Raw genomic sequence first — 56,276 nt, forward strand, 5'->3', positions numbered from 1 at the left:
TCCCCGCTCGACGGCCAGGCCGCCGAGGACTTGCTGCACGAGGTCGGCATCACCGTCAACCGCAACGCCGTGCCCAACGATCCGCGGCCGCCGATGGTCACGTCGGGCCTGCGGATCGGCACGCCCGCCCTGGCCACCCGTGGCTTCGGCGACGCCGAGTTCAGCGAGGTTGCCGACGTCATCGCCACCGCCCTGGCGGCCGGCAGCTCGGCCGACGTGTCGGGCCTGCGGCAGCGCGTGACACGGCTGGCCCAGGAGTTTCCGCTGTACGAGGGCCTCGAAGACTGGGCGCTGGTCGGCCGCTAACCGGCGGCGACGCCGCCCTGACGGCCCGGCCGGGCCGGGTTCGAGGATCAAGGTCAGCACTTGTTCCGACACGACCCCGGCGATTTCATGAACCTGTGTACGCGGGTTACAGTTATCTCATGGCACAGAGACCCGTCGCTAACGCGCTGACCCTGGAACTCGAGCCGGTCGTCGAAGCGAACATCGACCGCCACCTGTCCACCGAAGAACTCTGGTTCGCGCACGACTACGTGCCGTTCGAACGGGGCGAGAACTTCGCATTCCTCGGCGGACGCGACTGGGAACCCTCGTCGGCGACGCTGCCCCGGCCGCTGACGGATGCCTGCGAGATCATGCTGCTGCTCAAGGACAACCTGGCCGCCCACCACCGCGAGCTGGTCGAGCACTTCATCCTGGAGGACTACTGGGGCCGCTGGATCGGCCGATGGACCGCCGAGGAGCATCTGCACGCCATCGCGCTGCGCGAGTACCTGGTGGTGACCCGGGAGGTCGACCCGACCGCCAACGAAGAGGCCCGCGTCCAGTACGTGATGAAGGGCTACCGCGCCGACACCTACTCGCAGGTGGAAACCCTGGTGCACCTGGCGTTCACCGAACGCACCCACGCCGTGTTCTGCGAGAACCTGGCCGCCAAGCTCGAGGAGCCCATCCTGGCCGGGCTGGTCGACCGGATCGCGCGCGACGAGCGGCGGCACGAAGTGTTCTTCTCCAACCTCATCGCGCACTGCCTGGACTACACCCGCGACGAGACGATCGCGGCGATCGCCGCCCGCGCGGCCGACCTGAAGGTGCCCGGCGCCGACATCGACGCGTATGCGGACAAGGTGCAGAACGTCGCCGACGCAGGCATTTTCGGTCCGGAGCAGCTGCGGCAGGCGATCTCCGACCGCATCACCGCATGGGGGCTCGCGGACGAGCCCGCCCTGCGGCAATTCATCGTCGGCTGAGCCGGCTGCCCGCTCCCCGCTGATCCCTCCGCGGGGTTGCCGCGGCTTGTCGTGTCGGCGCGCCTGCACAGCGGGCGGACGGCCACGGGAGTAGCGTCGTTCCCGATGGTCAGCGTCAAGCTCTGCTGCCAGGGCGGCACCTCCCGTCACCACAACGGAAGGACCGGCCCCGGTCCTGGTGCTGCGGTTCCCGTCGACATGCCTGTGCGGGTCCGCGCGGGCTCATCCCGCTCGAGGAGCGCTACGTGACCGATATCCGGACCTACGTGATCGACACTTCCGTGCTGCTGTCCGACCCGTGGGCGTGCAGTCGGTTCGCCGAGCACGAGGTGGTTGTTCCGTTGGTGGTGATCAGCGAGCTGGAGGCCAAACGCCACCACCACGAGCTGGGATGGTTCGCCCGCCAGGCGTTGCGCCTGTTCGACGATCTTCGGCTTGTGCACGGCCGCCTGGATCAGCCCATTCCCGTTGGGACACAAGGCGGTACGCTCCACGTCGAACTCAACCACACGGACCCGGCGGTGCTGCCCGCCGGCTTCCGCGGCGACAACAACGACTGCCGGATCCTGAGTTGCGCCGCCAACCTCGCCGCCGAAGGCAAACGAGTCACGTTGGTCAGCAAGGACATTCCGCTTCGGGTCAAGGCCGCCGCGGTGGGGCTGGCCGCCGACGAGTACCACGCGCAAGACGTCGTGGCCTCCGGATGGTCGGGCATGCGCGAGATCGAAACCGCCACCGACGATATCGATGCCCTGTTCACCGACGGTGAGATCGATCTGGCCGAAGCCCGAGACCTGCCCTGCCACACCGGCATTCGGCTTCTCGGTGGTAGCTCCCACGCGCTGGGCAGGGTCAACGCGGACAAGCGCGTTCAGCTGGTCCGCGGTGACCGCGAAGTGTTCGGACTGCGCGGGCGGTCCGCCGAACAACGGGTCGCCCTGGACCTGCTGCTCGACGAGTCGGTCGGCATCGTGTCGCTGGGCGGCAAGGCCGGCACCGGCAAGTCGGCGCTCGCGTTGTGCGCCGGCCTGGAGGCCGTGCTGGAGCGGCGGACCCAGCGCAAGGTGGTGGTCTTCCGCCCGCTGTACGCCGTCGGCGGCCAGGAGTTGGGGTACCTGCCCGGCAGCGAGAGCGAAAAGATGGGGCCGTGGGCGCAGGCCGTTTTCGACACCCTCGAGGGCCTGGCCAGCCCGGCGGTGCTCGAGGAAGTGCTGTCCCGCGGCATGCTCGAAGTGCTGCCGCTGACCCACATCCGGGGCCGGTCGCTGCACGACTCGTTCGTCATCGTCGATGAGGCGCAGTCGCTGGAGCGCAACGTTTTGCTGACCGTGCTGTCCCGGCTGGGCACCGGGTCGCGGGTGGTCCTGACCCACGACATCGCTCAGCGCGACAACCTGCGGGTGGGGCGCCACGACGGGGTCGCGGCCGTGATCGAGAAGCTCAAGGGCCATCCGCTGTTCGCCCACATCACCCTGCTGCGCAGCGAGCGGTCGCCGATCGCCGCGCTGGTCACCGAGATGCTCGAGGAGATCGCCGGACCGCACTGAGCGTTTTCGCCGCGAAACTGTATTCCACTACCGTTTCACCCGCGAAACGCGTCGCTGGTTGCAGTCTCGCGGTGAGTAGGCTCTTACCGTGGCGAAACGACCCGACACTTTGGCCTGGCGCTACTGGCGCACGCTGGTCGGTGTCGTCGCGGCCGTCGCGGTCCTGGTGATCGGCGGGCTGACCGGTCACGTGACACGCGCCGACGACCTGTCCTGCGCGGTCATCAAATGCGTCGCGCTGACCTTCGACGACGGCCCCGGCCCCTTCGACGAGCGGCTGCTGCACGTCCTGAAGGACAACGACGCCAAGGCCACGTTCTTTCTGATCGGCAACAAGGTGGCCGCCAACCCGGCGGGGGCCAAGCGCATCGCCGACGCGGGGATGGAAATCGGCAGCCACACCTGGGAACACCCCAACATGACGACCATCCCGCGGGAGGACATCGCCGCGCAGTTCTCCAAGGCGAATGACGCCATCACCGCCGCGACGGGCCGCACGCCGACGTTGTACCGGCCCGCGGGCGGATTGTCCGACCCGGTGGTGCGCCAGACCGCCGGTCAATTCGGGCTGGCCGAAATCCTTTGGGACGTCATCCCTTTCGATTGGGCCAACGACTCGAATACGGCGGCGACGCGATCCATGCTGATGACCTACATCAAACCGGGTTCGGTGGTGTTGTTCCATGACACCTACTCAAGCACCGTCGATCTGGTGTATCAGTTCATCCCGGTGCTCAAGGCCAACGGCTACCGGCTGGTGACGGTCAGCGAACTGCTGGGACCACGCGCGCCCGGCAGCAGTTACGGCGGCCGGGAGAACGGCCCACCCGTCAACGGTCTGCGCGACATCCCCGCCGGTGATATCCCCACGCTGCCCGACACGCCCTCACCCAAGCCGATGCCCAACTTCCCGATCACCGACATCCCCGGGCAGAACTCCGGCGGGCCGAACAACGGTGCCTAGCGCCAACGTCGGGCCCGCCGCGAAAGGACGAAAGTCCGCTCGACGGTGGATGTTTCACTACGGGCTCGACCTGAGCCTGTCCTATGTCCTGGCCGTCGTCGAAGCGGCCGCCATCTTGATCCCCCTGCGCGGCCACACGTCCGTCGCGGCCAACGACGACTTCGCGCGGCACAGCACGGCGCCGGTGGCGCTGCTGATCGTGTTGGGCATCATCGGCGTCTCGGTGTCCGGCGCCCTGAGCCTGGCTCCCACGCTGCGCTGGTTTGTGGCGGGCGACGAACCGACACCGGAACAGCGCGAGGCCGTGATGAAGCTGGCCGGGCGCCAGTCGGCGATCCTGGTGACGGCCTGGGCGCTGAGCGGCGGAACCTTCATCCTGCTGAATCTGGGTGGTGGGGCCCGGCTGCTGCTGCCCATCGTGCTCGGCGTGGTGCTCGGCGGCTCCGCCGCCGCCGGCACGGGGATGCTGCTCGCGCAGCGCACCATGCGCCCCATCATGCGGGCCGCTACGCTGGGCGCCGAGCCGCGGCTGGCCGTGCCGAGTGTGTACGCGCGACTGGTTCTGCTGTGGTTTCTGTGCAGCGCGTTTCCCATCGCGGTCATCGCGTCGCTGATCGTCCTCCGCTCCTACGGGTGGCTGATCGAGAAGTCGGCATCGTTGGACGTGCCGATCCTGGTGGTGTCGCTGGCGGCGCTGGTGCTGGGGCTGCCGACGATGATCCTGACGTCTCGGTCCATCTCGGACCCCATCGGCGAGGTCGTCGACGCCATGGCGGAGGTCGAACACGGCCGCATGGAGACCTACGTCGGCGCCTACGAACGCTCCCAAATCGGGCGGCTGCAAACAGGATTCAACCGAATGGTGGCCGGGCTCGCCGAGCGTGACCGGCTGCGTGACCTGTTCGGGCGCCACGTTGGGGCCGACGTCGCGCAGCGCGCCGTCGAAGAGGGAGCGTCCCTGTCCGGCGACGTGGTCGAAGCGGCGGTGCTGTTCATCGACCTGGTGGGTTCCACGCAGCTCGCGGAAAACCGCCCGCCGCAAGAGGTTGCCGAGGTGCTCAACGACTTCTTCCGGATCGTCGTCAACGCCGTCGACGAACACCACGGGATGATCAACAAATTCGCCGGTGACGCCGCGCTGGCCGTGTACGGGGTGCCGTTGCCGACGAGCGAGCCGGCGTCCTCGGCCCTGGCGACAGCCCGTGCACTGGCCACGCAACTGCGGCGGTTGCCGGTCGATTTCGGCGTCGGCGTCTCCGCGGGGCGCGTTTTCGCCGGCAACGTCGGCGCCGAGAACCGGTACGAATACACCGTGATCGGCGACGCCGTCAACGAGGCCGCGCGGCTGGCCGACCTCGCCAAGACTTCCGATCGGCGAATCCTGTGCTCGGCGGCCGCCATCGAGGCGGCCGGTGAGGCCGAACGCGGGCACTGGGCCGAATGCTATTCCACCGTGTTGCGGGGGCGATCCGAGGCCACGCACGTCTCGGCGCCGACGGCCCCGGCCGGTTAGGGCCGCGTCAGGACTTCGAGACCTTCAGCGCGGCAATGATTTTGCCGACGAGGTCCGCCGACGCGGTGTCACCGATGGGTGTGCTGCCGATGAACACGGTGACCGGTTTGGTGTCGACCGCGATGATGCTGACCGAGTCGCCTTTGACGTTGCGGGTGGGGTCGGCGATCGTGACGTCGGCGTCGGCCCGCACCGCCTTGGTCCCGTCCACGGTGATCGACGACGTCTTGACCGGTCCCAGCGTGGGTGCCGCGTTGGCATACCCGGGTCCGTTGACCACGCACTGCATCAGTTTGGTGGCTTGCGCCGTGAGGTCCATGCTGGCAACGAAATTGGTGACGGCGACCTCGGCCGTCATCATCCATTGATTGGCGCCGGGCACGTCCTGGGCGACGCCGAGTCCGCCGATCAGGTTGGGGCCCTGGTCATCCGAGAACACCGTCCACCCGGAGGGCGCCGCGCCGGCCGGGAACGAAAGCTTGCCGGCGGCGATCGAGTCGCTGCGGGGCATCTCACCGCCGGACACATTCGGCGTGCAATCGGTGGCGTTTTGCGCCGAATTCCTCGGTTGCGAGACCGACGTGCTCGTCGACGGCGGCGCGGCGCTCGACGGCTTCTTGCCGTGGCCGCCCTTCATCACCACGAGGGTGGCCACCAGCGCGATCACGGCCAGCGCGACCACACCGGCGACGATCAACCACGGCAGCTTCGAGCCACCGGGGGGACGCCCCGGCGGGTAGGGGCCGCCAGGCGGGAATGGTTGTCCCGGTGGGGGATACTGCGGGCTCTGGTACGGGTTGGCGGGGCCGCCCGGCGGCGGATACGGGTACGGGCCGCCCGGCGGATAGGCGTACGGACCGCCCTGCGGGTAAGGGCCCTGCGGGTAGGGGCCGCCGGCCGGCGGCTGGCCGCGCCAATTCGGGTCCTGCCCATACGGATTGCTTCCGTAAGGCCCCTGACCGTAGGGGCCGCCGGGAGGAGCCGTCATGGAAAAACCACCCTTACTCTTCGTCGACCGCCGTCACCGCATGACGGCCAGCCTAGTCTTTCGGCTTGACCTCGTCTTGGACGCGGGCCATGGCCAGCACGTCGAGGCGGCGGTCGAGCTCCTCGATCGACAGCTTGTCGCCGATCAGGCCGCGGTCGATCACGGTCTGGCGAATCGTCTTGCGCTCCTTGAGGGCTTGCTTGGCCACCGCGGCGGCCTCCTCGTAGCCGATCGCCGAGTTCAGCGGCGTCACGATGGACGGCGACGATTCGGCGAGCTCCCGCAGGTGCTCGACGTTGGCCGCCAGGCCGCTGATGCAGCGCTCGGCGAACAGCTTCGACACGTTGGTCAGCAGCTTGAACGACTCGAGAATGTTGCGGGCCATCATCGGGATGTACACGTTGAGCTCGAACGCACCGGACAGGCCGCCGACGGCCACCGCGGCATCGTTGCCGATCACCTGCGCGGCGACCTGCGTAACCGCTTCGGGGAGAACCGGATTCACCTTGCCCGGCATGATCGAGCTGCCCGGCTGCAGGTCGGGCAGCTGGATCTCGGCCAGGCCGGTCAGCGGGCCCGACCCCATCCAGCGGACGTCGTTGGCGATCTTGGTCAGCGAGACGGCGATGGTGCGCAGCGCCCCGGACGCCTCGACCAGCCCGTCGCGCGCGGCCTGGGCCTCGAAGGAGTTTGCCGCCGTGCGCAATTCGCTCAGGCCGGTGGAGGCGATCAACGTTTCGACCACCTTGGCGCCGAAGCCGTCGGGAGCGTTCAGGCCGGTGCCCACCGCGGTCCCGCCGATCGCCAGCTCACCCAGTCGGGGCAGCGTGGCGCGCACCCGCTCGATGCCCGCCTCGATCTGGCGGGCGTACCCGCTGAATTCCTGGCCGAGCGTCACGGGAACGGCGTCCATCAGGTGGGTGCGGCCCGACTTGACCACGGTGTGCCATTCGCGGGCCTTGCCCGCCAGCGCGTCGTGCAGCACCTCGAGCGCCGGAATGAGGTGGCGCACGGCGGCTTCGGTGGCCGCGATGTGGGTTGCGGTCGGGAAGGTGTCATTGGACGACTGCGACATGTTGACGTCGTCGTTGGGGTGCACCGTGACACCATTGGCCCCCGCGATGCTGGCGATCACCTCGTTGGTGTTCATGTTGGAGCTGGTGCCCGAACCGGTCTGGAAGACGTCGATGGGGAACTGGTCGTCGTGGCGGCCGTCGGCGATCTCGGCGGCCGCGGCGATGATCGCGTCGGCCTTCTCCGGAGCGAGCAGCCCGAGGTCCTTGTTGACCTGCGCGCAGGCGCCCTTCAGCAGGCCCAAGGCACGGATCTGGGTGCGCTCCAGGCCCCGGCCCGAAATCGGAAAGTTCTCGACCGCACGCTGGGTTTGCGCGCGCCACAACGCTTTTGCGGGGACGCGGACCTCCCCCATGGTGTCGTGCTCGATGCGATACTCGGTGTCATCCGTGGCCATAGAGTGCTGGCTTCCTCGTTCTTCGAAGTGGTCAGGGCAGGGGATAGGCGGCAGAACTGTCGCCGGTGAAGTCGATGGCGGAGTATTCGTTGAGCTTCGAAAGCCGGTGGTAGGCCTCGATCATCCGGACGGTGCCCGACTTCGACCGCATGACGATCGATTGGGTGGTGCAGCCACCGGGGTAGTACTGCACGCCCTTGAGCAGGTCGCCGTTGGTGACGCCGGTGGCGCAGAAGAAGACGTTGTCACCGGACACGAGGTCCTCGGTGGTCAGGATCTGATCGAGGTCGTAGCCGGCGTCGATGGCCTTTTGGCGTTCCTCATCGTCGGTGGGGGCCAACTGCGCCTGGATGGCGCCACCCATGCACCGGATCGCGGCGGCGGCGATGATGCCTTCGGGGGTGCCGCCGATCCCGGCCAGCATGTCGGTGCCCGAGTGCGGCCGGCAGGCCGAGATCGCGCCGGCGACGTCGCCGTCGGTGATCAGCCGGATGCGGGCTCCGGTGGCCCGGACGTCTTCGATCAGCTGGGCGTGCCGCGGCCGGTCCAGGATGCACACGGTCATGTCGCGCACCGACAGCGCCTTCACCTTGGCGACGGCCTTGATGTTCTCGGCGATCGGCGCGGTGATGTCGAGCACGTGCGCGGCCTCGGGGCCGACGGCGATCTTGTTCATGTAGAACACCGCCGACGGGTCGAACATCGCGCCGCGGTCGGCCACCGCCAGCACGGAGATGGCGTTGGGCATGCCCTTGCTCATCAGCGTGGTGCCGTCGATCGGGTCGACGGCGAAATCGCACTCCGCGCCGTCGCCGTTGCCGACCTCTTCGCCGTTGTAGAGCATCGGCGCGTGGTCCTTCTCACCCTCGCCAATGACGACCACGCCGCGCATCGACACCGAGTTGACCAGCTCGCGCATCGCGTCGACGGCTGCCCCGTCGCCGCCCTCTTTGTCGCCGCGGCCGACCCAGCGTCCGGCGGCCATGGCGCCGGCCTCGGTGACGCGGACCAGTTCCAAGGCCAGGTTGCGGTCTGGCGCCTCACCGCGCGGCCGCGCCTGCGCTGGAGCCCGGCCGTTGGCGGTGGACGAGCGGTCGCCCTCAACTGTCATGGTTGCTGATTGTCCCAGAAGCGGATCGGTCCGCTGGAACTGGGATACTCGGGGGATGACCGAGAAGCCGCCGCTGAATGCCAGCTCGGACGGCTCTGTGGCCGACGAGCCGGCTCCGGCCGCTGGCCCCGCGCCGCGGCCGGCGAAGCCCCGGCTGCTGCAGGACGGCCGCGACATGTTCTGGTCGCTGATTCCGCTGGTGATCGGCTGCGTGGTGCTGGCCGGCCTGCTGGGCATGTGTTCGTTTCAGCTCGACAGGCACCAGGGCCCCATCCCGTCCTATGACGCCGCGGCGGCCCTGCGGGCGGACGCCGCGACGCTCGGCTTTCCCATCCGGCAACCGCAACTGCCCAGCGGCTGGCAGGCCAACTCCGGGCACCGCGGCGGGATCCCCAACGGGCGATCCGACCCCGCGACGGGCCAACGGGTGAACGCACCCCTCTCGGTGGTCGGATACATCAGCCCGAGCGGGATGTATCTGAGCCTGACCCAGAGCAACGCCGACGAGGACAAGCTGATCAATTCGATCCATCCGTCGGCATACCCGACCGGGGCGGTCGATGTCGCCGGGACCAACTGGGTCGTCTATCAGGGTTCCCGCGAAGGCGGCGCGGACGCCGAGGCGGTGTGGACGACCCGGCTCAGCGGTCCGGGCGGCGCGACGCAGATCGCGATCACCGGCGCCGGAAACAGCGATCAGTTTCGTACGCTGGCCTCGGCGACGCAATCGCAGCTGCCGCTGCCGACACGCCGATAGAAGGGACCCGCGTGACCGCTCCAGAGGCCGATCTGTCCGGATGGTCGGCGGCGCCGTTCAGCGGTGGCGGCTACACGCACGACGTCTACCGCAAGGGCGCCGGCCCCGGCGTGGTGTTGATCCCCGAGATCCCTGGGATTTACCCCGGTGTGCTGGCCTTGGGTAATCACTTGGTGGACAACGGCTTTACCGTCGCCATGCCGTCACTATTCGGCCAGCCGGGCACGCCAAGGACGTTCGGTTCCATCGCGGCGACCACCGCCAGGGCTTGTGTGACAAGGGAGTTCGCGGCGTTTGCGACCAACAAACATCGGCCGGTGGCGTCGTTCCTGCGCGCGCTGGCGCGCGACCTCAACGCCTCGACTCCGGGCAGGGGTGTCGGCGTCATCGGCCAATGCTTCACCGGTGGATTCGCGCTGGCCGCCGCGGTCGACGACAGCGTGCTGGCCCCGGTGCTTTCGCAGCCGTCGATTCCCGTGGCGCTGGGCGCCGCGCGTCGCCGCGATCCCGGCCTGAGCGAGTCCGAGCTGACCACCGTGGCCGACCGCTGCGCCAACGACGGCTTGTGCGCCATGGGATTACGATTCAGCGAGGACAAGCTGGCGCCGGGCGAACGGTTCGCGACGCTCAAGGAGCGCCTCGGCGACGCCTTCGAGGTGATCGACATCGATTCGGGGCCCGGCAATCAGCACGGTTTCGGCAAGATGGCGCATTCGGTGCTCACCGACGAGGTCCGCGAAGTCGACGGACACCCCGCCTACGAGGCCCGCAAACGGGTGGTCCAATTCCTCACCGAGCGACTCACCTAGGAACGCGCATGGCGATCGACGACCTGGTGGTGGAAACCGGCTACGGCCCGGTCCGCGGTGTCGACGAGGGCGGCGTCAAGGCGTGGAAAGGCATTCGCTACGCGGCGGCGCCGGTGGGCGACTTACGTTTCCGGGCCCCGCAACCGCCCGAGCGCTGGACCGAGATCGCCGACGCCACCGCGTTCGGGCCGGCCTGCCCGCAACCGGTATTTCCCAACATGCCGCTGGATCTGGGCGCGCCGCAGGGGGAAGACTGCTTGCGGCTCAACGTCTGGGCGTCCGCGGACACCCGGCCCGGCGACGCCAAACCGGTGCTGGTGTGGCTGCACGGCGGCGCCTACGTCCTGGGATCGAGCAGCCAGACCCTCTATGACGGCAGCAGGCTGGTCCGCCAGGGCGACGTCGTGGTGGTGACGGTCAACTATCGGCTCGGGGTGCTCGGCTTTCTCGACCTGGCGTCGTTCGACACCGCGGGGCGAAGGTTCGCCTCGAACGTCGGGCTGCGCGACGCGCTCGCGGCGTTGGAGTGGGTGCGCGACAACGTCGCCGCCTTCGGCGGCGATCCGCAACGGGTCACGCTGTTCGGCGAATCCGCCGGGGCGGGGATGGTCACGACGCTGCTGGCCAGCCCGGCGGCCCAGGGACTGTTCTCCGGCGCGATCGCGCAGAGTTCGCCGGCCACCTCGGTGTACGACCGCGATCGTGCGCACCGGGTCACCCGAGCCTTCCTCGACAAACTGGGAATCGCCCCGTCGGAGTTGCAGCGGCTGGTCGACATGCCGATGGCGACCATCCTGGCCACCTCGCAAGAGGTGTTCGACGAGGTGCCGGCGCGCAACCCGGGAACGCTGGCGTTCGTGCCGATCGTCGACGGCGACGTGCTGGGCGACTACCCGGTCAAGCTGGCGCAGGAGGGTCGCACCCTTCCGGTCCCGCTGATCATCGGCACCAACAAACACGAGGCGGCACTCTTCCGGCTGATGCGTTCGCCGCTGATGCCGATCACCCCGAGCGCGATCACCTCGATGTTCAACCAGATCGCCGCCGAACAACCCGATTTGCAGTTGCCCACCGAGGAGGTGATCGGCTCGGCGTATTCGCGTATGCGGCGCAAGGCAAGGAGTTTGAGCATCGCGACCGACGTCGGCTTCCGGATGCCCTCGGTGTGGCTTGCCGAGGGACACGCCCGCGTGGCGCCGGTGTATCTGTACCGATTCGATTACTCCACCCCGCTGTTGAAGCTGCTGACGGTCGGGGCCGCGCATGCCACCGAATTGCCTTATGTCTGGGGAACTCTCGGTGCGCCCAAGGACCCCACGCTGAAGCTCGGTGGCACCAGAACCGCCAAGGCGGTCTCCAAGCGGGTGCGTACGCGGTGGATCAACTTCGCCGCGCACGCCGAGCCCGCGGGCCCCGCCGGTGAGCCGGAATGGCCGCCGTACCGGGCGGACGATCGAGCCTGCCTGCTCATCGACAAGAAGGACGCCCTCGCGCATGACGTCGACGCGAACATCCGCGCGGCGTGGGGCAGCGAGATGGTGAGCTTCCGCTAAACGGAAGCCTTGGCCGCCAACGCTTCTCGCTTCATCTGGTCGAACATGCCCACGTAGTACGGCAGACATTCCGACAGCGCCTGTTCGGTGGTGAACAGGGGCTGGTAGCCGAGATCACGAGACGCCTTGGCGATCGAGAAGAAGTTGTCCAGATAAAGCCGCTCGACGGCTAGTGGCTCGAGCAGCGGCGCCGGTATGCCGAACCGGAAATGCAGCCGCTGCCAACCCGTCATCGCCGCGCGAACGAGCGGGCCGTTCACCCGGACCCGCGGCCAATTCTCGCCGCAGGCCTCGACCACGGGCCGGGCGAACTCGAACATGTTGATCGGCTCGGCGTCGTTGATGAAGTACGCCTGACCGGGTGCGGTGCCGCCGGGCGCCAGATGCTGGGCCGCCAGGATGAAACCGTGAATCAGGTTGTGCACGTAGGAGTTGTCCAACCGGGCCGATTTGCGGCCGATCAGCACCTTGACGTGACCGGCGATCACGCTTTCGAACAGCTTGCGGAACATCGTCTGGTCGCCGCGGCCCCAGATGCCGCTGGGCCGAATCGCACAAGTCAGTAGGCCGGCCCCACCGTTCGGAGAGCCGTTCTGGCCCAATACAAATCGCTCGGCGATCACTTTGGTCTCGGTGTACAGATCGTTGAATCGGTCGGTGTAGGGCAGTGTCTCGTCGCCGCCCGCAATGTTCTGGCCGCCCATCACGACGCTGTTCGACGAGGTGTAGACGAAGCGCTGCACCCCGGCCGCCTGCCCGGCGCGGACCAGGTTCTCGGTGCCCCCGACGTTGACCCCGAAGCTGCGCTGCCGGTACTCCTCGGTCACCGAAGCGCCGCCCATCAGGTCGATGATCGCCGCGGTGTGAAACACCGTGTCGATGCCGTCGACCGCTTGGGCGCACACCGCCGTGTCGGTGATGTCTCCTTGCAGCACCTCCAACTGAGGATGCTCGGGCAATGGCGAGGGGGCCCGGTCAAACGTGCGGACCTGATACCCGCGGTCGAGCAGGGTGGTCACCAGGTTGGCGCCGACGAATCCGGACCCCCCGGTGACCAGGACGCGGCCGAGTTCGGCCGTCAGCGATGGATCACCCATGCGTCAAATCATAACTGAAACGTGTTCCAGTTCGGAAAAAGTCTTTCAACCCAGCCCTCCGACGTTGCGCGATTCAGGCGTCCTCGGCGTCGCCCGCCGCGAGAGCGTCCTCGATCCGCTTGCGAGCGCCAGCTAAATGTTCTTCGCACCGTTTAGCCAGCTGTTCGCCTCTTTCCCATAGCTGCAGCGACGCATCCAGGTCCAGCCCGCCCTGCTCTAACAGGCGCACGACCTCGATCAGCTCGTCCCGGCACGCTTCATAGCCCAGGTGACTAATAGGTGTAATGGATTCGGTCCCCTCCGGGCCGGCTGAGCCGTCCCCGCCGTCGTTTTTACGCGCCATCGGCCGGCCCTTCGCTGACCACGGCCACGGCACCGTCGGCCACCCGCACCCGCAACCGGGTGCCCGCCGGCGCGTCGTCGACCGAACGCATCACCTTGCTCTCGGTGGCGCCGACCGTTTGCACGACGGCGTAGCCGCGCGCCAAGGTGGCCGCCGGCCCCAGCGTCGCCAGCCGCGCGCTCAGATGGCCGATCCGTTCGGTCTCGGTGGCGGCCAGCCGAGTGACGTCGCGGCGAATCGCCGAGCGCGCGCGGTGAACCTCCTCGGCGCGCGACCTCAGCGCCGCCAGCGGCTCGGCCAGCACCGGACGGCTGCGTATCTGGGCCAGGGCCCGCTGTTCGCGAGATACCCAGTTGCGCAGCGATTGTGCGCTGCGCCGGCGCAGTTCGTCGACCAGCCGCTGTTCGGCCGCGGCGTCTGGGACCGCCTTCTTGGCTGCGTCGGTGGGCGTGGCCGCACGCAGATCGGCGACCAGGTCGCACAGCGGATTGTCGGGCTCGTGACCGACCGCGCTGATCACCGGGGTGCGGCACGCCGCGATCGCGCGGCACAGCGTCTCGTCGGAGAACGGCAACAGGTCTTCGACGCTGCCGCCGCCGCGGGCGAGGACGATGACGTCGACGTCGGCGTCGCCGTCGAGCTCACGTAGGGCGTCGACGATCTGCGCAACCGCGTTGGGTCCCTGGACCGCCGTGTTGCGCACCGCGAAACGCACCGCCGGCCAGCGTCCGGCCGCCACGGTTTTCACGTCCCGCTCGGCCGCGCTGGCCCGGCCGGTGATCAGGCCGATCATGTTGGGTAGGAAGGGGATTGGCCGCTTGAGCCGGGCGTCGAAAAGCCCTTCGGCGTCCAACAGCCTGCGCAACCGATCGATGCGCGCCAGTAGCTCGCCGACTCCCACCGCGCGAATCTCGCTGAGCCGCAACGAAAATGTGCCGCGGCCCGTGTAAAACGATGGCTTGCCGCACACCACCACCTGGGTGCCCTCGGCCAGCTTCACCGGTGCGTTCAGCACCAAATCGCGCGGGCACGTCACGGTCAGCGACATGTCGGCGGCGGGGTCACGCAGCACCATGAACACGGTTTTGGAATCGGGCCGCATCGAGACCTGGGCGAGCTGACCCTCCACCCAGACGGTGCCCAACTTGTCGATCCAGCCCGCGACCCGGATTGCCACCGCGCGCACCGGAAAAGGGTTCTCGGCGGAGTTCGGTTCGGACGTGGCGGCGCGGGTCACTTCGCGTTCGCGCGGGTGATCCTGTTGGCGAGCAGCGTCTGGAACGGCGCGCGGCCCTTGGTCGCCTGCTCGTAGGCCAGCAGCTCTTCGAGTTCATCCACGCTCAGCGATTGCAGGCGGGCCCGCAGCTGCGCCAGCGTCAGGGCCGAGTAATCCAGTTCGGTGGCCACCGCCGGTAGGGGCACCGACGCGTCGGCCGCCGGCTTCTTCGAGGGGCGGGCGGGTTTGGTCAGCGCGCTGGCGTCCTCGTGCGCTTCGGCCACCGAGTACAGCGCAAACCGTCCCTCGGCCCGGCGCTCGCCCTCGCCGCCCTCGGTCACCGTGGCATATGCCCCGTCGACCGCGTCGTCCACGTCCTCGTCGAACGTCGCCCATTCCGGCTTCTCGTCCTTGGGCGGGAAAATCGACTCGAGGGTGCTGTCCCCCTTGATCACCAGCTCGGCGAGGTTTTGCTGGAAGCGCATCACCACGTGCGCCGCCTGACTGGCCAGTGTCATCGGGTACATCAGGATGGTTTTCGGCAGCCTGATGGTCTCCTCAACGGCGACCGTTGCCGCGCCGACCAGCAGCCGAACCCCATACGGTGCAGTAGCCATGGGTCCAAGATTGCCTTAAGCGGCGGCTAACTCCAAGCCCGCCGGCGCGAGCTGGCAGCCCCGTGTCGGCAGAACGTACCCTGGGGGACATGCCCTCGACCGTCGACATGGGGATTCCCGGCGCATCCAGCTCGGTGGCCGTGCCCCCCACCCGCAAGCGCGTGCTCCTGGCCGAGCCGCGCGGCTACTGCGCGGGCGTGGACAGGGCCGTCGAGACCGTGGAGCGCGCGCTGGAAAAGCACGGCCCGCCGGTCTATGTGCGTCACGAGATCGTGCACAACCGGCACGTGGTCAGCACGCTGGAAAAGGCCGGGGCCGTGTTCGTCGAGGAGACCGACGAGGTGCCCGAAGGCGCCATCGTGGTGTTCTCCGCGCACGGCGTCGCCCCCTCGGTGCACTCGGCGGCCGCCGAGCGCAACCTGCACACCATCGACGCCACCTGCCCCCTGGTCACCAAGGTGCACAACGAGGCCCGGCGATTCGCCCGCAACGACTACGACATCCTGCTCATCGGCCACGAGGGCCACGAGGAGGTCGTCGGCACCGCCGGCGAGGCGCCCGACCATGTGCAACTGGTCGACGGGGTCGCCGCCGTGGACAACGTGACGGTCCGTGACGAGGACAAGGTGGTGTGGCTCTCCCAGACCACGCTGTCGGTCGACGAGACGATGGAAATCGTCGAGCGGCTGCGGCAACGATTCCCGAAGCTGCAGGATCCGCCCAGCGACGACATCTGCTATGCGACCCAAAATCGGCAGGTTGCGGTCAAGGCGATGGCCCCGGAGTGCGAGCTGGTGATCGTCGTAGGGTCGCGCAATTCGTCGAACTCGGTGCGGCTGGTGGAAGTGGCGTTGGGCGGCGGGGCCGCCGCCGCCCACCTGGTCGACTGGGCCGAGGACATCGACCCGGCGTGGCTCGAGGGCGTCACCACGGTCGGCGTCACGTCCGGGGCGTCCGTTCCCGAGGTCCTGGTGCAAGGCGTGCTGGAGCGGCTGGCCGAGTGCGGCTACGACCTGGTGCAACCGGTGACCACCGCGCAGGAGACGCTGGTGTTCGCGCTGCCGCGCGAGATCCGCTCAGCCCGCTGAGGGGCTTAGACCGCTAGACGTCGTACTCCCAGGATTCCGCCGGGGGCCGTCCGTGCGCGCGGCCCGGCGTCCGTGAACGGCTCCGGCGCTCGGTGTGCGGCTCCCGCGGCTGGTCCTGGGTGCCGCCGCGGTAGCGGACCTGCGAGATGGGGTGATGCGTCCCGTTGTTTCCGGTCGACGGGGGTCGCCGGCGCCGCGGCTCGTAGGGCTCGCGGCCGTCGTCGTACTTGTCGCCGTAGGACTCAACGCCGTCGAAACGGCTGGTGCGTGGCGCGGGCCGATCGTAAGGCCGCTCGTAGGGATTGCGGCGGGCGCGCGGCTCGCGGCGCGGCTCCCGGGGCGGTTGGCCGCGCAACTCCGGATCGACGTCCGGCCTGGGCCGGCGGCGTGACCGACGGGGCGGTACGGCGCCGTCGTAATCGCGGGCAGCCGCCGGGTTCCGACGGGCGCTGCGCCGCGGACGCTCCGGCCGCTCAACCGACTCCTCGTCGAGGGGCGGTCGCGCATGCCGGGAGCGGGCCCGCGCGGAACGCGTGGACGCGCGACCGTCGCGCGCCGTGCGGCGGGTCCTGGCCGACGAACCCGACGTGCGACCGCGCCGCGCCTCGGAGGCCTCGTCGGTGTCGTCGGCATCGGACTGCAGCGCCGACTGCAATTTGGCGCCGATGTTGCTGAAGAAGGATTTGACGTCGACGCCGGCGACGCCGGCGGTCTCGGCGGACGTGCTCACCGTGGTCGCGCCCCGGGCGTTCCCGAAATACCAGCGGGCCAGTCCGATCGCCAGGACGGCACCGGCGGTGCCCAGCATGAGCGGGAAGCGCTCGATGAGTGGATAGCCGCAGTTGATCAGCAGATCTTTGAGGCGGCCGATTTTGGCGTCATGGAACAGCCAGTAGGCGCCGGGCACCGCGCAGAACAGGATCAGTGGCGGCTGGATGATCGTGGTGAAGATGCTGTCCTGGCGCACCGCGAGCACCGCCGCCACGCAACCCGCTATATAGAAGCCCGCGAAGACGTGGGTCAGTTCCTTGTGGCCAGCGTCGATGCCGTAGCCGATAGCTGTCGCGGTGACGGCGATAAGCACGGCTGCGTACCAGGGGGCGCCTGGGATATTGGGGTGGATCGAACGGTGCGCACTGTCCACCGTCGCACTAGCCCGCTGTGCTGACACATGTAGACCGTACCGGGAATGGACCGAAAGGCTCGTAAATACCTCGTAGCGATCCTGTGGCGTGCCCCATTCTCGCGCAGATGAGGCGCGTGACGGTCCCGATCGTCCGGCGCCGCCGGGCCCCCTAGACTTGGCTCCCTGTGAGCCTGAGCCTGGGAATAGTCGGCCTGCCGAATGTCGGCAAGTCCACGTTGTTCAACGCGCTGACCCGGAACAACGTGGTGGCGGCCAACTATCCGTTCGCGACGATCGAACCCAACGAGGGCGTCGTCCCGCTACCCGATCCGCGGCTGGACAAGCTGGCGGAGATGTTCGATTCCGAGAAGATCGTGCCGGCCCCGGTGACGTTCGTCGACATCGCCGGAATCGTGAAGGGCGCCTCGGAGGGTGCCGGGCTGGGCAACAAGTTCCTGGCCAACATCCGCGAGTGTGACGCGATCTGCCAGGTGGTGCGGGTGTTCGCCGACGACGACGTGGTGCACGTCGACGGCAAGGTCGATCCGAGCGCCGACATCGAGGTCATCGAGACCGAGCTGATCCTCGCCGACATGCAGACCCTGGAGAGGGCGGTCCCGCGGCTGGAGAAGGAAGCCCGCAACAACAAGGACCGCAAGCCCGTGCACGAGGCGGCCGTCGCCGCCGAGGCCGTGCTGGACTCGGGCAAGACGCTCTTCGCCGCCGGTGCCGACGCGTCATTGTTGCGCGAGCTGAACCTGATGACCACCAAGCCGTTTCTGTACGTGTTCAACTCCGACGAGTCCGTGCTGACCGACGATGCCCGCAAGGCCGAGCTGTGCGCGATGGTCGCACCCGCCGACGCGGTGTTCCTGGACGCGAAGATCGAGGCCGAGCTGCAGGAGCTGGACGACGAGTCGGCCGCCGAGCTGCTGGAGTCGATCGGGCAAACTGAGCGTGGCCTGGATGCGTTGGCGCGGGCCGGTTTTCACACCCTCAAGCTGCAGACCTACCTGACGGCTGGCCCAAAAGAGGCGCGCGCGTGGGTGATTCACCAGGGCGACACCGCTCCGAAGGCCGCCGGGGTGATCCACACCGACTTCGAGAAGGGCTTCATCAAGGCCGAGATCGTGTCCTACGACGACCTGATCGCCGCGGGTTCGATGGCCGCGGCCAAGGCCGCCGGCAAGGTCCGCATGGAAGGCAAGGACTACGTCATGGCCGACGGCGACGTGGTGGAGTTCCGCTTCAACGTCTAAACGTCTAAGCCCAAGTAGGGCAGTCCGTTTCGATCGAAGCCGGAAGTCGACCTCAAACGACTACCCGCACTCGTTCGCGACGTTTCACGCGAGGGCGTGGGCGATCAGCAGGTGCGGTGCGTTGGCGTCTTCACTGATCTGACGGTGTTCGACTGTGAGGCCGGTGCTGCGTAGCGTGTCGATCACCTCCGGCACCGGACGGAGCTGAAATCCGTGTCCCGTGAATGGCAGTTTCGCCATCACGTCGGGGTCGGCCAGTCCGATGACGAGTCGACCCCGGCTGTTCATCACCCTGGCAAGCTCTCGGAACGCTGTGTCGAGCTCCGCGACGAAGTAGATGGTGTTGACCGTAATGGCGCCGTCCAATGCCCCATCGGCGAAGGGCAACTGCGTCATGGTCCCGGAATGCAGAGACAGCCGCCCGGATGCGATGTCGCGGCGGTATCGCCCCGCGGCCTGGCTGAGCATCGTCTCCGACACCTCGACACCATGAACACAGCCGGACGGACCGACACTGTGGAGCAGGAGTTTCAAGCCCACGCCACCACCGAATCCGACATCGGCGACCGCCGATCCTTCATCGGGTTCCAGCGCCCGCGCGGCGGCGCTCACGAAGCGCCGGTTGCCCCGGTTGAGCGCCGCACCAACTAGCCGCCCGGGCAAACCAGTTGGATGACCGAGCTGCTTGGCAATACCCGCCATGACGGCGTGCCGGACCCCCATCCGACGACCGTAGAGCACGGACGCTGATGCGGCACGGCATATTGGACGACGTAATGGAACCGTAGCCGAGGAGGGGGTCCAGTCGGCGGAAGAATATCGTCTGCGCATCGTGACCTGGGGCCGACTGTGACCTCGTGGAGTTTCCCTTCAATGTGTAAACGTCTGCGGTCAGAGTGAGTTACGAACGGGTGCCAGCAGGTGTACCTGATGCTGCCGTAGCTGTCCCCGGCAAGGTCTTGGACCTTGCCGAGTCAGGCAAGGTTGAGGTCGTTTGGCGTAATGAGCTGGGCGGCCTGACGTTCCGGTCTCACGGCCAGGAGCGGACGCGCTGCATCAAGTGGCAATCTTATGCTGGCCTGCACCCGGCGGAACGCGGCGACGTGGACCTCGCCATGGAGTCCGAAAAGCTGCGATGGGCCGGTCAGTTCGTTTCAGTTCCCAGTGTCCTTGACTTCGGTGCGGACGGTGATGCTGCCTGGCTGGTCACCGAGGCGATCGACGCGACACCGGCCTGCGATCCACGATGGCGCGACGATCCGGAGGTTGCAGTTCGGGCCATCGCCACGGGGTTACGCCGGTTGCACGACACGTTGCCGGTGGAAGGCTGTCCCTACCGCGGCGGTTGGTCGTCATGCGAGCCGTCGGAGCCGGCGCAGAGCCTGGTGGTCTGTCACGGCGACCCATGCGTGCCGAACACCCTGCTGAACAGTGCGGGTGAGTTCGCCGGGCACGTTGACCTCGCCGGCCTTGGTGTTGCGGATCGATGGGCCGACCTGGCCATCGCGGCCTACAGCATCAGTTGGGATGTGAACTTCGGGACGAGCTACGACGACCTGTTCTTTGAGGTCTACGGAATCGACCCGGACCCGGAACGTATTCGGTTCTACCGGGAGCTCTGGGACGGTGACTAACCTTGCTCCGCGGTGACCTGGTGGCGGCCCGCTCGCGGAGAACCCTCAGCGAGTGGGCAATCCGCTTCGCGGCCAGTTGGAGGGACGGTATTCGGCGCGCCAAGGCGAGTTTCGCGTCATTTACCGGATTTTCGATGAACGGGTGGTGGTCCGCGTCATCCACATCGCGCATCGCCGCGACGTTTATCGGTGAGGCGGTGTCATCGAGTTCTGCTTCAAAAGCAACAATAAGGAGGAACGATGCGGTGGCGGGGCGTGTGTCACGTCGAGTTCGCGGTGTTGGACTACGACGACTCGATCGCGTTCTACGACGCGCTGTTCGGCTGGCTCGGGTACAGCAGCTTCTCGTCGCTCAACATGGAGTACGAGTCGACGTATTACATGACGCGTAATGTCAACCCGCACAGCTACATCGGCATCCAGCCCGCCCGCACCGGTGGAAAGTTGACGCATTTCGACCAGGCGGTCGGTATCAACCACATCGCGTTGTGGGCGCGCAGCAGAGCAGAGGTCGACCGCTTCCACCGTGAATTCTTGGTCGAACGTGCTATCCCCGTCACCGACGAGCCCAAGGACTACCCGCAGTATTGGCCCGGCTACTACGCGGTGTTCTTCGACGAGCCGATCAACGGGATTCACTGGGAGTTGGCTTGGGTGCCGAAAGTACCTACGCCTCGCCAACTTTGGGCGTTCTATCGGGCGATCCGCGCTTTCGCGAAGAGTCGGCCGGACCTGGCGAACACCGTCCCGGGCGTCACGTTGCAGGCAAGGAGAACCCTGCCGGACCGATGACCGCCGTCGTTGTCGGAGGCGGCGGCTAGCATCCTTCGCGCACGACACCCACACCACCAGGGGCCTGCAGGAGGAGCGCATGAAGTTCGTATCGACTCGCATCATCACCGCCGACGTGAAGCGGCTGGTGGGTTTCTACGAGATGGTCACCCAAATCGCGGCCGTGTGGGGCAACGAGTTGTTCGCGGAGATTCCGACCCCGGCCGGCACCCTGGCCATCGGTAGCGACAAGACGGTCCCGCTGTTCGGGGACGGATCCGCCGAACCGGCAGCGAACCGGAGCGCAATCGTGGAATTCATCGTGGACGACGTGGACGCCGAATACGAGCGGCTCCGCGAGCGTGTCACCGAGGTCGTGACGACGCCGACGACCATGCCGTGGGGCAACCGAGCGTTGTTGTTCCGGGATCCGGATGGAAACCTCGTCAACCTGTTCACTCCCGTGACCGACGAGGCGCGCGACAAGTTCGGGTTGAACGACCTCTAGGGCGATGAGGCGGTCGAACGCCTCGCGGGACGGATGCCGGGGCCGTGGCCGCTCCTCGACGCCGTAGTGGGGCTGGATGATCCTCGTCGACGCCGCGGTGTCGATTGCGCATCTCCACGCGGCGGAGTCGCGGTTTGTCGAGCTGCTGGAGATCGACCAAGTGGGCTCGAGGGGGGACCCGCACATTGCAGACGATCCCAACAACTACTTGCCCGGATCCCAATCCGGGGAAATCCTTGGGAGATGGCGACTGTCAAGGGGACGGGATCGTGGCTGCGGCGGGGTGCGCGTGTGTTGGTGGGCAGCGGATTGGCGCTGTCCTTTTTGGGACTGGCCGGCGGCCCGGGTGCGCAGGCGGCACCGGCCCCGACCGATCACTGGTGCCCGGGCGATCAATGGAGCCCGGCGTGGGGCAACGTCTTGGACTGGGACTGGAATCGCTGCCACGATTGGCAACATCCCGGCGGCCCGACCGGCCCGTCGGGCTCGGGGCCTTGGGGACCCCCGCCGGCGTGGGCGCCCCCACAACCACCTCAACCGGCGTGGGCCCCGGGGGCTCAACTGATGTGGAACCCAACTGATGCCGATTGGGGCCTCTGGAACAACGGGATATGGACGCCCATCTGAGCAGACGCGTTTGGCGGCTCTAGCGATCGGCCCTCCCAGCGTTGGGTGAACTGCGGCCGACGACGACTGCGCCGAGCGGCCCGAGATTGGTCGCGAGGCCACCTGATGAGTGACGCGACGAGTCTGGGGGTATCCCCGGGAAAAGGGATCGCTTGAATGCGAGCAATTTGCCGCCAAAAATATACCCGTGTGTAATAACTTTGCTTTAGCTGCGGCGCACGTCATTGTTGGTTTACCGAATGACCTGCGCCACAAATTTTGGTTTGCAATAAATGTTATTGCTAGCCTCGCTGCCCATGGTCGTTATTGCAACATTGATGTCGTTGATCAATCAGGTCTCCGGCACCCCGTATATCGCGGGTGGAGATTCTCCCGCCGGGACTGATTGTTCGGGTCTCGCTTCTTGGATTGCGAATGCCGCAACCGATAGGCCAGTTTTTGGGGATCGATTTAATACCGGAAACGAAGAAGCTGCATTGTTGGCGCGTGGGTTCCAATATGGGACCGCACCCAACGCCTTGGTCATCGGATGGAACGGTGGCCACACCGCGGTGACCCTGCCCGACGGAACGTCGGTGGCCAGCGGGGAGCGCGGCGGTGTGCACGTCGGCGGCCCGGGCGCCTACCAGGCAGGATTCACGCATCACATGTTCCTTCCGGTGGAGCTGGAGGACGGTGGCGCGCCGCCGCCGCCGGACGCGTTGCCGCCGCCACCGGACGCCTTGCCGCCGCCACCGGACGCCTTGCCGCCGCCGCCGGACGCGCCGCCCCCGCCGCCGGACGCCCCTCTGCCTCCGCCGGAAGAGCCTGCCGTCTTAATCGATGCTCCGGCGCCACCGATGGACGCCCCGCCGGCACTCTGATTGTTTTTATCCCGCGACGCGGTAATTGCGGATTCATAACAAATGAAATGAATGCCGCCGCCCATTTTTTTAGTACTTTCCGGCGGTGGGCGACGGCCAGCCCACTGTTCGGCAGAATAGTGAAATGACGCCGGCGCCCCGGTCGAGTGTGAGCTGCGACACTACGATCCCGAAAGTGGCGGAAGTGTGCGCCGCGGCGAAAGTTTCGCATGGGTTGTTTGTGACTCGTGAGCACACTTTGCTGTTGGAATCGCTGACCGGAAATCGCGCCCGGCATCCCGACCGGGCCGTGGGCCCGCCGGATAAGCTGGCGCTGCCCGCGGTGCGGGCATACGGAAACCGGCGAACCAAGGCGGGGCCGCATGATCTTCATCGTCGTCAAGTTCGAAACCAAGCCCGAGTGGACCGACCGATGGCCTGAACTCGTCGCCGCGTTCACCGCGGCGACTCGCGCCGAGGAAGGCAACCTGTGGTTCGAGTGGTCGCGCAGCCTGGACAATCCGGCGGAGTACGTCTTGGTGGAGGCGTTCCGGGACGGTGATGCGGGCGGCGTCCACGTCAACAGCGATCACTTCAAGCGGGCGATGCAAGAACTTCCGCAGGCGCTGAAGTCCACGCCCAAGATCATCAACCAGACGATCGATGCCATCGGCTGGTCCGAGATGGGTGAAATGTCGGTCGGCTAGCTGCACCGGCCACGGACGTCGGCGACCGGATTCACACCCTCGACGTCGCCGCGCCGCGATGTTGCCGATACGAGGATCGGCGACCCCGACGTCCCGGTCGAACGCGGCGACCTGATCGTTCCAGCTGCGGAACTCGGTGTCCCACCCGAGGTCATTGAGCCAACGCTCGGTGTCGAACTCGGCACCGACGCCCGGGGCGGCGGTCGTCGCGGGGACGGTTGCCTCCCCGGCGACGAGGGCTCGCAGATCCCGGTACCGGGCGTCGTCGGGGTCACTGATGAAGCGGCCGACGCCGAAGAGACTGCCCGGCGCGGACAATCCCGTCAGAGTCCGCACAACGCGCTGGTTCCACTCCTGTGTCAGGAAACCGAGCGTGCCTTCATCAACCCAGTAGGCCGGTTCTTCCGCACGAAAGCCGTTCTCGCGCAGCGGCGTAACCCAGTCGTCGCGTAGATCGGCGGCTACGACGTGTCGTCGGCAATTCGCGACCGCCCCGGCGTCGTGCAAGACCGGCTCCTTGAATGCAAAGAGCTCGGCGAGGTCGATCTCGAACACGACGACGCGGGGTGGCAATCCCATCCGGAACGCCCGGGTGTCCAATCCCGCACCCAGCAGCACGATCTGATCGATGCCCGCCTCGACCGCTTCGCGAACGCGGTCGTCGACCAACCGCACCCCCACGGTGCGGCCCTCAAAGAACCCGTCCGCGAGCGTTTCCAGCTGTGCCCAACGCTCTGCGGTGAAGCCCGCGCGCGCCGCGTCGACGAAATGCCGCGCCAGCGGGTCGTTGTACAGCCGGTCGGGCCGGCCGGACTGGCGGGCGCGAATGACGGCGACGCCGATGGCCGTCAGCGCGACGCCGTCAACGGGCACGCGCGATACGTCGTCAGACACCCTTCCCCCCTAGCCAGCTTGCCGACTAGCCCACCATGATCTCGATTTCCCCGCCCAGCGCGTATCCCGGTGCGAGCGGCAGACTGTCACCGCTCCAGAACGAGCCCGGGTCGAACCAATTCGAGTACTTCTCCGTGGTCATCAAACCCATTTCTTCGTAGGTGATGGCCACCGTCTCCGCGCAGTAGGCCGCTTCCAGGCCGAGGCGCTGGCGCTCCTTGCGCCGCTGCGTCGACTCCCGAACCTTCTTGTCCACGACCGGGATTCCGCGCGCCCAATCGTAGGCGTTCGGCAGCCGCCCGCGCAGCCACCGGCCGGTCAGGCGCATGGTGGTCGGAAACGCGGTGCCGTCCATGCGGGCGATGACCCGCAGCAGCGTGTTCTCTTGCTCGCGGGTGGCCGGCGGAGTCAGCTGGCGCAGCCAGCATCGCTGGTGGTAGCGCTGGGTCCACTGCACGACGGATTGCTGTAGATCGTTGAGTTGCACGCCACGGTGGTTCGTCCCCGTCCACAGGTCGACGAGCTTGTCACCCAGTTCGGCATGCCAGATCAGGGGCGGCAGGTCATCGATGGCCACCGTCATGCCCACGTGGTTCACCGGGCTGTTCGTCAAGGTCTGGATGGCGCGGTCGGGTCCCGAACCGCCGCGAAACAGCCAAAGGTCGCCCGTGCGGGTTTCCTCGAGCGCCTGGTTCAAGGTGAGCATGTTCGTGTAAGCCCGTTCGCCGCTGCAGCTTTCGCCAATCTCGTCGTCATCATGAGCCCGCCTGCACGTCGCGGCTGTGCGTTGCGGGCACACAAGTCAATCACAACCAGCGCACCGCGACGGTGCTACGCATAGCCTGGTGTCATGCGCAGTGTGTGGAAGTGGCTGGGACTGGCGGGTGTCGCCGGGGTCGTTGCCGGGGGCGTGCTGGTGGCTCGCGACCAGCGCAAGCGGCGTGCCTACACCGCCGACGAGGTCCGGGATCGGCTGCATCAGCGGCTGGCCGAATTCGACGGGGAAGGCCTTCAGTCCGGGCCGGGATCGGCCGAGGGCGCAACGGCGAACAATCGATAGCTGCCCGAAAACCCCTTCAACTCGACGTCGCGGCCGTCGTCGAACCGGATGCCATCGCAGTCTGAAACCGCGTCCCGCACCGGCTTGCTCACCAGGATCTCACCACCGGCGGCTTGTGCCGCCACCCGCGCCGCCATGGCGACGTTTCGGCCGAACAAATCATCGCCGCGGCGCACCGACCGGCCCATATGTATACCGATTCGAACGCGAATCTCCTCGTGCCGCTTGCGGTTTGCGCCTCGTCGCAACTCGCGCTGCAGGTCGATACCGCACCGCACCGCCTGTTCGGCGCGCGCGAACGCGATCATGAATCCATCACCCTGACTTTTCACCACATGGCCGGACCGTCGCCGCACAAGATCCGAGACCAACTTGTCGTGCGAGCTGATCAGTTTGACCCAGGCCCGGTCGCCGATCCGCTCATTCAGTGCGGTGGATTCTTCGATGTCGGAGAACAGGATCACCACCTTGCCGTCCGGCGTGACGCGCGCAAGGTCGGGCCGTTCGACTTCGGCCCAGTCCGCGAGGTCCTCGATCGAGCTGCGCACGGCCGCGCCGAAGCCCTCCTTGCGCACCAGGTTGGCGGTGTTCCACACCGTCTTCACGGCTTCGCGACCGCCCGACAGCAACCAGCTGCGGGCGTCGTTTCGCTGGCGCAGCTCGTCGAGTTCGCGGTGACTGCGCGCCAGCAGCTGCCACAGCACCACCAACCCGATGGCCTCGATGGCAGCAAACCCGGCCAGAATGTAGACCGAGACATGCAGCGCGTCGCCCATGCGGTCATCCTTGCAAGGCTGTGGTCCGCCGAGGTTGTCGGCCCTGTGAGCAGTGTCTAGGGTTGAGTCCGCCGGCCGCGGGTAGTGATCTCAGGGGCGCCCCATTAGGTGACTTTCGGGAGGAGCGGTTTTGGCCGACGGCGACAGTAACCCATCTGACCTGTTGGTGATCTTCGGAATCACCGGCGACCTGGCGCGCAAGATGACGTTTCGGGCCCTGTACCGCCTCGAGCGCCGCGACGAGCTGAACCATCCGATCGTGGGCGTGGCCAGCGACGACATCACGACCGAGCAGCTGCTGGACCGGGCGCGCGACGCCATCAAGAAGTCGGGCGAGAAGTTCGACGACGCGGTGTTCGAGCGGCTGGCCGGTCGGCTGTCCTACTTGCACGGCGACGTCACCGACGCCGATCTCTACAAGCAGCTCGCCAAGAAGATCGGCTCGGACGCCCATCCGCTCTACTACCTCGAGATGCCGCCGGCATTGTTCGCGCCCATCGTGGAGAACCTGGCGAAGGCCGACCTGCTGGAGGGGGCGCGGGTGGCGATCGAAAAGCCGTTCGGCCACGACCTGGAGTCGGCGCGCGACCTCAACGCCCGGCTGCGCGCGGTGCTCGACGAAGACCAAATCCTGCGCGTGGACCACTTTCTGGGCAAACAACCCGTCGAGGAACTGCAGTACCTGCGGTTCGCCAACAACGCTCTGGCCAAACTGTGGGACCGCGAGAGCATCTCCGAAATCCACATCACCATGGCCGAGGACTTCGGGATCGAGGACCGCGGCAAGTTCTACGACGCGGTAGGTGCGCTTCGCGACGTCGTGCAAAACCATCTGCTGCAGGTGCTCGCGCTGGTCGCCATGGAGCCCCCGGTCGGCGCCGGCGACGACGACCTGAACGACAAGAAGGCCGAGGTTTTCCGGGCCATGCCCGCGCTGGACCCGGAACGCTGCGTCCGTGGACAGTACCGCGGTTATACCGAAGTCGCAGGCGTGGCAAAGGATTCCACCACCGAAACCTACGTCGCGCTGCGCACCGAGATCGACAACTGGCGCTGGGCCGGAGTGCCGATCTTCCTGCGCGCCGGCAAGGCGCTGCCGGAAAAGGTCACCGAGGTCCGGATGTTCCTGCACCACGTTCCCGGGTTTTCGTTCCTGCCCAACCGGCGGCCACCCGATCCCAACCAGATCGTGGTGCGCATCGACCCCGACCCCGGGATGCGGCTGCAGCTGTCGGCCCAGGTGGGGGATTCGTGGCACGACGTTCACCTGGACTCGTCGTTCGCCGAGGATCTCGGCGAGCCGGTACGCCCCTACGAACGGCTGCTCTACGCCGCGTTCAATGGAGATCGCCAGCTGTTCGCCCGGGAGGACGCCATCGAAGAGACGTGGCGGATCGTGCAGCCGTTGCTGGACAAGCCAGGTCGAATCCACCACTACGACCAAGGTTCCCGGGGGCCCGAGGCCGCCGAAGCGCTGGTGCGTGGTCACCACACCTGGCAGGAGCCGTGGCTGCCGCGCAGCACGGCCACGAAACAGTAAGGAGACTGGAGACACGATGCAGCTTGGGATGATCGGCCTCGGCCGGATGGGCGCCAACATCGTCCGGCGCGTGGTCACCGGCGGACATGAATGCGTGGTCTACGATCACAACCCCGACGCGGTCGAGGCGATGGCGGGGGAGGACAAGACCACCGGGGTGTCCTCGCTGCAAGAGCTCGCCGAGAAGCTGCCGGCGCCGCGCGTCGTGTGGGTGATGGTGCCGGCCGGGACGATCACCACCGGGGTGATCGACGAGCTGGCCAAGACCCTCGAGTCCGGCGACATCGTCATCGACGGCGGGAACTCCTACTACCGCGACGACATCACTCACGCAAAAACGCTGTCGGAGAAGGGAATTCATTTCCTGGATTGCGGCACCAGCGGCGGGGTGTGGGGCCGCGAACGTGGATACTGCCTGATGGTCGGCGGCGACGACGAGGCGTTCGCGCGCGCCGAGCCGATCTTCGCCACCGTCGCACCGGGCGTCGACGCGGCCCCGCGCACACCGGGGCGCGACGGCGAGGTCGCGACGTCGGAGCAGGGGTACCTGCACTGCGGGCCGGCCGGCGCCGGGCACTTCGTGAAGATGGTGCACAACGGCATCGAGTACGGCATGATGGCCTCGCTCGCCGAGGGTCTGAACATTCTGCGCAATGCCGACATCGGCAAGCACATCCAGGAAGGCGACGCGGAAACGGCGCCGCTGTCGAATCCGGAGTTCTACCAGTACGACTTCGACATCCCCGAGGTCGCCGAGGTGTGGCGGCGCGGCAGCGTCATCGGCTCCTGGCTACTGGACCTGACCGCGATCGCGCTGCACGAATCCCCGGAGCTGAAGGAATTCTCCGGGCGCGTCTCGGACTCCGGAGAGGGCCGCTGGACCTCCATCGCGGCGATCGACGAGGGAGTCCCCTCGCCGGTGTTGACCACCGCGCTGCAGTCGCGCTTCGCCTCGCGGTCGCTCGATGACTTCGCCAACAAGGCGCTCTCGGCGATGCGTAAGCAATTCGGCGGGCACGCGGAGAAGCCGGCGAACTAGCGTTTGACGAACTTCACCACGGCGTCGCTGAACGCGTCGTTGTCGTCGCCCGCGGCGGTGTGCCCGGCGTTGGACAGCTCGACGAACTCCGCGCGCGGCACGGTGGCCAGGAAGTGCCGAACGCCCTCGGGGCTCACTACGTCGGACAGCTTGCCGCGGATCAGCAGGACCGGAATCCTCAGGTTCTTGGCGGCCTGCTCGAAGCTCTCGGTGCGCAGTTCGGGATCGTCACCGGGCTTGGTCATGAACGCCGGGTCCCAGTGCCAATACCAGCGGCCGTCGCGCAGGCGCAGGTTCTTCTTCAGCCCCTCGGGGCTGCGGGGCTTGCTCCGGTAGGGCAGGTAAGCGGCGACGGCGTCGGCCGCCTGCTCCAGCGACTCGAACCCGTCGAGGCCGCTGAACATGAAATCGCGGATGCGGGCGCTGCCGCCCTTCTCGAATCGGGGTACCACGTCGACGAGCACCAAGCGGGTCACCTTCGCCGGGCCGGCCCGGTGCGCGGCGAGGATGCCGGTCAGCCCGCCCATGCTCGCCCCGATGATCGTCACGGGCCGCCCGATCGCCTCCAGGACCCGCAGGACGTCGCCCGTCAACGTCTCGATTTCGTAGTCGGCATCGGGTGAGCGATCGCTGTCACCGTGCCCCCGCGAGTCCAGGGCCACCACGTGCAGCCCCTCGTCGGCCAGGGTCTGACCGGTGTTCTTCCACGAAAACCGGTTCTGCCCGCCGCCGTGCAGCATCAGGATGCTCGGCCGGCCGGCGGCGTCGGCGCCCCGATTCCATTCGTCGGCGACCAGGGTGATGCCCTTGTAGCCGGCAAACTCAACCGTCTCGGGGCTGCTGCTGACGGTACTCATGCGTCCTGACGTTACATAGGCCACATAAGCACTCTTGCGGGGGTCGACGACGCGATGACTTTCCGTGTTCGTGGGGGTCTGTCTGACAAACCCCCACCAGCGATCCCAGGAGGCCACGCAGATGCCATCGATCACCCCGTCGTTATGGTTCGACGACAACCTGGAGGAAGCGGCCAGCTTCTACACCGAGGTGTTCCCGAATTCCCACATCGAGGGGCTCAACCGGACCACCGAGGCCGGGCCGGGGGAGCCCGGCACCGTCCTGTCGGGCAGCTTCGTGCTCGACGGTGCCCGGTTCATCGGGATCAACGGCGGCCCGCACTTCCAGTTCAGCGAGGCGGTGTCGTTCACGATCCACTGCAAGGACCAGGACGAGGTCGACTACTACTGGGACCGGTTGACCGACGGCGGCGAGGAATCCCAGTGCGGCTGGCGCAAGGACCGCTTCGGCCTGAGCTGGCAAATCGTCCCCGACCGGCTCTACGAACTGATCGGCGATCCCGATCGGGACCGGGCGGCGGCGGCCACCCAAGCGATGTATGGCATGCGCAAGATCATCATCGCCGAGCTGGAACGGGCCGCAGAGGCGTCCGGCGATCCCGTCCGATGAGTCTTCGTCTGCCGAAATCGGTTGATATAGGCACCATCTGAAGAACATCCCGCTCCGGTCGGTGCGTCGCGGAGCCGCACGGGTTAGGTTTGTCCGTGCGGACGCGCCGAACAGGAGTGGATATGGCGGACAACGCGAGATGACCGAGCCGCGGTGGATCGACGTGCCGGGACCTCCCGGGGATCTCAAGGCGCTGACCTGGGGACCCGCCGACGGCCCGATTGCCGTATGCCTGCACGGCTTTCCCGACACGGCCTACGGCTGGCGCAAGATGGCCCCGCTACTTGCGGCGGCGGGCTGGCGGGTCATCGCGCCGTTCATGCGCGGATACGCGCCCTCGTCCATTCCCGACGACGGCAGCTATCACGTCGGGGCGATCATGGACGACGCCCTGCGGGTGCGGGAGGCCGCGGGGGGAACCGACCGCGACGTGGTGATCGGCCATGACTGGGGTGCGCTGGCGGCCACCGGTCTGGCCGCGATGCCCAACAGCCCGTTCGCCAAAGCCGTGATCATGTCGGTGCCGGTCTCGGCCGCATTCCGTGGCCAGGTGAGCGAGCGGGGCCGGCTGGCCCGTCAGCTACCGCGTCAGCTGCTGCGCAGCTGGTACATGTTCTACTTCCAATTGCCTTTGCTGCCAGAGCGTTCCGCGCGCTGGATCTTGCCGCTGCTGTGGCGGCGATGGTCGCCGGGGTATCGCGGTGCCGACGAGGATTTGCGACACGTCGACGCCGCGATCGGCACACCGGAAAGTTGGCGCGCGGCGCTGGGAACGTACCGGGCGACGCTGCGCAACACCAAGCCCCCGCAGCGGTACGCCGAATTGAACGAGCGCTGGACCGAGGCGCCCATCCTGCCGAGCCTGTATCTGCACGGCCGCGACGACGGTTGCATGACTTCGGCTTTCGCGCATTGGACGGAGAAAGTGCTGCCGCCCGGAAGCGACGTGGCCATCATCGATCACGCCGGGCATTTCCTGCAGCTCGAACAGCCCGAGAAGGTGGCCGAGCGGGTGCTTGCGTTCGTCGGCTCACCCGGCTGACGCCATGACTGCGCGCCGGATGGCCGCCGTCGACGCGCAGTTCTACTGGATGTCGGCGAAAATCCCCAGCGACGAGTTCCTGCTCTACGCCTTCGACGGCGCGCCCACCGACCTGGGCCGAGCCGTCGAACAGGTTCGCGGCCGGGCCGACGCATGCCCCGGGCTGTCTGTGCGGGTCCACGACCGGTCCGTGCTGAGGTATCCGCAGTGGGTTTCCACTCGGGCCGTGCCGGAGCAGATCGTGTGCCAGGAACTCGCCGATCGCACCTGGGATGGCTGCCTGACGGCGGTGGCCACGCTTGCCGACGGCCAGCTGGACGTTCGCCGGATGCCCTGGCGGCTGCACGTGCTCACGCCGGTCGTCGGCATCCCGGGCGTCGACGGTCCGGGTGCGGTAGCGGTCGTGCAGATCGCGCATGCGCTGGCCGACGGGGGCCGCGGTGCGGCGATGGCGGCCTGGCTCCTCGGCCGGGACGTTCCGGTGCCCGAGGCGCGACGGCTATCGGCGGGGTTCCTGCCGTGGCGGGCCGTGCAGGCGGCCCGCGGCCACCGCCGCCAGGTCCGCGATATCCGCGCGGGCCTGTTGACGGCCGGGGCCGGGCCGCGGCCGCTGCTGGCGACGAACGCCCGCCCGGACGGCGCCCGCTCGGTGCGCACGCTGGTGCGTCCCCGCGCCCAGCTGCGCGGGCCCACGGTCACCGTCGGGGCGCTCGCCGCCGTGTCCACCGCGCTGCATCGTCTGCTCGGACCCGGATCCGAGTCGTTAGGGGCGGAAGTCCCGATGGCCAAACCCGGTGTGCCGCATGCCAATAACCACTTCGGGAACGTGGTTGTCGGGCTGTACCCGCAGCTGGACCTGGATGCGCGGCTGCGGCGGATCGCGGCCGACCTGGCCAACGGCCGGCGCCGTTTCGAGCATCCGGCCACCCGCGCGGCCGACCGGGCCTTCGCCGCGGTGCCCGCACCGCTTTTACGTTGGGGCATCAACCAATTCGACCTCGACCAGCGTCCCACGCAGGTGGCCGGCAACACCGTGCTGTCCAGCGTCTACCGCGGTGCGGCCGACCTGAGCTTCGGCGGCGCCCCGGTGGTGCTGACGGCGGGGTACCCGGCGCTGTCGCCGATGATGGGCCTGACGCACGGCGTACACGGCATCGGCGACACCATCGCGATCAGCGTCCACGCGTCGGCGTCGGCCGTTCCCGATATCGACGCCTACGTGGCGCTGCTCGAGGCGGCCCTATAGCTATTGCGCATCGCCGGATCGGGCCGCTTCCTCGCGGGTCAGGCCGACGGCGACGATGAGTTCCTCGTGCAACTCGAACCACACGGTGTGGTAGGAATCGACCAGCGGTCTGGTCAGCCACGCGGTCTGCCCGGCCTTGATTTTGTCCAGCGCGGCAGCCAGTTTCGTCGCGTAGGCGTTCAACCGCGGCAGTTGGGCCGCGGCGGCCTCGACGATCGGCACGGCGCGGGCGTGCACGTCGTCGAGGCGGGCCAGCACCGCGGCGTCATACTCGGCATCGTCGTGGGCGTTGGGAACGCCGTCCGGGCCGCCTCTGAGCTGCCAATCCGTCACGAGGCGTTTGAAGTCGGCGTTGACGGCGCGAAACTCGCCGTACACGGCGGCCATCGCGCCCGCATCGATGCCGTCGCGTTCCTCGGCCAGCAGCGCCGCCAACCTGTCGCGGCCGGCGGGGGTGATCTGCACGGTCGCACCCTCGGCCAGCAGACCCGCCGCGGTCAGTTCCTCGAGGAGGGGGCTGAGGTCACCGGGATCCACCCCCAACGTCGCGGCCAGATCGGTTCTGCTCAGCCGACCTTTGAGTCGGACCCCTTGCAGCACATCCAGTTCGGTCATGACGCCGCCCCCGCGGCCAGGCGCAGCGCGGTCAGCATGACGATCAGCGGGGTGGCCGAGACCACGTCGGTGTGTCCGCTGTCCATGGCGGCGCGCACGGCGGCCTCGGAGCTGTCGCCCAGGTGCGGATGGCCGCCGGTGATATGAGCGCGCAGCGGGCTGACGCGCCGCGCGATGTCGGCCAGCTCGCGCAGTTCCGGCGAATCGTCTTCCGACCAGGCGGACAGGCTCAAAAGTCCTTCGCGCACTTCGCCTTCGGCACCATCGACGGTGATCTGTCTGCCCGCCAGCGAGGCCGCCACGCCCTGACCGCAGCCCACCACCGCCACCCGGCCCAGTTCGCGGCTGACCACCGCCGCATGGCTGGCGGCGCCGCCGACCTCGGTGACAACGCCCTGCGCGGCCAGCATCCCTGACACGTCTTCGGGCCGGGTGTGATCGCGGACCAGGATCACCCGTTCGCCACGGTCGGCGGCGCGCAGCGCCTCGTCCACGTCGGTGTACGCCGTGCCCGATGCCACACCGGGACAGGCCGGTAGGCCCTTGGCCAAAAGCGGTGCCGCCAAGCGTATTTCGGGCTGAAGCGCGGGAAGCAGCAACCTCTGGACGTGAGCCGGGGTCACCCGCCGCAGTGTTTCCGCATCGTCGATGAGTCCCTCGTGGCGCAGCTGTAGTGCGGTGCGCACCGCCGCCTGCGCCGACCGTTCGGCCGCCCGCGTCTGCAGCAACCACAGTTTGCCCTTTTCGACGGTGAACTCGATCTCTTGGACGTCGGAGTCCAGCCGCTCCAGGGTGGCGGCGGCGGCGATCAGCTCGTCGTAGACGGCCGGCTGCTCATCACGCAGTGCGGTGATCGGTTCCACGTCAACCGATCCCGACACCACGTCGTCGCCCTGGCCTCCGGGCAGCCACTCGCCGAACGGCTCGTTGTCGCCGGTGATCGGGTTGCGTGAAATGAATGCCCCGGCACCGGAATTGGGGCCGAGGTTGCCGAACACCATCGCCTGCACGACCACGGCGGTGCCGTGCTGATCACCGAAACCGTAATGGGCGCGGTAGGCGACCGCGCGGGGCGAGTTCCACGAGGCGAACACCGCCTCGATGCCGGCGCGCAACTGCGCGTACGGGTCGGCCGGCACCTCGCGTTGGTCACCGCCGCCCACGATGCGCCGGTACATCGCGCAGAACCGCCGGCGGGTGTCGCGGGCGAACGCCGGGTTGCCGGCGGCCGCCAGCGCCTGCTCGACGTCGTCGTTGATGCCCAGGTCCAGGATGGTGTCCATCATGCCCGGCATGGACTGGGTGGCTCCCGAGCGCACGCTGACCAGCAGGGGGTGCGGTCCCCGTCCGAACGTGCGCGAGGTCTGCGTCTCGAGCCAGCCCATCCGGTCGAGCACGCCGTCCCAGATCGCGTCCATCGTCGCCGCGGGGTCGGCGAGATACCGCAGTCCCACCTCGGTGGTGATGCAGAAGGCGGGCGGCACCGGCAGCTGGTGGCGGCGCATCAGCTGGATGCCGTGGCCCTTGTTGCCCAGCAACTCGCGCGGGTGGCTCGATGTGCCGTCCAGCAACACCACGGAATGCTCGGGAGGCGCGGCCCTGCTTGACGCGGTTTGGTGGGCGCCGCCTCGTGCGGTACGAGCCGTGGTGCACCCCCTTTGTGGCTTAGCTACCGATGCCGACGTCGGAACGCCCGCTATGTTCCCACACGTACCAGCGGATAAAGCGCCGTAGCTGCTCGGCGGCTCTTGTCTTGCCACCCGCCCCATGATCTAGGTTTACAGTTATGACTTCATATGACACGTTCCATGACGTCGGAGTACTGATCCTGCGGCTGGTGTTGGGCGTGACGTTGGCCGCGCATGGCTACAACAAGTTTTTCGGCGGCGGCCGCATCCCGGGCACCGCGCGGTGGTTCGAGAGCATCGGCATGAAACCCGGAAAGTTCCACGCCACCGTGGCGGCGACCACGGAAATGGCCGCGGGCCTGGGTTTGGCGGTGGGGTTGCTCACCCCGATCCCGGCGGCGGGCTTCGTCTCGCTGATGCTGGTCGCGGCCTGGACGGTGCACCGCGCCAACGGCTTTTTCATCGTCAAGGAGGGCTGGGAGTACAACCTGGTGTTGGCGGTCAGCGCGGTGGTCGTGGCCACGCTGGGCGCCGGGAAGTACAGCCTGGACCACCTGGTCTTCGGGAAGAACTGGATGGACGGCTGGCACGGTCTGGCGATCTCGGTGGTGCTCGGACTGGCCGGGGCCATCGGCCAGCTGGTCATCTTCTACCGGCCGCCGGCCAAGCAAGTCGGCTAGCTCGCTCCTCTTTCGCCCAACGTCGAGTTGTTGGGCCGACGCGCGGGCGCTGCGCCCCACTAGTCGACGTTCGAGGCCGCCACCGCCGCCGTGTCCGCCGCGGTCACCTCGGCGGCGGCGCGCTCGCCGGAGCGAATGGCACCGTCGACCCACCCGCACATGACGGCCGAGCTCTCGGTGCCGGCCCAATGGATGCGACCGCAGGGTTCGCGCATGGTGTAACCGAATTCGGTCAGCACGCCGGTGGGGGCGTGGCTGATCATGCCGCCGCCGGAATACCGCTCCATTGTCCAGTTCTGCTCGTGGAATTCGCGATAGTCGTTCGCCTTGCTCCCGAAGCGATCGACGAGTTCGCCGATGACGAGCGCTTTGCGTTCCGCCTCGCCGAGCCTGCCCAGCCGTCGCGCGGCGGGTCCCTCGCTGATGACGCACATGACCCCCGGGTTCCCGGTGTCGGTGCAGGCGTCGATGGTCAGGGTGGCCGGCGATTCCGGCGCGGCCGTCTGGCCGGACAGCCCGTCGGCACGCCAGAAGGGCTCGTCGTAGACGACCGAGATCTTGATGACGGCGCCGCTTGGCATGCGCTGGTGCAGGAAGGCCCGGTCCACCGGCAGGGCCGGTTCGTAGGCGATCGACGTGGCGATCGCCAGCGGGATCGCGACGATCACCCGCCGCGCCCGCACCGTCATGCCCTCGGCGCTGACGGTGACGCCGTCGGCGTCCTGCGCGATCTGTCGGACCGGCCGCGACAGGTGCACCGCGTCGCCGAGTTCGGCGGCGATCTGTCGGTAGATGGCGCCCATGCCGCCGACCGGGCGGGCGTCCTGGGAGCCGCCCTTGCCCGTGATGGCGAAGGTCGGGCCGCCGGCGGATCCCGTCTGCAGCAACGCCCACAGCAACGACGTCTCGGATCCCGCCGAGGTGTACAGGCCGGACAGGGCCATGTTCAGCATTTCCCGGGCCGCCTTGGACAGCGTGTTCTTCTCGATCCACGCGCCGAGGCTGATCCGGTCCCACGAGGCGGCTTGCGTTGCCTCCCAAGGGGCTTCGCGGGGGATCGCTTTGCACATCCTTGCGAACGACATCAGGCCGAGGCCGAGGTTGGTGACGGCCCACGGGCTCATCGTCCAGGGGATGGTGCCGCCGTAGCGGTGCTTCTTGCCGCCGACGATCATCATCGCGTCGCCGTCGTTGTGCTGCTTGTACTCCGGCACGCCGAACTCGTTCATCAGCGCGTAGATCCGGTCCTGGCCCGGGCCGATCCACGCGCCGCCGCGGTCGATCCACGTCCCGTCCGGGCGGGTCTCGGTGAAGGTGCGCCCACCGACCCTGTCGCGCGCCTCCAGCAAGGCCACCGATCGGCCCGCCTGGTGGAGCCGCAAGGCGGCTGTCAGGCCCGCGAATCCGGCTCCGACCACGCAATAGTCGACCTCAGACACGGCTGGCTCCTCAACCTCGTCCACCCCAGCGGCAAACTACACCGAGCGGGTGCCGGCGGTGCGGGGTTGACGCGATTTCCCCGAGGCCGCGGGCAGCGGCGGCAGATCAGTCCGGTTCGCCGTACTCGTCGAACCAGTACGCCAGTTTGCCGCGGCGACTCACCGCGCGGAGCCTGCGCTCGGTGGGCGCCCGCGTCTTGGGTGTCGTGACGATCAGCAGCTCGTCGCCGGCCTGGATGCGGGTGTGGGGCTGGGGAACGAACGTGCGGCCCTTGCGGATGATCAGGGTGATGACGGCGGGGTCCGGTAGCCGCAACTCGAGCACCGAGACGTTGTGCAGCCGCGACGGTGGCGACACGGTCATCGTCAACAGTTCGGCCTCCAACACGTCCAGCGGCGCCGCCTCCACCTGGATCTCGCGAGTGGCTTCACCGGAGATCAGCCCGATCTTGTGGGCCAGCAGGCTCAACCCGGGGCCCTGGATCAGGGTGAAGACCACGACCAAGATGAACACGATGTTGAGCAGCCGGTAGCTGTCCGCGACGCCTTCGACGATGGGGAACGTTGCCAGCACGATGGGGACCGCGCCGCGCAGGCCGGCCCAGGAGAGGAACACCTGCTCGCGCAACGGCACCCGAAACGGGGCCAGCGAGATCAAGACCGAGAGCGGCCGGCCGAGCAACAGCAACACCGCGCCGATGACGATCGCCGGTATCAGTTCGGGGCCCAATTGACTCGGGCTCACCAACAGCCCGAGCAGGACGAACAGGCCGATCTGGGCGAGCCAGCCGAGCCCTTCGGCGAAAGACCGGGTGGCCGAGCGATGGGGCAGCCCGGAGTTCGCCAATATCACCGCGGACAGATACGCGGCGATGAAGCCGCTGGCGTGAGCGCTGGCGGCCGCGGCGAACGCCACCATGCCCAGCGCAAAGGTCGCCAGCGGATAGAGCCCGGAGGCCGGTAGCGCCGCACGGCGCATCGCGAACGCGCCGAGCACCCCGCTGAACAAGCCGACCGCGACGCCGACGACCAGCTCGTACACCACGCCGGTGGCGGCGGTTCCCGGGGCGAGTGTCAGCGGTGTCGTGCTGAACATGAGCACGAGAATGGCGGCGGGCGCGTCGTTGAATCCGGACTCGGCCTCGAGGAGGCCGGCGACGCGCCTGGGCAACGGCAGGACGCGCAGGACGGAGAACACCGCGGCGGCATCGGTCGGCGACACGATGGCCCCGAGCAACAGGGAGAGCTGCCAGTTGATGCCGAGCAGCAGGTGCGCGCCCGCGGCCGTGACCACCATGCTGATGCCCACTCCGACGGTCGCCAGCACACCCGCGGGCGCCAGCAGTTTGCGGATGTCGGCGAACCGCGTCGTCAGCCCGCCCTCGACCAGGATCACGGCCAGCGCCGTCGTGCCGAGATCGCTGGCGAGTTGGACGTCGTTGAATTCCAGCCCCAGCCCGTCGTCGCCGAGCGCGACGCCGACCGCGAGGAACAGCAGCAGGCTGGGCAGCCCCACTTTGGCGGCCGCCCGGGTGGCGACGATGCTGGCCAGCAGCACGAGGCCCCCGACCAGCAGCGTCACGTACAGCTGCTGCAAGGTCATGTTGTTTATCGCCGTTCGGTCGCGGCACAAGCCAGCGAAGTCGGGTTGTGTGCAAGTGAATCACTAGTAACACTAATGACTAGCTGGGTTACACGCCGACCAGCCGTCAGGAGAGTGGATAGTGCGCATCGGGATCGCCGGCGCGGGTGCGGTCGGTCGCTCGGTCGCACGTGAGCTACTCGAGGCCGGACACCGGGTGTTGCTGATCGAGCGCAACGTCGACCATTACGTGCCGCACACGGTGCCCGAGGCGGAGTGGTTACTTGCCGACGCGTGTGAGCTGGCGTCGCTGCAAGAGTCCGGGTTGCAGCTGTGTGATGTGGTCATCGCGGCCACCGGCGACGACAAGGTGAACCTCGCGGCGGCGCTGCTGGCCAAGGCCGAGTTCGGGGTTGCCAGAGTGGTGGCCCGGGTCAACGACTTGAGAAACGAGTGGCTGTTCACCGAGGCCTGGGGCGTCGACGTGGCGGTCTCCACGCCCCGCGCCATGGTCGCCGGGGTCGAGGGGGCCATCGACGTCGGCCACCTCGTGCAGCTGATGGGCCTCGCGCATGGTCAGGTCAACCTGTCGAAACTGACACTGCCGGTGGACAACCCGCTCGTCGGCCAGCGGATTTGTGACCTGCCGCTGCCGGAGAACGCCGCATTGATCACCGTGCTGCGCGGCGGCAGCGTCATCCTGCCGCAGCCCGACGACGTGCTCGAGGCCGGCGACGAAATGTTGTTCGTCGCAGGCAGTACCGCCGAGAATCAGGTCCGCGCCCTCATCGTCCACGGCGGCCCAAGCCGGACAACGCACGCGGTGAAATACCCGCTGGCCCAGTGAGAAACTTGCCGGCCCAGTTTCCGCCCTAACGCGTGCCACCCGCCTAGAACACGTTCTAGTCTGTGGAACCATGGGATTTCTGAAGCCCGAGCTACCGCAGCTCGACATGGCCGAATGGAACAAGGGCAGCCGCAGCGACAAGATCCGCCCGATGGCCAAGCACTGGGCCGAGGTCGGCTTCGGCACGCCGGTCGCACTGCACCTGTTCTACGTCGTCAAAATCCTGCTCTACATCCTGGGCGCGTGGCTGTTCGCCTCGGCCACCCGAGGTCTCGGCGGGTTCACGCAGGTCGCGTCGTGGTGGTCGGAGCCGATCGTGTTCGAGAAGGTCGTGCTCTACACGATGCTGTTCGAGGTGATCGGTTTGGGCTGTGGCTTCGGGCCGCTGAACAACCGGTTCTTCCCGCCGATGGGCTCGGTCCTGTACTGGATGCGCTTCGGCACCATCCGGCTGCCACCCTGGCCGGACCGCGTGCCACTGACCAAGGGCACCAAGCGCAAACCGATCGACGTCGCCCTGTATGCGCTGTTCCTACTGGTGACCCTCGCGGCGCTGTTCGCCGACGGCACCGGGCCCATCCCCGAACTGGGCACGACCATCGGGCTGCTGCCCACCTGGAAGATCGTGCTGATCCTGCTGCTGCTCGCGGTGCTCGGTCTGCGCGACAAGGTGATCTTCCTGGCCGCGCGTGGTGAGGTGTACGCGACCATGGCGGTGACGTTCCTGTTCGCCGCCCCCGACATGATCGTCGGGTCCAAAGTGGTGTTCCTGGTGATCTGGATGGGCGCGGCCACATCCAAACTCAACAAACACTTTCCGTTCGTCATCTCCACGATGATGTCCAACAACCCGCTGGTGCGGCCTCGCTGGCTGAAACGGCGCTTCTTCGAGAAGTTCCCGGATGACCTGCGGCCGGGGCGGCTGTCGCGGTGGCTGGCGCACCTGAGCACCGCCATCGAGATGCTGGTGCCGCTACCGCTGTTCTTTTGTCACGGCGGGTGGCCCGTCACGGTCGCCGCCGTCGTCATGGTGTGCTTCCACCTCGGCATCCTCGTCTCGATCCCCATGGGCGTGCCGCTGGAGTGGAACGTCTTCATGATCTTCGGGGTGTTGTCGTTGTTCGTCGCGCACACCCACATCGGGCTCGCCGACCTGAGGCACCCGGTGGTGGTCGCGATCCTGTTTGTCGTGATCGCGGGAATCGTCTTGCTGGGCAACATGTTTCCACGCAAGATCTCGTTTCTGCCCGGGATGCGTTACTACGCCGGCAATTGGGACACCACCCTGTGGTGCATCAAGCCGTCCGCCAACGAGAAGATCGGCAGGGGCATCGTGGCGATCGCCAGCATGCCGCAGGCCCAGCTGGAGCGGTTCTACGGCAGCCCGGAGGCCGCGCAGATCCCGCTCTACATGGGATATGCGTTCCGCGGCTTCAACACTCACGGCCGGGCGTTGTTCACGCTGGCGCACCGCGCCATGGCGGGCCAGAACGAGGACGACTACGTCCTCACCGACGGCGAGCGGATCTGCAGCACCGCGATCGGCTGGAACTTCGGCGACGGCCACATGCACAACGAGCAACTGATCACCGCGCTGCAGGAGCGCTGTCACTTCGAGCCGGGCGAGGTCCGCGTCGTTTTGCTTGACGCGCAGCCGATTCACAAGCAGACGCAGACGTATCGGTTGGTCGACGCGGCGACCGGTGAGTTCGAGCGCGGCATCGTCCGGGTCGCCGACATGGTCACGCGGCAGCCCTGGGCCGACGACGTTCCGGTCGAGGTGGTGTCGAAGCCGGCGTAGGTCCGCGAGCGTAACCTCACTGCGAAATAATCGCTCGAAAATCGCAGTGGGGTTACGCTCGCGAAAACCTAAGCCCCCGCGCGGACTTCGTGCGCGGCGGCGACCATGTTCTTCAGCGACGCGCTCACCTCGTCGGAGTTGCGGGTCTTCAATCCACAGTCCGGGTTGACCCAGAGCCGTTCGGCCGGAACGGCCCGCAGCGCCGCGCGCAGCGACTCGGCCATCTCCTCGGTGCTCGGCACCCGAGGCGAGTGGATGTCATAGACGCCCGGTCCCACACTGTTGGAGAAGCCGATCGCGTTCAGGTCGTCGAGCACCTCCATGTGTGAGCGTGCCGCCTCGATCGACGTCACGTCGGCATCCAGATCGGCGATCGCGCCGATCACATCGCCGAATTCCGAGTAGCACAGGTGGGTGTGGATCTGCGTTGAGTCCGCGACACCCGACGTGGCCAGCCGGAAAGCCCCTACGGCCCAACGCAAGTAGTTGTCCTGGTCGGCGCGGCGCAGCGGCAGCAGCTCACGCAGCGCGGGCTCGTCGACCTGGATGACCGCGATACCGGCGGCCTGCAGGTCCACGGTCTCGTCGCGAATGGCGAGCGCCACCTGGTTGGCGGTATCGGCCAGCGGCTGGTCGTCGCGCACGAACGACCACGCCAGGATCGTGACCGGGCCGGTCAGCATGCCCTTGACCGGCTTGTCGGTCAGCGACTGCGCGTACTTGGCCCACTCCACCGTCATCGGGCGCTGGCGGATCACGTCGCCATAGAGGATCGGAGGGCGCACGCAGCGGCTGCCGTAGGACTGCACCCAGCCGTTCTTGGTGGCGAAGAAGCCCTCCAGTTGCTCGGCGAAGTACTGCACCATGTCGTTGCGCTCCGGCTCGCCGTGTACCAGCACGTCGAGCCCGAGGTTCTCCTGCAGCTTGATGACGTCGGCGATCTCGCGCTTCATCCGTTTTTCGTACTCGGCCGCGTCGATCTCACCGGCGACCAGCGCGGCGCGGGCCTTGCGGATCTGAACGGTCTGCGGAAACGACCCGATCGTCGTCGTCGGCAGCGGCGGCAGCTGCAGCCGCTCGTCCTGGCTGGCCCGGCGCCCGGCCGCGTCACCCCGGTGTGCGCCGGAGGCCACGATCGAGTCGATGCGGGCACGGATGGCGTCGTTGTGCAGGCGCGGGTCGCTCTTGCGGGACGCGACCGCGGCGTTGGACGCCGCGATCTCGTCGGCGACCACCTCGCGCCCCTCACGCAGCGCGCGGGCGAGCGCCACCACCTCGGCGACCTTCTCCTGCCCGAAGGCCAGCCAGCTGCGCAGCGCCTCGTCCAGCCCGGTCTCCGGCTCCAGCGAATACGGCACGTGCAGCGTCGAGCAGGACGTCGAAACGGCAACTGCGGCAGCCGAACCCAGCAGGCTCGCCAGCTTGCCCAGCGCGGCCTGCAAGTCGGTGCGCCAGATGTTGCGTCCGTCGACGACGCCGGCCACCAGAATTTTGTCCGCCAGTTCGGGGACGGCGGCGATCGCCGTGTCGGGACCGTAGACCAGGTCGACGCCGATCGCCTCGACGGGCGTGCGTGCCAGACCTGCCAACGCCGCGCCGGGGTCGCCGAAATAGGTGGCCACGTAGATCGACGGCCGGTTGCTCACCGCGCCCAGCTTGTTGTAGACGGCCTCGGCCAACGCGGGCGCGTCGGGGGAGGTGTCGGTCACCAGCGCCGGCTCGTCGAGCTGCACCCACTGCGCACCGTTGTCGGCGAGCAGCGACAACAGCTCGGAATAGATGGGCACCAGTTCCTCGAGTCGTTCGATGGGTGCGCCGGCGCCGTCGACCCCCTTGCTGAGCAGCAGGAAGGTTACCGGTCCGATGACGACGGGCCGCGCGGGAATGCCCTGTGCCAGCGCCTCTTTCAGCTCCGAGAGCACCTTGTCCGGATTCAGCGCGAACTTCGTGGTGGGTGCGATCTCGGGGACGATGTAGTGGTAATTGGTGTCGAACCACTTGGTCATTTCCAGCGGCGCGACGTCTGAGTTGCCGCGCGCGGCGGCGAAGTAGCGGTCGAGGTCGTCGGAGACCTGCGTGGCGCGGGCCGGCAGCGCGTCGAGCATCACCGCGGTGTCCAGCATCTGGTCGTAGTAGGAGAAGGTGTTCACCGGCACCGAGTCCAGGCCGGCCGCCGCGAGGCTCGCCCAGGTGTCGCGGCGCAGTGTCGCGGCGACGGATTCCAGTTCCGATCTGCTGGTGCGGCCGGCCCAGTAGCCCTCGGTGGCGCGCTTGAGTTCGCGTTTCGGGCCGATGCGCGGCGAGCCGGTAACCGTGGCGGTGAATGGTTGAGTGGTCACGTTTTTCGTCCTTTTATCAACGGTCTGGTCACCGCCGGCGGACGCGAGGCCGAACCATCTCGGGTGTGCACCACCCTCAACGGTTGCGGTCAAACGCCCATTCCACGAGGCGATGAGCCCGCCGGACGCGGCGCGTCCGGCACAGCTGGCAGGTCTTCGGACTCGCAGGCGCGCACCGTGGTGGTGCTCCTAATGGCCGTCGCTTCCCAGTCTTTTCAAGACCAGTGCTCGTGACGGCGGTCGTTCCTGCATACCGCTGCGGGACAGTCCCGGACTCTCACCGGGTTCCCTCTTGCGAAGCATGTCTAACATGTCTCGCTCGATGCCGACGCCGCGTTGTGCGGCGATGGCAGACCAGCTGCGTAGCGCAGCCTACTCCGCTGGTCGAGGGGTCAGCGAGCCAGTGCCTGGGCGATCGGGACGTCACCGTTGTTGAACTCGATGGTGCGGCCGATCGTGGAGTCATCCGCCAGTGCGGCGGCGGCGACCTGCGCGACGTCGGCGCGGGACACCGACCCTTTGGCCTGATCGACCGCGATGCGCCCGGTCGCCGGCTCGAGCGTCAGCCGGCCCGGGCCCAGCACCGTCCAGTCCAAATCGCTGGAGCGCAGATGGGCATCCGCGGCCGCCTTGGCCTCCGCGTAGGCGAAGAACGGGTCGTCTTGCGGCACACCATGATCCGGGCCGGCACCGAAGTAGGACACCATCACGAATCGCGTGACGCCCGCCTGGGCGGCGGCATCGATGACCCGGATGGCCGCGTCGCGGTCGACGGCATAGGTCCGTGCCGGGTCGCCGCCACCGGCCCCGGCGGAGAACACGACCGCGTCATGCCCGGCCAGCAAGCCGGCCAGCGCGTCGGTGTCGAGCTGCTCGATGTCTGCGGTCACCGGTTTGGCGCCGGTGGCGGCGACGTCGTCGGCGTGGTCCGGGTTGCGGAAGACCGAGCTCACCTCGTCGCCGCGTTCGGTCAGGAGGCGGGCCAGTTGCAGGGCGACCTTGCCGTGGCCGCCGATGAGGGCGATGCGAGCCATGCCCCCACGCTACTTTCCGCGAGACTGCAACTACCAACGCGAACGTCGGGTAGAGCGGTAGGCGGTTACAGTCTCGCGGGCGAGAAGTTAGAGCTTCACCTTGCCCATGATGATGTCGATGATCGGCTTGCCCGGCGCGTAGGCGCCGGTCATCGAGGCCATGGTGTGGCCCGAGTCCACCAGCAGGGTGATCCCACTGACGCCGCAGGCCGCCTCGCTGTTGAGGAAGGCCATCACGTCGCCCATCTGCTCGGGCGTGTGCACCTTGGAGCCGGTCTCGTCGCGGTAGTCCTGGGCGAAGGACAGCCACAGGTCGGCGTTGGCCTGGGCCAGCGGGGTGTCGGTGGGGCCGGGGCAGATCGCGTTGATGCGGATGCCCTTCTTCGCCAGCGGGTAGCCCTGGGTCGCCACGTAGGTGTTGATCACCTTCTTGCTGGTGCCGTAGTGGTTGATCCCTTCGGCCTCGTGCGCCTGGCACCATGCCTCGGCCGCCGCGAAGTCCGGCGTGGCCAGGAATTCCAGCATCAGGTCCAGGTCGTTCTCCCAGCCCATGCCGGCCACCGAGGAGATGAAGCAGATTGCCGAACCGTTGGGCAGTTGGTCCTTTTCCAGCAGGCGGTCGATCAGGTGGCGGTGGCCGATGAAGTTGATCTTCATCAGGTCGATCGTTCCGTCGGCGACGCCGGCAGCGGAGAACACCGCGTGGATGGGGCCGTCGAGCTGCTCGAGAGCGGAATCGATGGACGCGGGGTCGCGCAGGTCCACCTGGATGGACTGGGCGACCTTGTAGTCCACGGGCGCGTAGTCCATCACGATCACTTCGGCGCCGAGTTCGGCCGCTGACTTGGCCGCGGCGGCGCCCATGCCAGTCGCGCCACCGACAACAAGAGCGCGCTTGCCGTCGTAGCGCAACCGATCGACAATGGTCATGGAAATCCCCTTCTCCGATAATGCCAACGCGGTTCTAACCGCTCAACTGTATGGGTAACAGTTATTTGGTTCAATACCGGGGCGGGTTGATTGAGATTTACTTGCCGCGGACCGCGACGCCGCGCAGCACGGTGTCACGCGCGTGCACCAGTCCCGCGCGTTTGCCGACGTCCCGCAGGATGTTCTCCGGTATCCACTGCAGGCCGACGACACAGCGGGACAACATCGCGGTGGACGGTGCGTCCACGCCTATTTCCCCGGACCGGATCCCCTCGGAAAGAAGCGTTTTCATTTGCCGCAGCCGCGTGGCGTACAGCCAGCCCGGGTTGGGCGTGTCAGGGGGCGATTGGCGCATCCAGGCGAGTTGGATCCTGAACTCGTCGGAGAAGCGGTCCAGCGCGTTGACGTTGACCCAGCTCAGCGCGTCCAGCTTTTCGACGGGGGTGGCATCCGAGCGCAGGACGCTGACCCAGCCCGCCTCGACCTTCTTGCCGAAGGATTCCATGATCGATGCGAGCAGTTCGTCCTTGGATCCGATCACCCGGTACACGGTTCCGGTGCCGAGCCCGGCCGCGGAGGCGATGTCCCTGATCGTGGTGACCTCATAACCTCGGCGGCCGAATTCCGTCCGCGCCACCGCGCGGACGTGTGCCGCCTTGTCGCTGGGGTCGGCGTCGCTATCGTCGGACCAGGTGGCGATGACGTCGTCGGCGGCGGCGAAGGCCTTCGAGCGGTCCAGCGCCGCGTCGGACGGCGGACGAGTTGCCAACCCCTGCAGGATGATTCGGCAGAGCAGCCGGGCCACCTGGTCTCCGGGAGACTTGTGGCGCATGACGTCAAGACCGACCTGCAGCATGGTCTGGCAGATGCGGTCGGCCAGTGTCGGCAGGTCGATGTCGGGTTTGATATAGCCGCTCCACCGGCCGGCGCGCAGCGTTTGCAGCATCGCCTCCTGAATCGCCACGGGCCGCTGCTGCGTCAGCTTGATCAGCTCCGGATCCGTGCTCGGCCCCTCGTAGAAGGACATCTGCAAGGCGGCGCGGTGTTCGACGGCGCAATTGGCGATCGCCGAGCCGAGCTCGATGATCTGTTCGGCGACCGGACGGGAGTCTGGCTCGTCCAATTTCGCCTGGGCGGACCGCCCGATCCGGTCCAGATCGTCTTGATAGCGCCGGATCAGCTCGACGAGGATTGCCTCTTTGGACTCGAAATGGTGATACAGGCTGCCGGGGAGAATGCCTGCGGCATCGGCGATTTCCTGTAGCGAGGTCCGCAACCCCGAGGACGCGATCAGTGACGCCGCCGTCGCGAGGATCTCGGAGCGGCGCGTCGGGGAATCGGTTGTGCCGCTGGGCCGCAACGACTCGGCTTTCGCCATGATCAGCGGTGCGCGAGCCGGGACGACTGCGGGGTGGCGAACATGCGCATTCGTCCTCTCGTGCCGAACCAAATCTTTGTTAGAGGCTATCAGACCGGGCACGGTGAATGCGCTGCACAAAGCGGTGAAAGCCCCATTCTAGAGGGCCGGGCCATCCCAGCGATCGCACGCAACCACTTCCTCGATCGGCCGTCGTGGGGCCGGCTGGAAGGTGCGGCCGGCGCGGAGGCGGCCCACCGGCAGCAGGCAACCCTGAACGTAGGTTTGCGGAATTCCGAGCAACTTTCGGACTTCTTCCTCGTGGTGCAGGTGCAGGGTCGTGATGCAGGTCCCGTATCCGCGGGTGTGCAGGGCCAGCTGAAAGTTCCACACCGGCGGGAAGATCGAACCGTACAGCGTTGCCAGGTGGAACGATTCGTCGCCGTCGATGCGCGGCAAGTAGGGCTGATAGCAAGGGATTACCAGCATCGGTATTGCTGCCATATTCTCTACCAGCCACTCCGTGGACGACATGACCCGGCTCTCGGGTGTTCCCGCCGGCATGAGATCGGCAATCAGCTGCCCACCGACCCGCCGTAGATAGGCGTCGCGATACAGCTCGGCGATCTTGGCGCGCAACACCGGATCGGTGATCACCAGCCAGCGCCACGACTGGGCGTTCGACCCGTTCGCGGCCTGCAGGCCGATCCGCAGGCACTCGCGGATGTCGTCGAGGTTGACGGGCGCGTCCAGGTCGAGCGACTTGCGCGCCGACGGGGTCGCGGTGAGCAGGTACTCGATCTCCATCAGTGACGGCCTCTCTTCGCAAGGTGCGCACCGATTTCGGTGAGGTAGCGATCGGGCGCGTCGAGAAATGCGCTCCAGCCCAGCAAGCGCTTGAGATAGAGGTGAGCGTCGTGCTCCCAGGTGTAGCCGATCCCGCCGAACACCTGGATGGCGGTGTCGGCCACGGCGGCCAGCCGCCCGGCGAACGCCTTGGCCCGCAGCGCGGCAAGGTGTCGCTCGCCGGATTGCCCGTCGGTGCTGGGGAACGCGTCGCTGGCCCACAGGGCGTGGATCACCCCGCTGCGGGCCAGCTCGACGGTTTCATACATGTCGACGCACAGATGCTGGACCGCCTGGAACGAGCCGATCGGCTGACCGAATTGCGTTCGGGTCTTTGCGTATTCGATGGCGAGGTCCATGACGGCGCGTGCGGCGCCGAGCGCATCGGCGGCGGCCGCGATCAGCACGTCGTCGATCACCGCGGCGATCTGTTGCGCGGACGCGGGGCCCAGGCGCCGGGCGGGGGCCGCGTCGAATGCGACGCGAAAGTGCTTGCGGGTCGGGTCGATGCCGGGTTCGGCCGCGACCGAAACCCCCGGCGAGCCGTTCCGCACCGCGAAAAGCCCGGCGTCGCCGGCATCGTCGGCGAATGCGAGCAGGACGTCTGCGGCGGCGGCGCCCGGTACGCCGGTGACCTCGCCATGGAGCACCATGCCGTCATCGCGCCGGCCGGCGGTGACGGCGGACGCGTTGCCGAGGTTCAGGAAGCTGACGGCGGCGATCGTGGTGCCGTCCGCGATACCGCGCAACAGTTTCGCGGCGGTGTCGTTGGCGCCCAACAGGTTCAGCGCCCGTGGGCCGGCCACCGCGGTCGACAACCACGGTCCCGGATGCAGCGCGGCACCCAGCTCTTCGGCGACGATGCCGGCCTCGACCATCGTCATGCCGGCGCCGCCGCAGTCCTCCGGCACCAGCAGACCGGTGATGCCGAGACCGGCGAGACCGCGCCAGACCGATGCGTCGGTCCCGGTCGGGTCGTCGAGCAGCGGGCGCACGTGACCGGAGATGGGCGCCTTTTCGGCGAGGAAGCGCCGGGTGGTGTCGCGCAGCGCCACTTGTTCGTCGGTGAGTTCGAGATTCATTTGCGCGGCAATCCCAGTACCCGTTGGGCGGTGATGTTCTTGTTGATCTGGCTGGTGCCGCCCGCGATGGTCAGCGCGCGCGACGTCAGGCGGTAGTCCGCCCACGACGCGCCGGTGTCGCGGTTACCCAGCACGTCGAACGCCAGGGCGGCCAGGTCCTGCCCGATCTCGCCCCACACGGTCTTGGCGAGGCTTGCCGACCCCAATGCGTCGCCGCCGTGCATCGTGGCCGAGATCGAGCGCTGACACAGGACTTCGAGATACTTGATGCGGACCGCGATTTCGCCGAGGCGCCGCAGCGTGACCGGGTCGTCCAGCGCGCCGGTGTCGGCGGTGGCGAGATCGTCCACCAGCTCTTCGAGCCGCACCTGCATCTCGGCGTACAACCGGGCGGCCCCGGCGCGCTCGTGGCTGAGCGTGGTGGTGGCCACCTGCCAGCCCGCATTGAGTGGCCCGAGCAACGCGTCTGCCGGCACCCGCACGTCGTGAAAGAACACCTCGGCGAAGTCGGCGTCGCCGTTGAGGGTGACCAGCGGGCGTGCCTCGATGCCGGGCAGGGTCATGTCGACGATCAGGCAGGAGATCCCCTTGTGCTTGGGAGCGTCGGGATCGGTGCGCACGTAGAGCTGACACCAGTCGGCCCGATGTCCCAGCGACGTCCAGATCTTTTGGCCGTTGACGATGAAGTCGTCTCCGTCACGCACGGCGCGGGTGCGCAGCGCCGCGAGGTCGGAGCCCGCCTCCGGTTCCGACATGCCCTGGCACCAGATGTCGTCGGCGCGCATCATGCGCGGGAGCAGGGTGCGCTTCTGGGACTCGGTGCCGTATTGCATGATGGCCGGCGCGATGTTGTTCAACCCAATGACGTTGAGCGGCACCGGGGCTCGGGCGCGGGTGGTTTCCTCGGTGTAGACCAATTGCTCGAGCACCGTCGCGCCGCGGCCGCCGTACTCAGGCGGCCACGACACCGCGGCCCATCCCGCGTCGGCCATCGTCGCGTTCCACACCCGCAGCTTCTCGAACGCGGCGTCGTCGCGCCTAGTGGGCCGGCGGGCGGCCACCAGCTCGTCGGTCAGGTTTTCTGAAAGCCACTCACGCAGCTCGGTGCGGAACTGTTCCACTTCCGCCGGGTATGAGAAGTCCACTTTCCCGGACTTTACGGTTGGGCCCATGCTTGGTCAATGATGTCGGCTGCCACGCGGGATGCCGTGGCCGGCACCGGTGACCACCGCCGCCTGGCGGTGAAGTCAATCATGATGTGTTCCTGACTAACTCGTGTACACCCGCGGTGACGCCGCCTCTTGTGACGGAAAAGCCGATTGACTGCACTCATGGCGGACTTTACGGTGGAACAGATATTTGGTCAACGACGGTTCGGAGGTCGGGTGTGGCAGACGACGCGCGCGGTGACCGGGTGCAGGGGCTCGGGATGCTGGCCTCGGCACTGGCGGGCCGGGCGGTGGCCGTCGCCGAGCTGCGGCCGGGTGAATCCGCGTGGACGGACGGCCAGACGATCTACATCGACCCCGCCGCGCCAGACCGCGGGCGGCTCGCGTCGGTCGCGGTACAAGCCTCGATGATCGCGGCCGGCAGTCTGGATCCCGCCGTGGTGCGCGCCTTGGTGCGCCACCCGCGGCTGGCCAGACGCTATCTGGCGGTCGAGGGTCATCGCGCACTGGTGAGCAACGCCGACCTGCTGCCGGGCATCCTGTCGCCGGTCGGTGATCGCGCCGTCGCCGGTCGCAGCGACTCACCCGCAGCGTCGTTGCGCATCGCCGCCGCGCGGGGGGCCATCGAGGACCCGCGACCGGAATTCGGCGTGATCCGTGCGGCAAAGGTGGCGGCGGCGGCCTCCCGGGTTTCCGCGCAGCAGAATCAGGCCGAACCCCAACATGTTCCGCGAAATTCGAGCAGCCAGAAGCGGGAACTCGAGGAGCTCGACGATGGTGAGGTCGACGATTCCGATGACCCGGACTTGTTCACCAGCCCCGTGGGCGGGGGCGGCTTCATCGGCAAATGGCTGAAAAAGATGCTGTCCTCGGCGCGCAGGACCGGGAGCGGCGGCGGGCCGCCCGGCGCGGACGGCCCCACTCATCGCATCAGTTCCACCCGGCGCGGCGCCTACGCCGTGGCGTCGCTGGCGCCGGCCCCCGGCGACGAGGGGCACGATGAGGACCCCGCCGCGGACGGTGTGCGGTATCCGGAATGGGATGTGGCACATAGGAATTACCGACCGGCATGGTGCACCGTGCGCGAGATCGAACCGGAGATCAAGGCCGCCGCGACACAGGCCATCGACGACGCCCTCGGTGTGCGCCGTCCACTTTCGCGGCTCGGCATGGGTCTGCATCGCCGGCACCGGCAGTCGCAGGGCGACGACATCGACATCGACGCGGCCGTCGAAGCCCGGGTCGAAGTGCGGGCCGGGTCGGTGCCCGACGAGGCGGTGTACCTCGACAGCCTGCGGCGCCGACGCGACCTGTCGGTGCTGCTCCTGCTCGACGTGTCGGGGTCGGCGGCCGAGCCGGGAACGGTCGGGCGGACGGTGCACCAACAACAGCGCGCCGCGGTCGCCCACCTCACGGTGGCCCTGCACGACCTGGGTGACCGCGTCGCGCTTTACGCGTACTACTCGCAGGGTCGGCGCGCGGTGAGCATGGTGCCCGTGAAGCGGTTCGACGACCATTTGAACGCCCAGGTCATCCGGCGGCTCAACAGCCTGGAACCCGGCGCGTACTCGCGGCTGGGCGCGGCGATCCGCCACGGTTCGGCGGTCTTGGAGGCGCGCGGCGGAACGTCCCGGCGGCTGTTGGTGGTGCTCTCCGACGGCCTCGCCTATGACCACGGATACGAGCGGGCCTACGGTGCCGCGGACGCGCGCCGCGCGCTGACCGAGGCCCGTCGGCGGGGCACCGGCTGTGTGTGCCTGACCATCGGCGCGGGAACCGATGTGCAATCGCTGCGCAGGGTGTTCGGCAGTACCGCGCACGCGACGATCGCGCGCCCCGATCAGCTGGGCGGTGTCATCGGACCGTTGTTTCGGTCGGCGCTGCGCTCGGCGGAGGTTCGCCGCAGGCCGTCGCTGATGTCAAGTCCCAGAACACAGTTGGCGAACCAACTCGCCGGACCCGCTCGTCGCGGCACTTGAAAACAAACATCTGTTCCGGATAGGCTCCAAATCGCCGGACGATCTGAAGGGAAGCTATGGCCAACGAGTCCGGGCTTGCGTACTTCAACCGCGGTCCGTCCGACGCGGACGCAAAGGGAGTGCGGCCCTATTACCAGGCGGTCGGCGGCGAAGAGTCCGTCTTCAAGGCGGCGTACCGCCAGGGCCTGTCGCTGGTCCTCAAGGGCCCGACGGGCTGTGGGAAGACCCGATTCGTCGAGGCGATGGCCTACGACCTGGGCCGGCCGCTGATCACCGTCGCCTGCCATGACGACCTGACCACCGCCGACCTGGTCGGGCGGTATCTGCTGCGCGGTGACGAGACCGTCTGGGTGGACGGCCCGCTGACCCGGGCCGTGCGCGAGGGCGCGATCTGCTACCTCGACGAAGTGGTCGAAGCCCGCCAGGACACCACCGTGGTCCTGCATCCGCTCGCCGACCACCGGCGCCAGCTGCCCATCGAGCGACTCGGCGTCACGCTGGACGCGGCCCCCGGATTCGGCCTGGTGGTGTCGTACAACCCCGGGTATCAGAGCGTGCTCAAGGATCTCAAGGATTCGACACGTCAGCGCATGGTCGCGATCGAATTCGACTTCCCCGCAGTCGATGTCGAAGAGGGAATCGTCGCGCACGAGGCCGGCGTGGGCGCTGCCACCGCGGCCGAGTTGGTCCGTTTCGGTCAGGCGATTCGCCGGCTCGAGACGGGCGGATTGCGTGAAGTCGCGTCGACGCGCGTGCTGATCGCGGCGGGCAAGCTGGTGGCCGAGGGGCTGAGCATGAGGGAGGCGGCCCGCGCGGCCATCGCGGGGCCGCTCACCGACGACGTGGCGGTGGGCAAGGCCCTGGGCGAGATGATCGAGATTTACCTGGGCGAGCACGACGATTGACGCTGCATATCGCCCCCCGCTAGTGTCTGAACAAATATTAGGTTTTTGATTTGGGGACGCGCGAACATGCCACCCGGGAGGTCAGATGTCCTACGAAAGCAGCGCTGAGCCGATCAAGGTCGGCTACCTGATGGATTTCACGCTGCCGCCGGGGTTTCCCGATGATCTGTTCGCGTCCTTCACCCAGACCTTCGACCTCATCTTCGAAGAGGCGGTCGCCCAGGGGCTGATGGACCGTCCGGTGCAGATGATCTACCGCGAGGTGGAGGGCCTGCCCAAGGGTTCGGTCAAGGCGGTGATCGATGCGTATGGCGAACTGGTCGACGAGGGCTGCCTGGTGGTCTTCGGCCCCAACATCACCGATAACTGCGTGCCGTTGCGCGAAGCGATCGAGGAGCGGTTCAAGGTGCCCGCGATCAGTGTGACCGGCACCGACGATTGGCTGGGCGAGTGGACCTTCGCATTCCCCCAGGGATCCATGACCGATGAACCCATCTTCCTGGCCGACCTGATCGCCAAACGGGGACTGGCCGAGATCGGTGTCCTGGTCGAGCAGAGCCTCATCGGCGAGAGCTACCTGAAGAACCTGCGAAGTGCCTGTCGGCGCAAGGGCATTCGGATCGTGGCGGAAGCTGAAATCGCCCAGACCGCCCAGGACATCAACGCTGCGGTGCGGACGCTGCACGAGGCGAAGGCCGAGGCGATCGTGCACCTGGGATTCGGATTCGGAATCGTCTTCATCAACCCGGCCCTCGAGGCTCTCGCCTGGGACCCGCCCCGTTTCACCACCACCGCGTGGCAGAACGCCTGGGTGAACCCGATCATGTGGAACGCGTTCATGGGCTGGATCGGTGTCGACCAGTACGACGAGGCGAACCGGATCGGCCAGGACTTCCTCGACAGCTACGCGAAGCGGTACAACGGCAGCCGGCCCGAGTTCTGCGTGACCGTGGTGAATCGCGACGTCGCCGCGACACTCGTGCGCGCGTTCACCGACGCGCACCCGCTCAGCCCGCGCGGAATCAAGGAGGCGCTGGAGCGGGTGAAGATGATGCCCGCCGCCTCCGGGGCGCCCGGAACCCGGATCTCCTTCGGCAAGTGGACGCGGCGGGCGTGGATGGGCGCCGGGTATCTCGTGGCCCGCACGCTCGATGCCGACGGCATCAACTCGCATCTGGTTGATCGCTTCGGCGAGGAAGGCTGACGACGATGTCCACCGAACAGTCCACACCGCCTGCCGCGCAACAGGAAGCGGTTTCCCCGCCGCGAACCAACAGGCGCGGCTGGGGCGGCTGGATCTCCGGCGCCGCGCTGGCCGCCTTCGTGTTGTTCTTCATCGCGAATTGCCGGGTGGCCCTTGACCCGCGCGTGGCGAATCCGAACGTGCAGGGGCGGCCGCGCCCGGTGAAGTTCATGTTCGGGCTGGACTACATCGACTTCCTGGACTGGGCCACCGTGGTGGCGCTGATCGTGCTGTTGATCGTCTTCATCAGGGGCTGGCGCCGCAACCCCGGCAGCCCGGCGATGCTGATGTTCTTGTGCACCACGCTGATCGTGTGGCAGGACCCGATCATGAACTGGTCGCCGTTCGCGGTCTACAACCCCGATCTGGTGCACTGGCCGGAATCCTGGCCGCTGGTGTCGCTGTCGCCGACGGTCGAGCCGTTCGTGGTCTTCGGTTACGTGATGTTCTACTTCGGCCCCTACTTCCCGGCCGTCTGGCTGCTGCGCAAGCTGCAGGCGAAATACGGGCCCGCGAGCTATGCGTCGCGGCACCCCTTGGTGTGCCTGGGTCTGATCACCCTGGTGATCGGTTTCGTTTTCGACGCCTTCCTGGAGAACACCCTCGTCCACTGGGGCATGTACATCTACTCGCAGGTCATTCCGTGGGGATCGGTGTTCACCGGCACAACATTTCAGTTCCCGTTGATCTGGGAGTCGTTCTCGGTGTGCTTCGTGATGGTGCCGGCCGCGATCCTGTGCTATCGCGACGACACCGGGAAATCGGTCGCGGAAAAGCTTGCCGCAAAGGCGAAGTTGTTCCCGGGGCGACCGGTGCTGGGCACCTTCCTGGTGATGTTCGTCATCATCAACGTGTCCTATTTCGCGTACGGCGGCTGGTTCTGGGTCATCAAGGTCAGCCATGCCGCCACCTCGGTGGCTTGCCCGTGGCCGTACCCCGAGGCCAAAGTCTATGACCCGCAAGGTTTCTACGAGAAGGCCGGCGCGCAAGGTCCGTTCTCGGTCGGCATCTGGTCGACGTGGGCGAGCGGAGAGCCCAACGGTCGGCCCCACGTCGAGCCCCCGCCACCGGGCGAAGGCGCGTGCGCAACCCCCCCGTCGGGCAACCATGGCTGAGCCGCGCACGGTCGTCATCACCGGAGCGTCGCGCGGGCTGGGGTTCGCCTCGGCGGTGCGGCTGTATCGGGAAGGGTGGCGCGTCGTCGCGGCCATGCGCACACCCGACCAGGCAATGCCGCTGCTGCGTCAGGCGATTCAGGACCAGGGGCTGACGCCGCCCGACGACGAACGATTGATCGGTATGCAGCTCGACCTGACGGACACCGCGTCAATCACCGCGGCGGCCAAGGCAATCGAGGAAGCCGTGGGCGCACCGTATGCGCTGGTGCACAACGCGGGCATTTCCGCGGCCGGAATGGTGGAGGAAACCGATCTGGCGTTGTGGCAGCGCATGTTCGCTACCAGCGTGCTGGGGCCTGTCACGCTCACCCAGGCTCTGCTGCCGTCGATGCGGGCGGCGGGTGCGGGACGAATTGTGTTGGTGTCCAGCGCCGCTGGAGTGCGCGGCCAGCCCGCCACCGCGCCGTACTCGGCGGCCAAGGGGGCGCTGGAGCGGTGGGGGGAATCGATGGCGTGCGAGATCGCGCCCTTCGGTCTCGGGGTCACCGTGGTGGTCGCCGGCACCTATGACACCGAGATCATCACCGACGCCGGCACCACCGACGATCGCGACTTCGCCGGCCCGTACGCCCGGCTGCACAACACCATGAACAGCCGCGGCCGCTTCGCGATGAAGATGGCCCGGCCGCCCGAGCGCTTCGCCGACGGCCTGCTGAAGGCGCTCGATGACCGGGAGCCGTTTCGCCGCCGCGGCATCGGCCCGGACGCGTCGATCCTGCTGGCCGCCAACAGGATCCTGCCCGCCTCGGGCATGCAC

General features: G+C 67.6%; 53 protein-coding genes, 2 pseudogenes and 1 riboswitch (2 of these 56 only partly in view). Of the genes and pseudogenes, 31 read left to right on the forward strand and 24 right to left on the reverse strand.

Annotated elements, in window-relative coordinates; genetic code table 11:
• The 5 genes from glyA to AC0KTM_RS03640 form a co-directional block, all read left to right on the forward strand.
• Positions 1-306: the 3' portion of a serine hydroxymethyltransferase gene (glyA, locus tag AC0KTM_RS03620; protein ID WP_238958388.1), read on the forward strand. Its footprint begins 975 nt before the window's first position; the window shows 306 of its 1,281 coding nt (coding positions 976-1,281); its start codon lies beyond the left edge, outside the window; it ends in the stop codon at positions 304-306.
• A gap of 119 nt (positions 307-425) precedes the next feature.
• Positions 426-1,253, forward strand: a complete 828-nt coding sequence (locus tag AC0KTM_RS03625) for an acyl-ACP desaturase (protein WP_238958195.1) — start codon at positions 426-428, stop codon at positions 1,251-1,253.
• A 245-nt stretch (positions 1,254-1,498) separates the two neighbouring features.
• Positions 1,499-2,800 (forward strand): PhoH family protein, encoded by a 1,302-nt coding sequence (locus tag AC0KTM_RS03630; RefSeq protein WP_238958194.1) that lies wholly within the window; start codon positions 1,499-1,501, stop codon positions 2,798-2,800.
• Between the two features lie 88 nt (positions 2,801-2,888).
• Positions 2,889-3,764, forward strand: a complete 876-nt coding sequence (locus tag AC0KTM_RS03635; RefSeq protein ID WP_238958193.1) for a polysaccharide deacetylase family protein — start codon at positions 2,889-2,891, stop codon at positions 3,762-3,764.
• A gap of 49 nt (positions 3,765-3,813) precedes the next feature.
• Entirely contained in the window at positions 3,814-5,277 is a 1,464-nt protein-coding gene (locus tag AC0KTM_RS03640; protein ID WP_238958192.1) for an adenylate/guanylate cyclase domain-containing protein, read from the forward strand.
• A 7-nt stretch (positions 5,278-5,284) separates the two neighbouring features.
• Here the strand turns inward: AC0KTM_RS03640 and AC0KTM_RS03645 are convergent, their stop codons facing one another.
• From AC0KTM_RS03645 to glpX, 3 genes are read right to left on the reverse strand one after another with little or no spacing between them, the layout of a single operon-like run.
• Positions 5,285-6,265, reverse strand: coding sequence for a hypothetical protein (locus AC0KTM_RS03645; RefSeq protein WP_238958191.1), 981 nt, complete (start codon positions 6,263-6,265; stop codon positions 5,285-5,287).
• A gap of 52 nt (positions 6,266-6,317) precedes the next feature.
• The gene (locus AC0KTM_RS03650; protein ID WP_238958190.1) at positions 6,318-7,736 is read right to left on the reverse strand and encodes a class II fumarate hydratase; all 1,419 of its coding nucleotides are present in this window, start codon (positions 7,734-7,736) and stop codon (positions 6,318-6,320) included.
• 31 nt (positions 7,737-7,767) lie between these two features.
• Positions 7,768-8,847, reverse strand: a complete 1,080-nt coding sequence (gene glpX, locus AC0KTM_RS03655; RefSeq protein WP_157884935.1) for a class II fructose-bisphosphatase — start codon at positions 8,845-8,847, stop codon at positions 7,768-7,770.
• A gap of 55 nt (positions 8,848-8,902) precedes the next feature.
• On the opposite strand from glpX, the gene AC0KTM_RS03660 reads away from it, so the two are divergent.
• Genes AC0KTM_RS03660 through AC0KTM_RS03670 form a run of 3 tightly spaced genes read left to right on the forward strand, consistent with a single transcriptional unit; the run spans position 8,903 to position 11,966 of the window.
• Positions 8,903-9,604 (forward strand): DUF4245 domain-containing protein, encoded by a 702-nt coding sequence (locus AC0KTM_RS03660; protein WP_472414970.1) that lies wholly within the window; start codon positions 8,903-8,905, stop codon positions 9,602-9,604.
• 11 nt (positions 9,605-9,615) lie between these two features.
• Complete coding sequence (locus AC0KTM_RS03665; protein ID WP_472414971.1) at positions 9,616-10,413, forward strand: dienelactone hydrolase family protein; 798 nt, start codon at positions 9,616-9,618, stop codon at positions 10,411-10,413.
• 8 nt (positions 10,414-10,421) lie between these two features.
• Positions 10,422-11,966 (forward strand): carboxylesterase/lipase family protein, encoded by a 1,545-nt coding sequence (locus AC0KTM_RS03670; RefSeq protein WP_472414973.1) that lies wholly within the window; start codon positions 10,422-10,424, stop codon positions 11,964-11,966.
• On the opposite strand, the gene AC0KTM_RS03675 is transcribed toward AC0KTM_RS03670, so the two are convergent.
• The 4 genes from AC0KTM_RS03675 to AC0KTM_RS03690 all read right to left on the reverse strand — a co-directional run bounded on the left by AC0KTM_RS03675 (position 11,963) and on the right by AC0KTM_RS03690 (position 15,239).
• A complete protein-coding gene (locus AC0KTM_RS03675; protein ID WP_472414975.1) occupies positions 11,963-13,063 on the reverse strand; it encodes a 3-beta-hydroxysteroid dehydrogenase in 1,101 nt (366 codons plus the stop codon). The genes AC0KTM_RS03670 and AC0KTM_RS03675 overlap by 4 nt on opposite strands.
• Positions 13,064-13,136: 73 nt before the next feature.
• Positions 13,137-13,406, reverse strand: coding sequence for an exodeoxyribonuclease VII small subunit (locus AC0KTM_RS03680; RefSeq protein ID WP_225328089.1), 270 nt, complete (start codon positions 13,404-13,406; stop codon positions 13,137-13,139).
• Complete coding sequence (gene xseA / locus AC0KTM_RS03685) at positions 13,396-14,643, reverse strand: exodeoxyribonuclease VII large subunit (RefSeq protein ID WP_472414977.1); 1,248 nt, start codon at positions 14,641-14,643, stop codon at positions 13,396-13,398. The genes AC0KTM_RS03680 and xseA overlap by 11 nt, the downstream gene beginning before the upstream one ends.
• Complete coding sequence (locus tag AC0KTM_RS03690; protein WP_225328091.1) at positions 14,640-15,239, reverse strand: lipid droplet-associated protein; 600 nt, start codon at positions 15,237-15,239, stop codon at positions 14,640-14,642. The genes xseA and AC0KTM_RS03690 overlap by 4 nt, the downstream gene beginning before the upstream one ends.
• An 89-nt stretch (positions 15,240-15,328) precedes the next feature.
• On the opposite strand from AC0KTM_RS03690, the gene AC0KTM_RS03695 reads away from it, so the two are divergent.
• Positions 15,329-16,327 carry a 4-hydroxy-3-methylbut-2-enyl diphosphate reductase gene (locus AC0KTM_RS03695; RefSeq protein ID WP_225328092.1) on the forward strand — a complete coding sequence of 333 codons (999 nt, stop codon included), beginning with the start codon at positions 15,329-15,331 and terminating at the stop codon, positions 16,325-16,327.
• A 13-nt stretch (positions 16,328-16,340) separates the two neighbouring features.
• On the opposite strand, the gene AC0KTM_RS03700 is transcribed toward AC0KTM_RS03695, so the two are convergent.
• On the reverse strand, positions 16,341-17,498 hold the full coding sequence (locus AC0KTM_RS03700) for a DUF6542 domain-containing protein (RefSeq protein ID WP_238958184.1): 1,158 nt from the start codon (positions 17,496-17,498) through the stop codon (positions 16,341-16,343).
• Positions 17,499-17,638: 140 nt separating this feature from the next.
• Between AC0KTM_RS03700 and ychF the strand changes: the two genes are divergently transcribed.
• Entirely contained in the window at positions 17,639-18,712 is a 1,074-nt protein-coding gene (gene ychF / locus AC0KTM_RS03705; RefSeq protein ID WP_238958183.1) for a redox-regulated ATPase YchF, read from the forward strand.
• A gap of 84 nt (positions 18,713-18,796) precedes the next feature.
• Here ychF and AC0KTM_RS03710 read toward each other — a convergent pair whose 3' ends face one another.
• Complete coding sequence (locus AC0KTM_RS03710) at positions 18,797-19,435, reverse strand: class I SAM-dependent methyltransferase (RefSeq protein WP_238958182.1); 639 nt, start codon at positions 19,433-19,435, stop codon at positions 18,797-18,799.
• A gap of 236 nt (positions 19,436-19,671) precedes the next feature.
• Between AC0KTM_RS03710 and AC0KTM_RS03715 the strand changes: the two genes are divergently transcribed.
• The 7 genes and pseudogenes from AC0KTM_RS03715 to AC0KTM_RS03745 all read left to right on the forward strand — a co-directional run bounded on the left by AC0KTM_RS03715 (position 19,672) and on the right by AC0KTM_RS03745 (position 23,801).
• Complete coding sequence (locus AC0KTM_RS03715) at positions 19,672-20,346, forward strand: phosphotransferase (RefSeq protein ID WP_472414979.1); 675 nt, start codon at positions 19,672-19,674, stop codon at positions 20,344-20,346.
• Positions 20,347-20,389: 43 nt separating this feature from the next.
• Positions 20,390-20,539 (forward strand): annotated as a pseudogene (locus AC0KTM_RS03720) (type II toxin-antitoxin system RelE family toxin); the annotation flags it as partial.
• A gap of 47 nt (positions 20,540-20,586) precedes the next feature.
• Entirely contained in the window at positions 20,587-21,138 is a 552-nt protein-coding gene (locus AC0KTM_RS03725) for a VOC family protein (RefSeq protein ID WP_238958179.1), read from the forward strand.
• Positions 21,139-21,217: 79 nt separating this feature from the next.
• Complete coding sequence (locus AC0KTM_RS03730) at positions 21,218-21,625, forward strand: VOC family protein (RefSeq protein WP_472414980.1); 408 nt, start codon at positions 21,218-21,220, stop codon at positions 21,623-21,625.
• Positions 21,626-21,868: 243 nt separating this feature from the next.
• The gene (locus AC0KTM_RS03735) at positions 21,869-22,252 is read left to right on the forward strand and encodes an Mtp family mycobacterial-type pilin (protein ID WP_238958177.1); all 384 of its coding nucleotides are present in this window, start codon (positions 21,869-21,871) and stop codon (positions 22,250-22,252) included.
• 272 nt (positions 22,253-22,524) lie between these two features.
• Positions 22,525-23,115 (forward strand): peptidoglycan endopeptidase, encoded by a 591-nt coding sequence (locus AC0KTM_RS03740; RefSeq protein ID WP_472414982.1) that lies wholly within the window; start codon positions 22,525-22,527, stop codon positions 23,113-23,115.
• A 362-nt stretch (positions 23,116-23,477) separates the two neighbouring features.
• Positions 23,478-23,801: a putative quinol monooxygenase gene (locus AC0KTM_RS03745; protein WP_238958175.1), complete on the forward strand. Its 324-nt coding sequence runs from the start codon at positions 23,478-23,480 to the stop codon at positions 23,799-23,801.
• Between the two features lie 111 nt (positions 23,802-23,912).
• Here AC0KTM_RS03745 and AC0KTM_RS03750 read toward each other — a convergent pair.
• Positions 23,913-24,695, reverse strand: a pseudogene (locus tag AC0KTM_RS03750) (SAM-dependent methyltransferase); the annotation flags it as partial.
• Positions 24,696-24,720: 25 nt separating this feature from the next.
• Positions 24,721-25,401, reverse strand: a complete 681-nt coding sequence (locus AC0KTM_RS03755; RefSeq protein ID WP_238958173.1) for a guanylate cyclase — start codon at positions 25,399-25,401, stop codon at positions 24,721-24,723.
• Between the two features lie 144 nt (positions 25,402-25,545).
• On the opposite strand from AC0KTM_RS03755, the gene AC0KTM_RS03760 reads away from it, so the two are divergent.
• Positions 25,546-25,755, forward strand: coding sequence for a hypothetical protein (locus AC0KTM_RS03760; RefSeq protein WP_238958172.1), 210 nt, complete (start codon positions 25,546-25,548; stop codon positions 25,753-25,755).
• Here the strand turns inward: AC0KTM_RS03760 and AC0KTM_RS03765 are convergent.
• Positions 25,707-26,531, reverse strand: coding sequence for an adenylate/guanylate cyclase domain-containing protein (locus AC0KTM_RS03765; RefSeq protein ID WP_225328106.1), 825 nt, complete (start codon positions 26,529-26,531; stop codon positions 25,707-25,709). The two genes, AC0KTM_RS03760 and AC0KTM_RS03765, sit on opposite strands and share 49 nt — an antisense overlap.
• A 130-nt stretch (positions 26,532-26,661) precedes the next feature.
• On the opposite strand from AC0KTM_RS03765, the gene AC0KTM_RS03770 reads away from it, so the two are divergent.
• Positions 26,662-28,071, forward strand: a complete 1,410-nt coding sequence (locus tag AC0KTM_RS03770; protein ID WP_472414984.1) for a glucose-6-phosphate dehydrogenase — start codon at positions 26,662-26,664, stop codon at positions 28,069-28,071.
• Between the two features lie 16 nt (positions 28,072-28,087).
• Positions 28,088-29,110, forward strand: a complete 1,023-nt coding sequence (gene gnd, locus AC0KTM_RS03775) for a phosphogluconate dehydrogenase (NAD(+)-dependent, decarboxylating) (RefSeq protein WP_472414986.1) — start codon at positions 28,088-28,090, stop codon at positions 29,108-29,110.
• On the opposite strand, the gene AC0KTM_RS03780 is transcribed toward gnd, so the two are convergent.
• Positions 29,107-29,967 (reverse strand): alpha/beta fold hydrolase, encoded by an 861-nt coding sequence (locus tag AC0KTM_RS03780; protein ID WP_225328109.1) that lies wholly within the window; start codon positions 29,965-29,967, stop codon positions 29,107-29,109. The genes gnd and AC0KTM_RS03780 overlap by 4 nt on opposite strands.
• Before the next feature lie 121 nt (positions 29,968-30,088).
• Between AC0KTM_RS03780 and AC0KTM_RS03785 the strand changes: the two genes are divergently transcribed.
• From AC0KTM_RS03785 to AC0KTM_RS03795, 3 genes are all read left to right on the forward strand, one after another.
• Positions 30,089-30,577 carry a VOC family protein gene (locus tag AC0KTM_RS03785; RefSeq protein ID WP_472414988.1) on the forward strand — a complete coding sequence of 163 codons (489 nt, stop codon included), beginning with the start codon at positions 30,089-30,091 and terminating at the stop codon, positions 30,575-30,577.
• 139 nt (positions 30,578-30,716) lie between these two features.
• Positions 30,717-31,619 carry an alpha/beta fold hydrolase gene (locus tag AC0KTM_RS03790; protein WP_238958168.1) on the forward strand — a complete coding sequence of 301 codons (903 nt, stop codon included), beginning with the start codon at positions 30,717-30,719 and terminating at the stop codon, positions 31,617-31,619.
• Between the two features lie 4 nt (positions 31,620-31,623).
• Positions 31,624-32,865 (forward strand): WS/DGAT domain-containing protein, encoded by a 1,242-nt coding sequence (locus AC0KTM_RS03795; protein ID WP_238958167.1) that lies wholly within the window; start codon positions 31,624-31,626, stop codon positions 32,863-32,865.
• On the opposite strand, the gene AC0KTM_RS03800 is transcribed toward AC0KTM_RS03795, so the two are convergent.
• Positions 32,866-33,480, reverse strand: coding sequence for a MarR family transcriptional regulator (locus tag AC0KTM_RS03800; protein ID WP_238958166.1), 615 nt, complete (start codon positions 33,478-33,480; stop codon positions 32,866-32,868).
• On the reverse strand, positions 33,477-35,057 hold the full coding sequence (locus AC0KTM_RS03805; RefSeq protein ID WP_225328114.1) for a pyruvate, phosphate dikinase: 1,581 nt from the start codon (positions 35,055-35,057) through the stop codon (positions 33,477-33,479). Before AC0KTM_RS03805 ends, AC0KTM_RS03800 begins: the two co-directional genes overlap by 4 nt.
• Before the next feature lie 209 nt (positions 35,058-35,266).
• Between AC0KTM_RS03805 and AC0KTM_RS03810 the strand changes: the two genes are divergently transcribed.
• On the forward strand, positions 35,267-35,788 hold the full coding sequence (locus tag AC0KTM_RS03810) for a DoxX family protein (RefSeq protein WP_225328115.1): 522 nt from the start codon (positions 35,267-35,269) through the stop codon (positions 35,786-35,788).
• A 59-nt stretch (positions 35,789-35,847) separates the two neighbouring features.
• Here the strand turns inward: AC0KTM_RS03810 and AC0KTM_RS03815 are convergent, their stop codons facing one another.
• Both AC0KTM_RS03815 and AC0KTM_RS03820 read right to left on the reverse strand, forming a co-directional pair.
• Positions 35,848-37,227 (reverse strand): flavin monoamine oxidase family protein, encoded by a 1,380-nt coding sequence (locus AC0KTM_RS03815; protein WP_472414990.1) that lies wholly within the window; start codon positions 37,225-37,227, stop codon positions 35,848-35,850.
• A gap of 106 nt (positions 37,228-37,333) precedes the next feature.
• The gene (locus tag AC0KTM_RS03820) at positions 37,334-38,830 is read right to left on the reverse strand and encodes a potassium/proton antiporter (protein WP_238958164.1); all 1,497 of its coding nucleotides are present in this window, start codon (positions 38,828-38,830) and stop codon (positions 37,334-37,336) included.
• A gap of 121 nt (positions 38,831-38,951) precedes the next feature.
• On the opposite strand from AC0KTM_RS03820, the gene AC0KTM_RS03825 reads away from it, so the two are divergent.
• Both AC0KTM_RS03825 and AC0KTM_RS03830 read left to right on the forward strand, forming a co-directional pair.
• On the forward strand, positions 38,952-39,656 hold the full coding sequence (locus AC0KTM_RS03825; RefSeq protein WP_472414992.1) for a potassium channel family protein: 705 nt from the start codon (positions 38,952-38,954) through the stop codon (positions 39,654-39,656).
• Between the two features lie 70 nt (positions 39,657-39,726).
• Complete coding sequence (locus tag AC0KTM_RS03830; RefSeq protein WP_225328119.1) at positions 39,727-41,457, forward strand: DUF3556 domain-containing protein; 1,731 nt, start codon at positions 39,727-39,729, stop codon at positions 41,455-41,457.
• A 68-nt stretch (positions 41,458-41,525) separates the two neighbouring features.
• Here the strand turns inward: AC0KTM_RS03830 and metE are convergent, their stop codons facing one another.
• The 7 genes from metE to AC0KTM_RS03865 all read right to left on the reverse strand — a co-directional run bounded on the left by metE (position 41,526) and on the right by AC0KTM_RS03865 (position 50,217).
• On the reverse strand, positions 41,526-43,796 hold the full coding sequence (gene metE, locus AC0KTM_RS03835; protein WP_472414994.1) for a 5-methyltetrahydropteroyltriglutamate--homocysteine S-methyltransferase: 2,271 nt from the start codon (positions 43,794-43,796) through the stop codon (positions 41,526-41,528).
• Between the two features lie 130 nt (positions 43,797-43,926).
• Positions 43,927-44,138: riboswitch (cobalamin riboswitch) on the reverse strand.
• 50 nt (positions 44,139-44,188) lie between these two features.
• Positions 44,189-44,830 carry an SDR family oxidoreductase gene (locus AC0KTM_RS03840; protein WP_225328121.1) on the reverse strand — a complete coding sequence of 214 codons (642 nt, stop codon included), beginning with the start codon at positions 44,828-44,830 and terminating at the stop codon, positions 44,189-44,191.
• An 87-nt stretch (positions 44,831-44,917) separates the two neighbouring features.
• Positions 44,918-45,760, reverse strand: a complete 843-nt coding sequence (locus AC0KTM_RS03845) for an SDR family oxidoreductase (protein WP_225328122.1) — start codon at positions 45,758-45,760, stop codon at positions 44,918-44,920.
• A gap of 97 nt (positions 45,761-45,857) precedes the next feature.
• Positions 45,858-47,138 (reverse strand): TetR/AcrR family transcriptional regulator, encoded by a 1,281-nt coding sequence (locus tag AC0KTM_RS03850; RefSeq protein WP_225328123.1) that lies wholly within the window; start codon positions 47,136-47,138, stop codon positions 45,858-45,860.
• 138 nt (positions 47,139-47,276) lie between these two features.
• Entirely contained in the window at positions 47,277-47,924 is a 648-nt protein-coding gene (locus AC0KTM_RS03855) for a nitroreductase family protein (RefSeq protein WP_225328124.1), read from the reverse strand.
• Positions 47,924-49,045 (reverse strand): acyl-CoA dehydrogenase family protein, encoded by a 1,122-nt coding sequence (locus AC0KTM_RS03860; RefSeq protein WP_472414996.1) that lies wholly within the window; start codon positions 49,043-49,045, stop codon positions 47,924-47,926. Before AC0KTM_RS03860 ends, AC0KTM_RS03855 begins: the two co-directional genes overlap by 1 nt.
• Positions 49,042-50,217 carry an acyl-CoA dehydrogenase family protein gene (locus AC0KTM_RS03865; RefSeq protein ID WP_472414997.1) on the reverse strand — a complete coding sequence of 392 codons (1,176 nt, stop codon included), beginning with the start codon at positions 50,215-50,217 and terminating at the stop codon, positions 49,042-49,044. Before AC0KTM_RS03865 ends, AC0KTM_RS03860 begins: the two co-directional genes overlap by 4 nt.
• Positions 50,218-50,432: 215 nt before the next feature.
• Here AC0KTM_RS03865 and AC0KTM_RS03870 point away from each other — a divergent pair, with 215 nt between their 5' ends.
• The 5 genes from AC0KTM_RS03870 to AC0KTM_RS03890 all read left to right on the forward strand — a co-directional run.
• Positions 50,433-52,193 carry a nitric oxide reductase activation protein NorD gene (locus tag AC0KTM_RS03870; protein WP_472414999.1) on the forward strand — a complete coding sequence of 587 codons (1,761 nt, stop codon included), beginning with the start codon at positions 50,433-50,435 and terminating at the stop codon, positions 52,191-52,193.
• 56 nt (positions 52,194-52,249) lie between these two features.
• Entirely contained in the window at positions 52,250-53,098 is an 849-nt protein-coding gene (locus tag AC0KTM_RS03875; protein WP_238958156.1) for a CbbQ/NirQ/NorQ/GpvN family protein, read from the forward strand.
• Positions 53,099-53,183: 85 nt separating this feature from the next.
• The gene (locus tag AC0KTM_RS03880) at positions 53,184-54,302 is read left to right on the forward strand and encodes an ABC transporter substrate-binding protein (RefSeq protein ID WP_472415001.1); all 1,119 of its coding nucleotides are present in this window, start codon (positions 53,184-53,186) and stop codon (positions 54,300-54,302) included.
• 5 nt (positions 54,303-54,307) lie between these two features.
• A complete protein-coding gene (locus tag AC0KTM_RS03885; RefSeq protein ID WP_472415003.1) occupies positions 54,308-55,456 on the forward strand; it encodes a spirocyclase AveC family protein in 1,149 nt (382 codons plus the stop codon).
• On the forward strand, positions 55,449-56,276 hold the 5' portion of the coding sequence (locus AC0KTM_RS03890; RefSeq protein WP_472415004.1) for an SDR family oxidoreductase. The gene runs 177 nt beyond the window's last position; only the first 828 of its 1,005 coding nucleotides appear in the window; it begins with the start codon at positions 55,449-55,451; its stop codon lies off the right edge, out of view. The genes AC0KTM_RS03885 and AC0KTM_RS03890 overlap by 8 nt, the downstream gene beginning before the upstream one ends.

The organism is Mycobacterium sp. NTMscope_Eco_3 (genome assembly GCF_976985685.1).

Excerpts from the sequence above, each read along its gene's own strand:
- AC0KTM_RS03625 (WP_238958195.1), top strand. The coding sequence starts at position 426 with ATGGCACAGAGACCCGTCGCTAACGCGCTGACCCTGGAACTCGAGCCG.
- AC0KTM_RS03640 (WP_238958192.1), top strand. The coding sequence starts at position 3,814 with ATGTTTCACTACGGGCTCGACCTGAGCCTGTCCTATGTCCTGGCCGTC.
- AC0KTM_RS03645 (WP_238958191.1), bottom strand. The coding sequence starts at position 6,265 with ATGACGGCTCCTCCCGGCGGCCCCTACGGTCAGGGGCCTTACGGAAGC.
- AC0KTM_RS03650 (WP_238958190.1), bottom strand. The coding sequence starts at position 7,736 with ATGGCCACGGATGACACCGAGTATCGCATCGAGCACGACACCATGGGG.
- glpX (WP_157884935.1), bottom strand. The coding sequence starts at position 8,847 with ATGACAGTTGAGGGCGACCGCTCGTCCACCGCCAACGGCCGGGCTCCA.
- AC0KTM_RS03660 (WP_472414970.1), top strand. The coding sequence starts at position 8,903 with ATGACCGAGAAGCCGCCGCTGAATGCCAGCTCGGACGGCTCTGTGGCC.
- AC0KTM_RS03670 (WP_472414973.1), top strand. The coding sequence starts at position 10,422 with ATGGCGATCGACGACCTGGTGGTGGAAACCGGCTACGGCCCGGTCCGC.
- AC0KTM_RS03675 (WP_472414975.1), bottom strand. The coding sequence starts at position 13,063 with ATGGGTGATCCATCGCTGACGGCCGAACTCGGCCGCGTCCTGGTCACC.
- AC0KTM_RS03680 (WP_225328089.1), bottom strand. The coding sequence starts at position 13,406 with ATGGCGCGTAAAAACGACGGCGGGGACGGCTCAGCCGGCCCGGAGGGG.
- AC0KTM_RS03690 (WP_225328091.1), bottom strand. The coding sequence starts at position 15,239 with ATGGCTACTGCACCGTATGGGGTTCGGCTGCTGGTCGGCGCGGCAACG.
- AC0KTM_RS03695 (WP_225328092.1), top strand. The coding sequence starts at position 15,329 with ATGCCCTCGACCGTCGACATGGGGATTCCCGGCGCATCCAGCTCGGTG.
- AC0KTM_RS03710 (WP_238958182.1), bottom strand. The coding sequence starts at position 19,435 with ATGGGGGTCCGGCACGCCGTCATGGCGGGTATTGCCAAGCAGCTCGGT.
- AC0KTM_RS03725 (WP_238958179.1), top strand. The coding sequence starts at position 20,587 with ATGCGGTGGCGGGGCGTGTGTCACGTCGAGTTCGCGGTGTTGGACTAC.
- AC0KTM_RS03730 (WP_472414980.1), top strand. The coding sequence starts at position 21,218 with ATGAAGTTCGTATCGACTCGCATCATCACCGCCGACGTGAAGCGGCTG.
- AC0KTM_RS03735 (WP_238958177.1), top strand. The coding sequence starts at position 21,869 with ATGGCGACTGTCAAGGGGACGGGATCGTGGCTGCGGCGGGGTGCGCGT.
- AC0KTM_RS03740 (WP_472414982.1), top strand. The coding sequence starts at position 22,525 with ATGTTATTGCTAGCCTCGCTGCCCATGGTCGTTATTGCAACATTGATG.
- AC0KTM_RS03745 (WP_238958175.1), top strand. The coding sequence starts at position 23,478 with ATGATCTTCATCGTCGTCAAGTTCGAAACCAAGCCCGAGTGGACCGAC.
- AC0KTM_RS03755 (WP_238958173.1), bottom strand. The coding sequence starts at position 25,401 with ATGCTCACCTTGAACCAGGCGCTCGAGGAAACCCGCACGGGCGACCTT.
- AC0KTM_RS03760 (WP_238958172.1), top strand. The coding sequence starts at position 25,546 with ATGCGCAGTGTGTGGAAGTGGCTGGGACTGGCGGGTGTCGCCGGGGTC.
- AC0KTM_RS03765 (WP_225328106.1), bottom strand. The coding sequence starts at position 26,531 with ATGGGCGACGCGCTGCATGTCTCGGTCTACATTCTGGCCGGGTTTGCT.
- gnd (WP_472414986.1), top strand. The coding sequence starts at position 28,088 with ATGCAGCTTGGGATGATCGGCCTCGGCCGGATGGGCGCCAACATCGTC.
- AC0KTM_RS03780 (WP_225328109.1), bottom strand. The coding sequence starts at position 29,967 with ATGAGTACCGTCAGCAGCAGCCCCGAGACGGTTGAGTTTGCCGGCTAC.
- AC0KTM_RS03785 (WP_472414988.1), top strand. The coding sequence starts at position 30,089 with ATGCCATCGATCACCCCGTCGTTATGGTTCGACGACAACCTGGAGGAA.
- AC0KTM_RS03790 (WP_238958168.1), top strand. The coding sequence starts at position 30,717 with ATGACCGAGCCGCGGTGGATCGACGTGCCGGGACCTCCCGGGGATCTC.
- AC0KTM_RS03795 (WP_238958167.1), top strand. The coding sequence starts at position 31,624 with ATGACTGCGCGCCGGATGGCCGCCGTCGACGCGCAGTTCTACTGGATG.
- AC0KTM_RS03800 (WP_238958166.1), bottom strand. The coding sequence starts at position 33,480 with ATGACCGAACTGGATGTGCTGCAAGGGGTCCGACTCAAAGGTCGGCTG.
- AC0KTM_RS03810 (WP_225328115.1), top strand. The coding sequence starts at position 35,267 with ATGACTTCATATGACACGTTCCATGACGTCGGAGTACTGATCCTGCGG.
- AC0KTM_RS03820 (WP_238958164.1), bottom strand. The coding sequence starts at position 38,830 with ATGACCTTGCAGCAGCTGTACGTGACGCTGCTGGTCGGGGGCCTCGTG.
- AC0KTM_RS03830 (WP_225328119.1), top strand. The coding sequence starts at position 39,727 with ATGGGATTTCTGAAGCCCGAGCTACCGCAGCTCGACATGGCCGAATGG.
- AC0KTM_RS03840 (WP_225328121.1), bottom strand. The coding sequence starts at position 44,830 with ATGGCTCGCATCGCCCTCATCGGCGGCCACGGCAAGGTCGCCCTGCAA.
- AC0KTM_RS03845 (WP_225328122.1), bottom strand. The coding sequence starts at position 45,760 with ATGACCATTGTCGATCGGTTGCGCTACGACGGCAAGCGCGCTCTTGTT.
- AC0KTM_RS03850 (WP_225328123.1), bottom strand. The coding sequence starts at position 47,138 with ATGGCGAAAGCCGAGTCGTTGCGGCCCAGCGGCACAACCGATTCCCCG.
- AC0KTM_RS03855 (WP_225328124.1), bottom strand. The coding sequence starts at position 47,924 with ATGGAGATCGAGTACCTGCTCACCGCGACCCCGTCGGCGCGCAAGTCG.
- AC0KTM_RS03860 (WP_472414996.1), bottom strand. The coding sequence starts at position 49,045 with ATGAATCTCGAACTCACCGACGAACAAGTGGCGCTGCGCGACACCACC.
- AC0KTM_RS03865 (WP_472414997.1), bottom strand. The coding sequence starts at position 50,217 with ATGGGCCCAACCGTAAAGTCCGGGAAAGTGGACTTCTCATACCCGGCG.
- AC0KTM_RS03875 (WP_238958156.1), top strand. The coding sequence starts at position 52,250 with ATGGCCAACGAGTCCGGGCTTGCGTACTTCAACCGCGGTCCGTCCGAC.
- AC0KTM_RS03880 (WP_472415001.1), top strand. The coding sequence starts at position 53,184 with ATGTCCTACGAAAGCAGCGCTGAGCCGATCAAGGTCGGCTACCTGATG.
- AC0KTM_RS03885 (WP_472415003.1), top strand. The coding sequence starts at position 54,308 with ATGTCCACCGAACAGTCCACACCGCCTGCCGCGCAACAGGAAGCGGTT.